The organism is Kocuria sp. CPCC 205231, assembly GCF_040980965.1.
GTDB classification, from domain to species: Bacteria; Actinomycetota; Actinomycetes; order Actinomycetales; family Micrococcaceae; genus Kocuria; species Kocuria rosea.
In genome coordinates, this window is the sequence record NZ_JAVKPP010000012.1 from 57,048 (window position 1) to 113,151 (window position 56,104).

The following is a 56,104-nucleotide window of genomic DNA, read 5'->3' on the forward strand; positions in this document are numbered from 1 at the left end:
GTTCACGGTCGACACCCTGCGGGACCTGAAGCGGCAGCGCCCGGAGGCGGACCTGTTCTTCATCACGGGCGCGGACGTCATGGCGGAGATCCTGACGTGGAAGGGCGCCGAGGAGCTCTGGCAGCTCGCGCACTTCGTCGGCGTCACCCGGCCGGGCCACGACCTGGCCGCGCCCGTGGGCTCCAGCGGCGTGAACCTGCTCGAGGTGCCCGCGATGGCGATCTCCTCCACGGACTGCCGCGCCCGCGTGGCCGAGCACAAGCCCGTCTGGTACCTCGTGCCCGACGGCGTGGTGCAGTACATCAACAAGTACGGCCTCTACCTCGGACCCGAGGACGGGACGACGACGGACCACGTCGGCGCCCGCGGCGTCTCGGCTAAGGCACCCTGATGGCCGGCGAGGACGACGTGCGGGACGGCGCCGCACCGGACCCCGACCGCGCCCCGGCGCCGCCGCCCTCCGGACCGGCGCCCATCATCGACCTCGGGGGGGACGGCGTGCCGGTCCGCCCCGTCAAGCCTCTCGGGCCGCGGCGGCTGGCCCGTCTGCAGCGCGAGCTGGCCGAGCGCGCCCGCGAGCTCGAGGAGGCCGGCGCCGGCCCGGCGGACCCCGAGCTGCTCGAGAAGCAGCGCCGGTTCGCGGAGCTCGCCGCCCAGGCCGGCGCCGCGCAGGCCGACCCGGGCGCTGACACCGCGGTCCGGGAGCCGGTGGCGGCTCCGGAGGCCCCGGCGCCCGGCTCCGCACCGCCCGGCCCGGGGCAGCCCGCTGCGGCCCCGCGTCCTCCGGCGGTGCCGGAGGACCCGCAGGAGCCGCTCGAGCAGATCACCGTCGTGTTCCCCGGCGGCGGCCCGGACGGGCCGGACGAGCACGTGTCCCACGACCCGGTGCACGTCGACCCGGCCCTGTTCAGCAACCGGCTCGCCCCGGAGGACCTGGCGGCGCTCACGCACATCGAGATCGTCGCGCCCACGGATCCCGAGCACCACGGCTCCACACCGGTCGCGCCCGCCGCGGCCGGTGACCACGAGGAGCACGGGCACGCGGAGGACCCACCGGCTCCGCCGGGGGCCGTTCCGTCCGGGCCCGCGGCGTCGTGGCCCGCGGCCGAGGACGATCCGCCGGCCGCCCCCGTGCCGGCCAGCACCGCCGAGGGGCTCGAGCTGCTGGAGCCCCGGGAGTACCGCCGCCGCACGAACGGCGCCTGGTGGTTCCTGCTGCTGGCGGTGCTCGCGGCCCTCGCCGTCGTGCTCGTGCTGTTCGTGCTCTGAGCACCCCGCCGGCTCCACCGCACCGACCGTTCCCGCACCACCCGTACCTGCACGACTCGTCCACTCCAACCGTCCCCACGGGACGGGACCTCCGGTTCGCCGGGAAAGGATCCTCCTTGACTGTCAACGATCTCTCCCTCTCCATCCTCCAGGTCGCGGCCGCCGCGGCGGACGCCAAGCAGGCCCACGACATCGTGGCCCTCGACGTCAGCGAGGCCCTGGGCATCACCGACGCCTTCCTCGTCGCCTCCGCCTCCAACGAGCGGCTCGTCAACGCCGTGGTCGACGAGATCGAGGAGAAGCTCGTCGAGCGCCTCGAGCTGCGCCCGATCCGCCGCGAGGGCCGCTCCGAGGGCCGCTGGGTGCTCCTGGACTACGGCGACGTCGTGATCCACGTGCAGCACGACGAGGACCGGGCGTTCTACGCCCTCGAGCGGCTGTGGCGGGACAGCCCCGTGGTGGACCTCGGACCGCTCTCCGGCCGGACCGCCGCGGCCCCCGCCACCGACGATTTGCCTGGAGCCTGATCGGCTGTCTACTATGAATGCGTTGCCCAGCGAGGCGCTGGAACAACCGGAAAAGGGTGACTGAAAAGGAGCCCGTGAAGGTTGTGATAATGTCTCCGAGGTAACGACCTGGGGCTGTGGCGCAGCTGGTAGCGCATTTGCATGGCATGCAAAGGGTCAGGGGTTCGAGTCCCCTCAGCTCCACCAGGACGAAAGAGCCCGTTCCGCATCACGCGGGGCGGGCTCTTTCGCGTTTTCTCAGCTTCCTTCCCTTCCGTTCGTTGACGCGTCCTGTTACCGTCAGCACCACCGGCGGCCGTCCTCCGTGACCCGGGTCACAGCGAGCTCGAGGCCACAGCGTGGGGAGTTCCGTCGGGGACAAGGGCGTCAACGGTGGAGACCCACCGTGGACGCCCGTGACGGACATCCACCACGGAAGAGGTCATGATGGCAGGGAACAGAGCGGTCGCCTACAAGGGTCCCGGCAAGGTCGAGGTCATCGACACCGAGTACCCGGAGTTCGATCTCAAGGACGCGCCGGGGATCAACCCGGCCAACATCGGCCGGAAGGTCCCGCACGGGGTCATCCTCCGGACCGTGGCCACCAACATCTGCGGCTCGGACCAGCACATGGTGCGCGGGCGCACCACGGCCCCCACGGACCTGGTCCTCGGTCACGAGATCACGGGCGAGGTCATCGAGTGCGGGCCGGACGTCGAGTTCATCAAGGTCGGGGACATCGTCTCCGTCCCGTTCAACATCTCCTGCGGCCGGTGCCGCAACTGCAAGGAGCGCAAGACCGGCATCTGCCTCAACGTCAACCCGGACCGGCCGGGCTCCGCCTACGGCTACGTGGACATGGGCGGCTGGGTCGGCGGTCAGGCCGAGTACGTGCTGGTGCCCTACGCGGACTGGAACCTGCTGAAGTTCCCGGACCGGGACCAGGCCCTGGAGAAGATCATGGACCTGACCATGCTCTCCGACATCCTGCCCACCGGCTACCACGGCGTGGTGACGGCCGGGGTGGGCGTGGGCTCGACCGTCTACATCGCCGGTGCCGGACCGGTGGGCCTGGCCGCGGCGGCCTCGGCGCACCTGCTGGGAGCCGCGGTGGTGATCGTGGGCGACATGAACGAGCAGCGGCTGGCCCAGGCCCGCAGCTTCGGCTGCGAGACCGTCGACGTCTCGAAGGGCTCGCCCGCCGAGCAGATCGAGCAGATCCTGGGTGTCCCGGAGGTCGACTGCGGCGTGGACGCCGTCGGCTTCGAGGCCCGTGGGCACGGCAAGGACGCCTCCCACGAGGCCCCGGCCACCGTGCTCAACTCCCTGATGGACATCACCGCCGCCGGCGGGGCGCTGGGCATTCCGGGCCTGTACGTCACCGGGGATCCCGGAGCCGTGGACGAGGCCGCGAAGAAGGGGTCCCTGTCGATCAGCCTCGGCACGGGATGGGCGAAGTCGCTGTCCTTCACCACGGGGCAGTGCCCGGTGATGAAGTACAACCGGCAGCTGATGATGGCGATCCTGCACGACAAGATCCAGATCGCCAAGGCCGTCAACGCCAAGGCCATCCCGCTGGAGGAGGCGCCGCAGGGCTACGCCGAGTTCGACGCCGGGGCGGCCACCAAGTACGTGCTCAACCCCAACGGCTACATCAAGAACTAGTCCGCGGACCCCGACCGCCCGCGGGGCGGGCCGCACCGGACCTCCGGCGCGGCCCGCCCCGCGGGCGCCGCCGTGTCCGCGGTGTGCCCTGTGGAAGACTGGGCGCATGGCCAAGAAATCCAGCAGCTCGGAGCTCAAGCAGACCGTCGACCAGGTCGCCGAGGAAGCCATCAACGTGGGCTACCGCCTCGAGCAGCGGCTCCACCGGTTCCGGCAGCGGCGCGCCGAGGCCCGCGGGGACATCCCGGTCATGGTGGCCTTCGAGGGCTACGGCTCCGAGCACCACGTGCGGGTCCTGGGCCGGGCCCTGCTGAAGACCCGGGGGCTGATCGAGTCCACCGACGAGAGCGCCGAGTCCATCCGCGGCTGGCGCTCGTTCACCTCCGTGCCCATCGCCTTCGCCCACGTCAACATCTGGATCGACGAGTTCGAGTTCCACCTGGTGGCCGACAAGGGCGGGGTGGTCGACGTCGACCTGCAGGTGTCCCTGGCCCCCGGCGAGCACACCGTGTGGATGCAGACGGAGGGCTCCGAGACGGTCGAGTCCCGCGTGTTCGTCGTGGCCGACGAGCAGCGCATCGGGGTGGTCTCCGACATCGACGACACCGTCATGGTCACAGCCCTGCCCCGGCCCATGCTGGCCGCCTGGAACTCGTTCGTGCTCAACGAGCACGCCCGCACGCCCACCCCCGGGATGGCGGTCATGATGGACCGGCTGCTGCACCGCCACCACGAGGCGCCGTTCCTCTACCTCTCCACGGGGGCGTGGAACGTGGCGCCGACCCTGCGCCGCTTCCTCACGCGCAACGCCTACCCGGCCGGGGCCCTGCTGCTCACCGACTGGGGACCCACCACGGACCGGTGGTTCCGGGCCGGGGCCGCGCACAAGGTTCAGAACCTCGAGCGGCTGGCCCGCAACTTCCCCCACGTGCGCTGGATCCTCATCGGCGACGACGGCCAGCACGACCCCGAGATCTACAGCGGCTTCGTGCACCGCTATCCCGAGCACGTGGCCGCCATCGTGATCCGCAACCTGTCCCCGGCGGAGGCCGTGCTGGCCGGCACCCCGCTGGTCAACGAGGAGCGGCGGGTCACCATCCCCGAGGGCACGCTGTGGATCGAGGGCAACGACGGCGCCTCGATCTCGCGGCAGCTCGCGGAGCACGGCCTGCTCTGACCGGCGGGCTGCGGCGTCCGAGCCGGGCCCTACCCTGGACCCATGACCAGCACCCGCAGCACCCTCCCCGCCCCCGCACCGGCAGACGACTCGGCAGACGTCCCGGCGGACACTTCGGCGGACTTCCCGGCCGTGGACGCCGCCGTCGCCGGTGCCCGGGCGGCCTTCGTGCCCGACGTCGACCTCGCGACCCGGCTGGACCGGCTGCACCGGCTCGAGGACCTCGTGCGGGAGAACCGGACGGTGCTCGAGGAGGCGCTGGCCACCGACCTCGGCAAGCCCCCGGCGGAGGCGTGGCTGACCGAGCTCGGCTTCACCCTCGAGGAGATCGCCGGCATCCGCAAGGAGCTCGGCCGCTGGATGACCCCGGCCCGCGTCCCCGTCCCGCTGAGCCTCGCCCCGGCCCGCTCCCGCGTGGAGCACCAGCCGCTCGGGACCGTGCTCGTGATGGCGCCGTGGAACTATCCCGTCCAGCTCGTCCTGAGCCCCCTGGCGGGAGCGCTCGCCGCCGGCAACACCGTCGTCGTCAAGCCCTCCGAGGTCTCCGCGACCGTCTCCGGGGTGCTGGCCGAGCTGCTCGAGCGCTACCTGGGGGACTGCGTGCGCGTGGTCGAGGGCGGCGTGCCGGAGACCACGCGGCTGCTCGAGCACCGCTTCGACCACGTCTTCTACACCGGCAACGGGACGGTGGCCCGGATCGTGATGGCCGCCGCGGCCCGGCACCTGACCCCGGTGACCCTCGAGCTGGGCGGGAAGTCCCCGGTCTGGGTGGACGGCTCGACCGATCTGCGCACCGCCGCGCGGCGGATCGTGTGGGGGAAGTTCCTCAACGCCGGCCAGACCTGCGTGGCCCCGGACCACGTGCTCGGCACCCCGGAGACGCTCGCCGCTCTCGAGCCGGAGCTCCTGCGGGCCGTGGAGGAGCACTACGGCGAGGACCCGGCCCGCAGCGACTCCTACGGGCGGATCGTCACCGGGCGCCACCTCGACCGGCTGGTGGGGCTCCTGGAGCAGGTCCCCGCCCACGACGTCGTCTGCGGCGGGACCGCCGAGCCGGGGGAGCGCTACCTCGCGCCCACGGTGGTGCGCTCCGCCCCGGACGGCCCGCTCATGGCCGAGGAGCTCTTCGGTCCCGTCCTGCCCCTGGTCCCGGTCGCCTCCGCGGAGCACGCCGTCGAGCTGATCACCGCCGGGGACAAGCCGCTGGCCCTCTACGTGTTCTCCGAGGAGCGCTCGGTGAAGGAGCTGTTCCGTCGGCGCACGTCCTCCGGCGGACTGTCCTTCAACGCCCCGCTGCTGCACCTGACCAGCCCCGAGCTGCCGTTCGGCGGCGTGGGGGAGAGCGGCACCGGCGCGTACCACGGGAAGTTCTCGTTCACCACGTTCTCCCACGCGCGCGCGGTCCTGGACAAGCCGCTCGCCCCCGACACGCTGCGGGTCGTCTACCCGCCCTACCGGGGCCTGCGGGCCCGCCTCGCGGCCGCGGCGGTCGGGCTGCGCCGGCCCCGCCGCCGGACCCGACACGCCGTGTCCGAAAATTAATCCTGTCCACCGGCCGGGGGTCCCGCGGTGCGCACAGCCTGTGCACAACGGGACCCCGGCGGCGGGATTCCGCGACCCCCCGCGGAGACCCCCTGTGGATGGCCGGCGGTGGTTCTGGGGATAGCGAGAGAGGAGCTGTGGACAACCCTCACCACTGCATCTAGGGGTCGCTTCCCCTTCCTGGCACTAGATGTAGTATTGAAATCAGCCACCCGGAGAGACCCCTTCACCGCCGCAGACCCTGCGGAAGTCCCGGATCTCCCCCACAAACCACCCGATCGACCAAGGGGAAACAGCGATGTCCGTGACCGTGTACAGCAAGCCGGCCTGCGTCCAGTGCAATGCCACCTACCGGGCCCTGACCAAGAAGGGCATCGAGTACAACGTCGTCGACGTCACCGAGGACGAGGCCGCCCTGGCCCACGTCCTGGCCCTCGGCTACCAGCAGGTCCCGGTCGTCGAGACGGCGACCGAGCACTGGTCCGGCTACCGCCCGGACAAGATCACCTCCCTGGCCGTCCTCCTCTCGGCCTGAGGCCGGAGCGCCGCCCGCTTCCCCGCGGCGCCCCGGTCCATCCACCACCGACCCCATTTCGGAGCGCGGAAGCAATGAGCACGCACCACCCCGGCACCCGTCCCGGGACCGCTCAGCAGGACCACGGCGACACCGCCGCGGCACCGGACAGCCACGCCCCACTGGTGGTCTACTTCTCCTCGGTCTCCAACAACACGCACCGCTTCGTCGAGAAGCTCGACGCCCGCGTGCTGCGCCTTCCTCTTCTGACCGGGGAGGAGCCCCCCGAGATCACCGAGCCCTTCGTGCTGGCCGCCCCGACGTACGGGCGGCCCAACGGCAGCGGGGCCGTCCCGCCGCAGGTCGTGAAGTTCCTCAACAAGGAGACCAACCGGCGGTTCCTGCGCGGCGTCATCGGCGCGGGCAACACCAACTTCGGGTCGGCGTTCTGCCTGGCCGCGGACAAGATCGCGACCAAGTGCGGCGTCCCCGTCCTCTACAAGTTCGAACTCATGGGCACCCCCGAGGATGTCCACCAGGTAAATCAAGGATTGGAACAGTTTTGGCGACAATTTCCGCAGCTCCGGGCGTGAGCGTCGAGCCCGGCCACGAGGACACGCGCGTCCCCGAGAAGTACCGGGGCCTGGGCTACCACGAGCTCAACGCCCTGCTGAACCTCTACGACGCCGACGGCCACATCCAGTTCGACGCCGACCGGCAGGCCGCCCGGCAGTACTTCCTGCAGCACGTGAACAACAACACCGTCTTCTTCCACGACCTCGAGGAGAAGCTCGACTACCTGGTCTCGCACCAGTACTACGAGCCCGAGGTCCTGGCGAAGTACAGCATGGAGTTCATCAAGGAGCTCTCCAAGCGCGCGTACTCCCAGAAGTTCCGCTTCGAGACCTTCCTGGGCGCGTTCAAGTTCTACACGTCCTACACGCTGAAGACCTTCGACGGCCAGCGCTACCTCGAGCGCTTCGAGGACCGTGTGGTCATGGTCTCCCTCTACCTCGCCGACGGCAACGAGCTGCTCGCCACGCAGCTGGTCGACGAGATCATCTCCGGGCGCTTCCAGCCGGCGACCCCCACGTTCCTCAACGCGGGCAAGCAGCAGCGCGGCGAGCTCGTCTCCTGCTTCCTGCTCCGCATCGAGGACAACATGGAGTCCATCGGGCGGTCGATCAACTCCGCCCTGCAGCTGTCCAAGCGCGGCGGCGGCGTGGCGTTCGCGCTGACCAACGTCCGCGAGGCCGGGGCCCCGATCAAGAAGATCGAGAACCAGTCCTCGGGCATCATCCCCATCATGAAGCTGCTGGAGGACTCCTTCTCCTACGCCAACCAGCTGGGCGCCCGCCAGGGCGCGGGCGCGGTGTACCTGCACGCCCACCACCCGGACATCTACAGCTTCCTGGACACCAAGCGGGAGAACGCGGACGAGAAGATCCGGATCAAGACCCTCTCCCTGGGCGTGGTCATCCCGGACATCACGTTCGAGCTGGCCAAGAAGAACCAGGACATGTACCTGTTCTCCCCGTACGACGTGGAGCGGGTCTACGGCATGCCGTTCTCCGACGTCAACGTGTCCGAGAAGTACCACGAGATGGTCGCGGACGGCCGGATCACCAAGAAGAAGATCAACGCCCGCGAGTTCTTCCAGACCCTCGCCGAGGTCCAGTTCGAGTCCGGCTACCCGTACGTCATGTTCGAGGACACGGTGAACCGGGCCAACCCGATCGACGGCAAGATCATCATGTCCAACCTCTGCTCCGAGATCCTCCAGGTCTCCGAGCCGTCCACGTACCACGAGGACCTGAACTACGACGAGGTCGGCAAGGACATCTCCTGCAACCTCGGCTCCCTCAACATCGCGCTGACCATGGAGTCCCCGGACTTCGGGCAGTCCGTGGAGACCGCGATCCGCGGGCTCACCGCGGTGTCGGACATGTCCGACATCACCTCGGTGCCCTCGATCGAGCGCGGCAACCAGATGTCCCACGCCGTGGGCCTCGGGCAGATGAACCTGCACGGCTACCTCGCCAAGGAGCACATCCACTACGGCTCCGAGGAGGGCCTCGACTTCACGAACATCTACTTCTACACGGTCACGTACCACGCGGTCCGCGCGTCGAACGAGATCGCGAAGGAGCGCAAGGCGGTGTTCGCCGGCTTCGAGCGGTCCCAGTACGCGTCGGGGGAGTACTTCACCAAGTACACCGACCGTGACTGGGTCCCGGCCACCGGGCGGGTGCGGGAGCTGTTCGCCGAGGCGGGCGTGCACATCCCCACCCGGGCGGACTGGGAGCAGCTCAAGGCCTCGGTCATGGAGCACGGCATGTACAACCAGAACCTGCAGGCCGTGCCGCCGACCGGGTCGATCTCCTACATCAACAACTCGACGTCCTCGATCCACCCGATCGCCTCGAAGATCGAGATCCGGAAGGAGGGCAAGCTGGGCCGCGTGTACTACCCGGCGCCCTTCATGAACAACGAGAATCTGGAGTACTTCCAGGACGCGTACGAGATCGGCTACGAGAAGATCATCGACACCTACGCCGCGGCCACCCAGCACGTGGACCAGGGCCTGTCGCTGACCCTGTTCTTCAAGGACACGGCCACCACCCGGGACATCAACCGGGCGCAGATCTACGCGTGGCGCAAGGGCATCAAGACGATGTACTACTCCCGCATCCGCCAGCTGGCGCTGGAGGGCACCGAGGTCGAGGGCTGCGTCTCCTGCATGCTCTGACCGCCGGAGCCCCGGCGACCACCCCACAACTCCCCGCGCGCGTCCGCAGGACGCGCGCGGGGGTCCACCCCGTTCGAGGAAGAGACAGATCATGACTCTGGAGAAGAGCGAGAGCATCGACAAGGTGCAGCTGCTCCACCACCAGGCCCAGGCCATCAACTGGAACCGGATCGAGGACCCCAAGGACGACGAGGTCTGGGACCGGCTGACCGCGAACTTCTGGCTGCCCGAGAAGGTGCCGATCTCCAACGACGTCCCCTCGTGGAAGACCCTCACCGCGGAGGAGCAGCAGCTCACCATGCGGGTGTTCACCGGTCTGACGCTGCTGGACACCATCCAGGGCACCGTGGGCGCCGTCTCCCTGATCCCGGACGCCGTCACCCTGCACGAGGAGGCGGTGTACACCAACATCGCGTTCATGGAGTCGGTGCACGCGAAGTCCTACTCCTCCATCTTCTCGACGCTGTCCTCCATGAAGGAGATCGACGACGTCTTCCGCTGGTCACGGGAGAACCCGTACCTGCAGAAGAAGGCCGACATCATCATCAAGTACTACAAGGGCGACGACCCGCTGAAGAAGAAGGTGGCCTCGACCCTGCTCGAGTCCTTCCTCTTCTACTCCGGGTTCTACCTGCCCATGTACTGGTCCTCCCGGGCCAAGCTGACGAACACGGCCGACCTGGTGCGCCTCATCATCCGTGACGAGGCCGTGCACGGCTACTACATCGGCTACAAGTTCCAGCGCGCCATGGCCCTGGAGTCCCAGGAGCGTCAGGACGAGCTGAAGCTCTACACCTACGAGCTGCTCGAGGAGCTCTACGAGAACGAGGTGCGCTACACCGAGTCCCTCTACGACGGTGTCGGGTGGACCGAGGACGTCAAGAAGTTCCTGCACTACAACGCCAACAAGGCCCTGAACAACCTGGGCTTCGAGGCGCTGTTCCCGAAGGAGATGACCGACGTCTCGGCGGCCATCCTCTCCGCGCTGTCCCCGAACGCGGACGAGAACCACGACTTCTTCTCCGGCTCGGGCTCCTCCTACGTGATCGGCAAGGCCGTGAACACGGAGGACGAGGACTGGGACTTCTGATCCCGGCCTGAACCATGAGGACGACGACGGCGGTCCGGTCCACCTTCCCGAGGTGGGCCGGACCGCCGTCGTCGACAGGCATGACTCGATCCCGTGGTGCCGTGCTGCCTCAGCCTGCCGCGCCGACCCGGGGGTCGGCGGTGCTCTGTCGCCGGATCGTCCAGGGCCAGGTGATGAGCGCCCAGGCCACGGCGATGATGAGGAACTCGACCAGCAGGTACCACGGCCAGGGTCCGAGCAGGTCGAGGATCGAGGGGTTGTCCGGCTTGCCGTTGAGGAAGCCGTAGTTGGTCCCCAGCCAGCTGTTGAGTGCGAAGGCAGCCATGGCCCACATGACGGTGACGACCATGGCCAGGCGGTAGCTGCCCCAGTCGACGCGGCCGACGCGTCCCCAGATCAGGTACAGGGTGGCCCAGAGGACCAGGATGTGCTGGACCCAGAGGTCGATGAAGTCGATGTGGGGGAAGTCCGGCGAGTCGAGTGCCGGGGTGAGGATGGCCTGCGGGTTGAGAGTCAGTCCCCAGTAGTAGGTGAGCGCCGTCGCCCAGCGGGCCCGTGTCCACAGGGCGATGACAGCGACCATCCACGCGAGGTCCGAGAGGTGGACCGGCAGAGAGATGTGGACGTCGAAATTGTCCGGCACCGACCGGTAGACGAGCATCGTCACCGTGTACGCGGTCAGCACCGCGGCGAAGGCCCGCGAGAACACCACCTCGGCCGGGGAATCCCGAAGGCGGCGGCCCAGCATCACCACGAGCACAGCCCCGAGGACGCAGATGCCCAGAGCGGCCCAGTGAGTGGGGCCGTAGGGTACGAAGACCTCCTCGTTCGGCATCGCCGTCCCCCCCTCCACCGGGTCTCCTGGGTGGTGCGCCCGTGAGGCCAGGACATCAGATCCGGTCGTCCAGGGCCATGGGCGGGGCAGTGTGGACCGGAACCGGCGCCGGACCGCCGTCCGAGCTCTTGGCCTTGCCCGGACCGATGCTGCGGGTCACGGAGACCAACTGGTAGGGCCTCTTGGCCCGGGGCCGCGTGTCACGCCGGAGCAGCGCCACCCATCCTTCGCCGGCAACGTCGATCTGCTTCAAGGGCCGGGTGAGGTAGCTGACCACCGTCGGCGGCGTGGTGGATCGATCGATGCGGACCCCGCCGACGAGACCGGTGTTGAAATCGCGGGTCCAGGCGTTCTTCGCCGGCGTGGCCGAGGCAATGTGCTCTGCGAACTCCGACGGCACCACGAAGGTCGCGATCCTGCCTTCCACACCCTGCAGCCGCAACGGCACCCGGTACCGCGGTGCCTCCAGCTCGTCCATCCCAGGCCCTTCTTCGCGGGTTCGGACGGCCGCATTATAGCGGATCCCTCTGGATGTCTTCCTCCACGTGATCGACGCGGCGGCGGCACCGGTCACCCGGAGACCCGGTTGCCGGTGAGAGGGATGCGGAGATCAGGGCGTCACGGAGTCGTTCACCGCGTCGGCTGGGAGACGTCCACGCCGGTGACCGGGTCGCCGGCCCGCTCGTAGACGAGTGAGACCGCTCCCTTCGGGAACGCCCGCGGCGGCTGCGCCAGGGTGAAGGCGGCCGGGACGGTGCCGTCGCCGAAGACGCGCTTGCCCGAGCCCAGCACCAGCGGATAGAGGAGCAGGTTCAGCCGGTCGACGAGGTCTTCCCTCAGCAGCGTCCGCACGAGGTCGCCGCTGCCGATGACGTGGATCTCGCCGAACCGGTCCTTGAGGGCGCGCACCTCGGCGGCGACCTCCGTCAGCACCGTGGTTCCCTCCCACGACGGGTCGGTCAGCGTGCGGGACACGACGAACTTCGGCACCGTGTTGAACTTCGCGGCGATCGGGTCGGCGTCGCCGTGGTCCGGCCAGTAGCCGGCGAAGATGTCGTAGGTCCGGCGACCGAGCAGCAGTGCGTCGATGCGCTCGATCCCGGCGCCGATCGTCGCGCCCGATTCGTCGTCGAAGTACGTCGCCTGCCAGCCGCCGAGCTCGAAGCCGCCCGCACGGTCCTCGTCGGGCCCGCCCGGCGCCTGGTAGACGCCGTCGAGGGTGAGGAAGAGGTCGACCTGGATGATGCCCATGACGTGGTCCTTCGGTGTGCTCCGACGACATCCGTGGTGCCCAGTTTTTCGCCACGGGATCCGGGGGTCAACCCGTTGCCCCCGGATGACGGCGCGCCCACGCGCGAGCGAGGATCCTCGTGCGTCCTCAGCACGAAGCGCGGGTTCGTCGGCCTCAGAACGGCGGGTTTGTCCGGCGGGGATCGTCCGGTGCGGCGTGCTCGGCCGGACCCGGGAGTGGAGGGCTGCCGGGCGGTCACGGCGGTGTTCCGTCGTCGGCTCCGAGCCGTTGGCCTGTCCGCGCCCGTCACTAGACTGAGCCGCATGAACGAGCAGGAACCGGGCCGGTCCCGGGCCGCCTCGGCACCCGCAGGCCGTGCGGCGCTTCCCGCGGACGCGACCGCCACGTCCGTTCCCATCGATGCCGCCGAGGGGTCGGGGCTGATCGATCCCGAGGCCGTGGACACCTCGGTGCGCAGCCCGGCGCAGCGGTCCCGCACCTTCGCCGGGATCCTGGTGAACACCGCCCTCGCCAACATCACGACCAGCTACCTCTGGTTCGCCCTGACGTTCTGGGTGTATCTGGAGACGCGCAACGTCATCGCCACCGGGGTGGTCGGCGGCGCCTACATGCTGCTCATCGCGCTCTCCAGCATCAGCTTCGGCACCTTCGTGGACCGCTACCGCAAGCTCGCCGTGATGCGCTTCGCCGCAGCCTTCACCCTGGTGATGTTCGTGCTGGCGGGCATCCTGTTCCTCCTCGCCCCGGCGGCCTCGATGGCGGACCTGACCCGCCCGTGGATCTGGGTCTTCGCCCTGGTCGTCCTGATCGGGGCGGTGGTCGAGAACATGCGCAACATCGCCCTGTCCACCACGGTCACGATCCTCATCGAGCCGGACCGGCGCGCCAACGCCAACGGCCTGGTGGGCATGGTGCAGGGCCTGATGTTCATCGTGACCTCGGTGCTCTCCGGGCTGTCGGTCGGACTGTTGGGCATGGGCTGGACGGTCGTGGTCGCCGTGGCGCTCACGGCCGTGGCCTTCGCGCACCTGTTGACGCTGCGCATGCCCGAGGAGGTGCGTGCCGCGGCCACGGACGCCCACGGCAGCTTCGACCTGCGGGGGGCGTTCGCCGCCGTGCTGGCCGTGTCCGGGCTGTTCGCGCTGATCCTGTTCTCGACGTTCAACAACTTCATCGGCGGCGTCTACATGGCCCTGATGGACCCGTACGGTCTGGAGATGTTCCCCGTGGAGATCTGGGGCGCGGTCTTCGCACTCGGCGCCACCGGCTTCATCGTGGGCGGGGCGCTGATCGGCAAGTTCGGGCTGGGGTCCAATCCGCTGCGCACCATGTTGTTCGCGGTGATGGCGATGGGCGTGCTCGGCGCAGTGTTCACCGTGCGGGAGTGGGCCTGGCTGTATGTCCTGGGCATCTGGCTCTACATGGTGCTCTTCCCGTTCGTGGAGGCGGCGGAACAGACGGTCATCCAGCGGGTCGTGCCGCTGGAGCGGCAGGGCCGTGTCTTCGGCTTCGCCATGGCGTTCGAGTCCGCGGCGGCGCCGGTCACCGCGTTCCTCATCGCACCGATCGCCCAGTTCTGGATCATCCCGTACTCGCGGTCCGCGGAGGGCGGCGCCCAGCTGGCCCCGCTGCTCGGCGAGGGCACCTCGCGCGGCATCGCCCTGGTGTTCCTGGTGGCCGGCATCGTCATGGTCGCCGCCGCGCTGCTGGCCTTCCTGACCCCGGTCTACCGCCGGGTCTCGGCGTCGTACGCCCAGGTCGCGGCGGAGGACGCCGCGGACGGCGTCACTGCCTCCCGGTCCTCCGCATGAACGAGTCCCACCGCCGGCCCGGTGAGCCCGGGCTTCCGGCCGGGGGGCGGGACGGGGCCGGCACTCCGGCTCGACCGGATCGGCAGGCCTGCGCACGCCTCAGCGGTGTGCGGCGATGTAGGCGTCGAAGTCCCACGGTGGGCGGGTGGCCGAGCCGTCGAGGAACTTCTCGGCGGCGGCCCGGCCGCTGCGGTAGAGGAAGTCCCGGTCCTCGTCGGTGAGGTTGAAGTCGGTGGCACGGATGGCGCCGGTGTCGACGAAGATCGTGCGGGCCTGGGCGTCGAGGGATTCGATGTGCATCTGGTCGTAGAAGCCGGTCATGGTCTTGAGCATGGCCCGGCTCATGCTCACCGGCCCCTTGATCGGGTAACCCTTGCCCTGGACCGCGTCCGGATGGGCCGAGAGCTTGATGCCCAGTGTCGGCCACCTCGGAACGGTGCCCGGCGGGGCGTCGAAGGCGGCGATCGGGAAGTTGGAGAGCATCCCGCCGTCGACCAGCCAGGCTTTCTTCCCGTCGGCGGTGTCCCAGCGGACGGGCCGGTAGAAGAACGGGATGGACATCGAGGCCCGGACCGCCTCGACCACGTGCTGGGCGCCCCGGTCACGGCCGAAGTCGTCGTAGTCCCAGGGCAGGTAGCGCAGCCGGCCCCTGCTGATGTCCGAGGCAGTGACCACCAGCCGGTAGGACCGCTCCGGGGCGGGGGGCCGTTCCTCGTCGGTGTAGGGCAGGTCGGCGAAGGTCCGCACCCCGTACTCGTCGAGCTGGGACTGCAACCAGGATCGGAGGTGCTCGCCGAGGTAGATGCCGTTGCGGGCGAGGATCCCTGCGGCCTTGCCCGCGGTGTAGCGCGTGAGGCGGGAGCCGTCGCGGAAGTCCGGGTACTGGACGGAGCCGATGATGTCCACCAGCTTGCTCGCCGGGGCGCCGGCGGCGACCAGGGCCCCGACGATCGCTCCGGCGGAGGTGCCGGCGACCCGTTTGAAGCGGTAGCCGTGCTCCTCGAGGACCTCGATGGCTCCCACCAGGGCGATGCCCTTGACGCCCCCGCCCTCCAGCACCAGGTCGGCATACCGTTCCATGCTGTCCACGCCCCTTCGGCAGGTTCGATCCCCGAGGTCAGTACAGCAAATGCCGTGCGGGCACGGAACGGCTGCCCGATATCGGGCCCCGTGTGACGGGAAAGAATTCGCCGGACAACAATCAGCGGTCGCGGAAATTCCCTGGTATTCCCGTCAGCACACCGAAACACGCTCTGACCAGGGCACGAACCCGTGCACCGGAATTCTTCATCTCGGCGTCACATGGTCACAGCCGCAGCACGGGAACGTCCGTCTGCTTTCACGTGCGACCCACCCGTGATTATGTCGATGCACATCACTCCGCCGGTATTCTCAGTACGCCGCAAAAAAGCGTTGGAGAACGGTTGCCGGGGGTCCTCCTGCCACCCCGAACGGGACGTGCGGGAGTCGCGATCACACGACAGGCGCTTGTCCAGGAGCCGAGAACGATGAATTCCTCAGTTCGTCCCTACTGTGCTGCCAAGCCACGCATCGTGCGTCCCCTCCCGGAGGGGCTGGTGGGCATCAGACAGCGCCTCGTCCGGGTGATGGCCCAGAAGTGGGTCAACGGGACAGTGCTCCGCTACGCGTTCCGGGAGGGCCCCGAGCCGCAGCGCCAGGCGGTGCGCAGCGCGTTCCGGGAGTGGAAGGACCTGGAGATCGGCCTCGGGTTCCAGGAGGTGGACGAGCCGGGGGAGGCCGAGGTCCGGATCTCCTTCGACCAGGCCGACGGGTCGTGGTCCTATCTGGGCAGGGACGTCCTGACGATCGGCACCCAGGACGCGACCATGAACTTCGGCTGGGACCTGACCGACGAGTACGGGCGCACCACGGCGCTGCACGAGATCGGCCACACGATGGGCCTGCCCCACGAGCACCAGAACCCGTTCGCCGGGATCGTCTGGGACGAGGCGAAGGTCTACGCGTTCTTCGCCGGGGCACCGAACCACTGGTCCCCGGAGACCACGCACCACAACGTCCTGCGCAAACTGGGCCAGGACGAGGTGGAGGGCTCGACCTGGGACCCCGACTCGGTGATGCAGTACTCCTTCCCCGGAGGCCTCATCAAGGAGCCCGCCCGCTACCAGCCGGGCATCAGCCCTCCGGGCGGCCTGTCGGCCAAGGACCAGGACTGGGTGCGGAAGTTCTACCCGGTCCTGCCGGACGTGCTCCCGACGCTCGAGCCGTTCCGGTCCACGCCCCTGACCCTGGTCCCGGGGCAGCAGGCGGACTTCGAGATCACCCCCGCCCTGTCGCGGAAGCACCAGATCGCCACCTTCGGGACGGCGGACACCACCCTGGTGCTCTTCGAGGAGGTCGACGGAGAGCTGCGCTTCCTCGCCGGCGACGACGACAGCGGGGAGGACCGCAACTCCACCCTGTCGGCGAAGCTCTTCCGGGGGAGGCGGTACGTCGTCCGCGTCAGGCTCGCCTGGGCAGGACAGTCCGGGGACACCGCCATCATGTGCTGGTAGCCGGGGCGGGACCGGCTCGGTTCCCTGAGCGGCGCCCCTCGGCCAAGCACCCCACCCGGCCACCGCCGGCCCCGGACCGGTACCGCCATCCTGGAAGGAAGACCCATGTCCCAGACGCCTGATGCTCCCGTGCACGGCAGCGAGAGCGAGAACCCGGCGATCGACGCGCCCACCCCCAAGACCGGTCAGCCGCGGACGGTCCAGGACTGGTGGCCCAACCAGCTGGACCTGAACGTCCTGCGGAAGCACTCGACCACGACCGACCCGCTGGGCCCCGACTTCGACTACGCGAAGGAGTTCGCCACGCTCGACGTCGAGGAGCTCAAGCGCGACCTCGTCGAGCTCATGACCACCTCGCAGGACTGGTGGCCCGCCGACTTCGGGCACTACGGAGGGCTGTTCATCCGGATGAGCTGGCACTCGGCCGGCACCTACCGGATCGCGGACGGCCGCGGGGGAGCCGGGGAGGGCGCCCAGCGGTTCGCCCCGCTCAACAGCTGGCCGGACAACGCCAACCTGGACAAGGCCCGGCGCCTGCTGTGGCCGGTCAAGCAGAAGTACGGCCGGAAGATCTCGTGGGCCGACCTGCTGGTGCTCGCAGGGAACGTGGCGCTCGAGTCGATGGGCTTCCGGACGTTCGGCTTCGGCTTCGGGCGCGAGGACGTGTGGGAGCCCGAGGAGATGTTCTGGGGCCCGGAGGACACCTGGCTCGGCGACGAGCGCTACGCCGGCGATCGCGAGCTCTCGGGCCCGCTGGCCGCGGTCCAGATGGGACTGATCTACGTCAACCCCGAGGGCCCCGGCGGCAACCCCGACCCGCTCGCGTCCGCCCGGGACATCCGCGACACGTTCGGCCGCATGGCCATGAACGACGAGGAGACGGTCGCGCTCATCGCCGGCGGGCACTCCTTCGGGAAGACCCACGGGGCCGGGCCCGCCGACCACGTGGGCCCCGAGCCCGAGGCGTGCCCGGTCACGGGGCAGGGCCTGGGCTGGAGGAGCAGCTACGGGACGGGCAAGGGGCCGGACACGATCACCAGCGGTCTGGAGGTGACCTGGACCAGCACCCCGACCCAGTGGGGCAACGGCTTCTTCGGCAACCTGTTCGGCCACGAGTGGGAGCTGACCGAGAGCCCGGCGGGGGCCCACCAGTGGGTCGCCGAGGACGCGACCGAGACCGTCCCGGACGCCTTCGACCCGGGGCGGAAGCACCGGCCGACGATGCTGACGACCGACCTCGCGCTCCGGGCGGACCCGGTGTACGAGAAGATCTCGCGGCGGTTCCACGAGCACCCGGACGAGTTCGCCGAGGCGTTCGCCAAGGCCTGGTACAAGCTGCTGCACCGCGACATGGGCCCGGTCACGCGCTTCCTGGGGCCGTGGGTCCCGGAGCCGCAGCTGTGGCAGGACCCGGTCCCGGCGGTCGACCACGAGCTGGTCGGGGACGAGGACGTCGCCGCCCTGAAGGAGACCCTCCTCGGCTCGGGGCTGACCGTGGCGCAGCTGGCCTCCACGGCGTGGGCCTCCGCGGCGAGCTTCCGGGGCACCGACAACCGGGGAGGGGCCAACGGCGCCCGCATCCGGCTCGAGCCGCAGCGCGGCTGGGAGGTGAACGAGCCGGGGCGGCTGGCCGAGGTGCTGCGCGTCCTCGAGCAGGTCCGGGAGGACTTCAACGGCGGTCGGTCCGACGGCACGAGGATCTCGCTGGCCGACCTGATCGTGCTCGGCGGCTGCGCGGCCGTCGAGCGCGCGGCCCGGAACGCCGGTCACCCGGTCCAGGTCCCGTTCCGGCCCGGGCGCACGGACGCCGCGCAGGAGCAGACCGACGTCGAGTCCTTCGCGGTGCTCGAGCCGCAGGCCGACGGCTTCCGGAACTTCGTGCAGTCCGACGTGCGGCTCTCGCCCGAGACGCTGCTGCTCGACCGCGCGTACATGCTCAACCTCACCGCCCCCGAGATGACGGTCCTGGTCGGCGGCATGCGGAGCCTGGGGACGAACCACGGGCAGTCGGAGCACGGTGTCCTCACCCACCGGAAGGAGGCGCTGACCAACGACTTCTTCGTCAATCTCCTCGCCGCCGGCACGGAGTGGAGGGCGTCCGAGGATTCGGAGGAGGTCTTCGAGATCCGCGATCTCGCCACGGACGAGCTCAGGTGGACGGCCACCGCCGCCGATCTGGTCTTCGGCTCGCACTCCCAGCTGCGGGCGATCTCGGAGGTCTACGCGAGCGACGACGCGCAGGAGAAGTTCGTGCGCGACTTCGTCGCCGCGTGGGTCAAGGTCATGGAGCTCGACCGGTTCGATCTGCGCTGACGGCACGGTGACCGGCCGGCGGGCCGCACCACGTGGTGAGCGCGGCCTCGAGCCCTGACGTGTCGCCCTCGCCCACCCAGGCCACGTGCCCGTCCGGCCGGATGAGCACCGCGGTGGGCGGGGTGACCGGCCCGAGCACCGGGAGCTCCCAGCGGCCGTGGTGCGCGGCGATGACCCGTCGCACGCGGTCCGCCCAGGGCCCGATGTCGACACCGCCGGGCGTGCCGAGCTCGAGCAGCACCGGCCGTGCCGCGTGCAGGAGGGCGAAGACCCGCGCCGGGCCGCCGGCCGTGCGGAGGTCGAGATCAGGCATGCGCCGCCCGAGCAGCGGGTGTCCCGCGCCGAGGTCGTAGTGGATGTCCAGGCCGGACATCGTCGCCGCGTACCGCCGGCGCGGCTCGTCCATGGCCAGGAGCTCTGCGACCGTCTCGCCCACGGCCCGGACGCGGTCGTCGGGGCGGCGCAGCGCGACCTGCGCCATGGTGAGGCGCAGCACGCGGGCGGCCACCGGGTGGCGTTCGGCGTGGTAGCTGTCCAGGAGGTCCTCCGGTGAGGTCCCTCCGACGACCTGGGCCAGCTTCCAGCCCAGGTTCACCGCGTCCTGAACCCCGGTGTTGAGGCCCTGCCCACCGTCCGGGGCGTGCACGTGCGCGGCGTCGCCGGCCAGCAGGACGCGCCCGTTCCGGTAGGACGCCGCCTGCCGGGTCGTGTCGGTGAACCGCGTGATCCAGGTGGGGCTGTGCACCCCGTAGTCCGTCCCGTACACCGCGACGAGCGCCGCGCGGAGATCGCGCAGGGTGGGCTCGCGGCCGGGCCCCACATGGTGCTCGGTCACCATGACCCCCGCCGGCCCTCCGTCCTGGGGCGGGCGGAAGGCGTGCTTGCCGACGGCGTCCTGGTGGATGCCCCACTCCGGCTCCTCGGCCAGCTCCACCTCGGCGAGCAGACTGCTCGTCGTCGGGTCCCACCCGGGGAACCCGATGCCCGCCGCCTTCCGGATCCGGCTCCGCCCTCCGTCGCACCCGACGACGTACTGCGCCCGCAGCGGCCGGCCGTCGGCCGGCTCGACGTCGACGCCCGTGCCGTCCTGGGCCACGCCCGTCACCTCGTGCCCGTAGCGGACCGGCACCCCCAGCTCGCCGATCCAGCCGGCCAGGAGCCGTTCGATGTGGTTCTGCCACAGCGCTAGACCGTAGGGGTGCCGGGTGGGGAAGTCGCTGAGGTCCAGGGGGGTGCCGGCGAACCCGGCGACCTGGGCGGTCGTGCCCTCAGCGAGGAACCGGTCGGCGACGCCGCGCTGGTCGAGGACCTCGATGGTCCGCGCGTGCAGCCCGCCGGCGCGCGAGCCGACGAGTTCCTGACCGGTCCTCCGCTCGAGGACGACGACGTCGACCCCCGCCAGCGCCAGCTCTCCCGCCAGCATCAGACCCGTCGGCCCGCCGCCGACGACCACCACCTCGTGCTCGTCCATCTGCTGCCCCTCCGTCCGCAGGTGCCGCTCCCGGCCCGAGCATTCTGCGGCCCGACCGGGGTCTTGCCGCAAGCCCCCCGGCGCGCTGTAGCCTGAAAACGGAGGGAAGAGGGCGGGCCCGGTCACCGCCGGTCAGAGCAGTCCGCCGATCTGGCCCGCCGTCTCCTGCAGCGCGGGCACGCGGCGCCGCCCTTCATCACGGGGGCGAGCATGACCCGTGTCGGCTGGCTGGCCGGCGGCAAGATGGTGGTCCACCCCAACCGCGACGTCGACGACGACGGCAACCACCCCGTCAACCGGGTCGCGGAGCTCGAGGCCCCGCAACGGGCCCGCCGCGACCGGACCGCGGGAGGCCGCCTGGCGGGCGGTACCCTGGCCGTGTGGTCGAGCAGAGCATGTGGATGCAGAAGGTGCGCGCGGATCCCGGGCACTCGTCGTGGTACGTCGAACGGTTCCGGGCCATGGCGGCCGCCGGTGAGGACGTCGTGGGGGAGGCGCGGCTGGTCGAGGCCATGGTCCCGCCCGGCTCCCGGATCCTCGACGCCGGGTGCGGTCCCGGCCGGCTGGGCGGCCACCTGCACCGCCGCGGGCACACCGTCGTCGGGGTCGACGTCGACCCCGCGCTGGTCTCCGCCGCCCAGGAGGACCACCCGGGTCCCCGGTGGCTCGTGGGGGACCTGGCCGAGCTGGACCTGCCCGCCCGGGGCGTCCCGGAGCCCTTCGACGCCGTGGTGTGCGCCGGCAACGTGATGGCCTTCCTGGCCCCCAGCACGCGCCTCGAGGTGCTGCGCCGTCTCCGCCTCCACCTGGCCGCCGACGGCCGGGTGGCCGTGGGCTTCGGCGCCGGCCGCGGCTACCCGTTCGCGGAGTTCCTGCAGGACGCCGAGCGGGCCGGGCTCGTGCCCGATGTGCTGCTCTCCACCTGGGACCTGCGCCCGTTCCGGGCGGACAGCGACTTCCTCGTGGCCGTGCTGCGGACCGCCGAGCACTCCTGATCCCGCGGACCCCTCGGCGGCGACGGGTCCGCGGGGTACCGTGGACGGTGTGAGCACCGCAGCCCTGTCCACCGTCACCTTCGAGAGCCGCTTCGCCCAGGAGCTGGGGGAGCTGTCCGTGCCCTGGCGGGCCGACGACGTCGCCGAGCCCCGGCTGCTGGTGCTCAACGAGCCCCTGGCCGCCGACCTGGGACTGGACCCGGAGTGGCTCAGCGGCCCGGAGGGCGCACGCCTGCTGGTCGGCAACCTCGTGCCGCCGGGGGCGACACCGGTGGCGCAGGCCTACTCCGGGCACCAGTTCGGCGCGTTCTCCCCGCGCCTCGGCGACGGGCGCGCCCTGCTGCTGGGCGAGATCGTGGACGCCGGCGGCCGCCGGCGGGACCTGCACCTCAAGGGCTCCGGGCGGACGCCGTTCGCGCGCGGCGGCGACGGTCTCGCGGCGATCGGGCCCATGCTGCGCGAGTACATCGTCAGCGAGGCGATGCACGCCCTGGGCGTCCCCACCACCCGGTCCCTGGCCGTGGTGGCCACCGGGCGGCAGGTGCGCCGCGAGACCCTGATGCCGGGGGCCGTGCTCGCCCGGGTGGCGAGCAGCCACCTGCGCGTGGGCACCTTCCAGTACGCCCGCGCCACGGGCGACCCCGACCTCCTGCGCCGGCTCGCCGACCACGCCATCAGCCGCCACCACCCCGGCGCCGCCGGCGCCGAGCACCCGTACCTCGCGCTGTTCGAGGCGGTCGTCGCCGCCCAGGCCTCGCTCGTGGCCCGGTGGATGCTCCTGGGGTTCGTGCACGGGGTGATGAACACCGACAACACGACCATCTCGGGGGAGACCATCGACTACGGGCCGTGCGCGTTCCTGGACGCCTTCGACCCGGCCGCGGTCTACAGCTCGATCGACCACGGCGGGCGCTACTCCTACCGGAACCAGCCGGTCGCCGCGCAGTGGAACCTCGCCCGGCTCGCCGAGGCCATGCTGCCGCTGCTGGACGAGGACCAGGACCGGGCGGTGTCCCTGGCGGAGGGGGCGCTCGGGGCGTTCGCGCCGCAGTACAGCGCGGCCTGGTCCGCGGGGATCCGCTCGAAGCTCGGCCTGCCCGAGGACCTCGACGACGAGGTCGCCTCGTTCCTGGTCGACGACCTGCTCGTGCTGCTCCAGCAGAACCGCGTCGACTGGACCTCGTTCTTCCGCGCCCTCGCCGGGACCGCCCGCACCGGCGCGACCGCCGCGACCGCCGCGCGCGACCTGGTCCTCGACCTGCCGGCCTTCGACGCCTGGGCCGAGCGCTGGCTCGCCGTGGGGCCGGACCCCGAGGCGATGGACCGCGTGAATCCCGTGCACATCCCCCGCAACCACCTCGTGGAGGAGGCCCTCGCCGCCGCCGTGGACGGCGACCTCGACCCGCTGGGACGGCTCCTGGAGGCGGTGACCGCCCCCTACGAGGAGCGTCCGGGCCTGGAGCGCTACGCCGCCGGCCCCCCGGAGGACTTCGGCGCCTACACGACCTACTGCGGGACCTGAGGCGCCGGCCCGCGGTCAGCCGCCGATGTACTCCCCGGTCACGCTGTCCACGGTGCCGTTCTCGATGCCCGTGCACTGGGCGGCGCCGGCCTCCGTCACCGGGTCGTAGTTGATGCAGAAGGCGTCGTAGTAGGGCACCCCGCTCCGCCACGCGGCCAGTGCCTCCTCGTAGCTGAACTTCGCCGGGAAGGGCACGGCCCCGACGTCCGTGCTGACCTGCACCTGGCAGGTCCCGGGGCCGCCCGGGGCGAAGGCCAGGAGCTGCCCGACGGTGTCGACGACGTCGATCCGGTCCTGGCCGGTGCTCATCGCTGACTGGTAGGCCCGGCAGATCTCGACGGCCACGGCGCGGTCGTTCGTGTCCGCGGTGAGCCGGTGCACGAGACCGCCGCCCGGGGCCGCCTGCTGCTCGATCCCGGACACGGTCCCGGCGTAGGGCTGTCCTTCGGGCGTCGTGGAGAAAGCGGACCACGCGTCGGCGGGCACGGGCTCCGCGGGCGCGGGCTGCGCCGGCGACTCCGCGGCCGGCTCCTCGTCGGCGTCGTCGGGCTGCTCCGCGGGCTCCGCGGACGCGGGGGGCTCCGTGGGCTCGGGGGTCGGCTCCGGCGTCGGCTCCGGGGCCGTGCCCGTGGGGGAGGGCGAGGTCCGGGCGGCGGGGGTGTCCTCCTGGACCGGGGGGTCGCCGGCGCAGCCGGCCAGGGCGAGACCGGACGCGAGGAACAGACTGGTGACGACGGCCTTCGTGCTCATGGGGTGCCTCTGCTTCGCTGGGGGGCGGGGTTCCCACTGTAGGCGGGCCGGGCGGCGAACCGGGGTGGCCCGCCGGAGAGTTGCCCACCCAAGAGGGGTCAGACGGGGAGGGGCGGGCCGTGCCACGATGCGGAGGGCATGCCGCAGAACTGTGAAGGGGGCCGCTGTGCCGCACCAGATGACGCTGATGTTCCTCAACATCGCGCTGACCCTCGTCCTCGTCGTGTCGTGCTATCTGTACCTGGGCGGCGGGCGCTGGTGGTTCCCGTGCCTGTGGTTCGTCGGCATGGCCGCGGGGTCCCTGTGGGACGCGCTGCCGCGCCGCCGCGCCGCGGAGTTCGCCCGCCGCGCCGGTGGTCGGACCGCCTGGCAGGGCTGAGCGCGGCCGCGCGTCCCCGGCGCCGGCCGGCGGCGGCCGCGGGGACGGTGGGGGCGGCGACGCAGCGGGTGGCGTCCGTCGTGCGGTCCCCGTCCCGCTGTCGTCCTACTCGCACGCGACGCCGTCGGAGTCGCCGTCCATGGCCTCGCGGTAACCGGGCTCCCCGCGCAGCAGCGGTGCGGCGCCGGCCTCCCGGGCGGCCGTGCAGTTGGCGTAGTGCACGTCCGCGGGCACGGGAGCCTGATCGGCCGGGGCCTTCTCGACGGGCGCCGGGGCGGCCCCGGCGCCCCCGGGGATGTCGCCGAACGGCGTGCCGCCGGGCAGCTGCTGGTCGGGGCAGCCGGAGAGCACCTCGGCCATGGCGGTCCTCTCCGGGGCGGTGACCCACAGGCCGTAGCGGGTCTTCACCGCGATCTGGACGGCCACCATCTCGCAGGCGAAGGCCCGGTTCGAGGGCAGCCACCGCGAGGCGTCCTGGTCGGACTTCGAGCCGTTGGCCGGGCCGTCGACCGCCAGCAGGTTCAGCGGGTCGTTGGCGAGGGCCACGCGGTCGGCCGGGGAGAGCCGGCGCGCCCCGGTGACCCAGGCGTTGCCGAGCGAGACCACGTGGTCCACCTGGACGTCGGCGGAGGTCACGACCCCGCGGACGAAGTCGATGGACGCCCCCGTGTACGGGTCGGCGAGGGTGCCGGTGTCGACCCTGCACCCGTCGGCGGAGGTGATGCCGGTCAGGTCCCGGGCCAGGACCTCGTTGCGGGAGTCCTCGCAGTCGCCGTCGGCGTCGATCCACCCGCCGAACAGGGCGTCGCGGTCGTAGTCGGACATCGTCCCGGCGGCGGCGACCGGGAGGTCCTCCAGGGCGAGGAACGCCCCCGAGGGCGGGGCGACGGCCCGGACGGGGGTCTCCGACGGCTCCGGGGCGGAGCTCGGCGACGGGGTGACCGTGGTGACCGTCCCCGGTGTCCTCGAGGCCGTGGGCGAGGGCGTGCTGCCGGGCTCGGCGCTCGGGGAGGGGGCGGCGGGCACCGTCGTCACGGTCCCCGGGACGGGGCCGGGGGCCGGGTCGGTGGACGCGGTGCTTGACGCGCAGCCCGCCACCAGCCCGATCGCCAGGACGAGGTGCAGCGGCCCCGCCACGATCCACCGGCCCGCGGCGACACCGCGGCGGGACGCCGGGTCCGCTCCCGGGGCAGGCGAGGGGAAGAGGGTGTTGCGCATGGTGCTCCTGGGGGGACGAGAGGAAGTGCGCCTGGGGGAGGGCACGCGTCGGGGGATCGCGCGGGGCACCCTCCTGTTCTACGTGCGGTGCCCGTCCGGCACCGCACGGCGCGCCGCAGAGGACGGCGGCCCCCGCGTGTGTGACGCCGGAGGTCACCGCGCCGTCCGGGGACGCCCGCGCCATCCCCGGATGAGGGGTCAGACACGCGGGGTCGCCGGGTGCGAGGATGCGGTCACGGGGATCGTCGAACGGGGGGAGGGCCTCGTGCTGACCGTGCGCGACAGGCTGCTCCTGGGGCTCTGGCTCCTGCCGGTGGCCCTCGGTCTCGTCGTGGGGCTGTACGTCGGAGACGACGACGGCACCGTCATGCTGTTCGTCACCGGTCTCGTCGCGGCCCTCTACGTGGCGGTGCTGGTCAGCACCGTCCACACCGCGCGACGCCGACGGATCGAGCCCGCCGCCGAAACCGCCCCGGAGCCCCCGGGGCACCCGGAGCACCTTGGGCACCCGGAGCACACAGAGCCGGCCGCCGGGCACGGCCCCGGCCCCGACCCGCCGGGGGCACCCGGGGAGTCCGGCCGCGCGCTCGCCGCGTCGCGCGTCCTGCCGCTGGTGCTCGCCGTCTCCGCCGCCGTCTACGTCGTCGCGGAGGGCGGCTGGACCTTCGTGGTGGTCGCCGTGCAGCTCGTCACCGTGATCACCATGGCCGCCTACGTGCACGAGCGCGGCGCGGAGCCGAAGCCCGTCACGTAGCACGGCCCCGTCCCTGTCCGTGCGGACGGGGGCGGAGCCGTGGCCCGGCCGCGACGGATCGCGGCCGGCGGGCTCACGAGAGCTGCACGTACGTGGCCGAGTGCCCGAAGCCGACGACGTCGTCGCGGCCGTCGCCGTTGACGTCACCGAGCAGGCGCGGATACCGGTCCTCCGTCCACCCCTGGTCGTAGCCGAAGGCGGCGACCTTCAGGTACACCGGGGCGAAGGTGCCGTCCGCCCGGCCGTGGGCCACGTGGACCCCGGCGTTGCCGAAGCCCACCAGGTCCTGGATGCCGTCGACGTTGATGTCCGCGTGGGTCCGCAGGTGCCGGTCGCCCCGCCACCCCTGGGCCTGGCCGAAGTCGTTCACCCGCAGTGCCACGCCGGTGTAGTTCCCTCCGTTGAGCGAGTGCGCCACGGAGACCCCGGAGTAGCCGAAGCCGATGATGTCCGCCGCGGCGTTGCCGGCGGGGTTGACATTGACGTCGGCCAGCATCCGCGGGTGCTGGTCCACGCGCCAGCCCTGGGCGTAGCCGAAGTTGCGGATCTCCAGCGCGGGCTGGGTGAACGTGTCCCCGAGCGCCGAGAAGTAGGAGACGTACGTGCCGGCGTCCCCGAAGCCCACGATGTCGGCGGTGCTGTTGCCGTCGACGTCCGCGAGCATCCGGGGGTTCTTGTCGACCCGCCAGCCGCGGTCCCAGCCGTAGCTGTCGATGCGCTTGCCGGTCCCGGTGAACGTCCGGTTGGACAGTCCGTGGGAGACGGTGACGCCCGCGTGCCCGAAGCCCACGATGTCGGCGGTCAGGTTGCCGTTGAGGTCGGCGAGCTCGCGCGGGTGCCGGTCGACGCGCCAGCCCTGGTTCCAGCCGAAGTCACGGACCTTGAGCTGCGGCGCGGTGAAGCTGCCGTCGCCCTGGGAGTAGGCCACGTAGACGCCGGCGTCGCCGAAGCCCACGATGTCGTCCCGGCGGTCGCCGTCGACGTCCGCGAGCGTGCGCACGTGCCGTGCGCCGGACCAGCCCTGCGCGGTGCCGAAGTCGCGCACGCTCATGCGCGGCGCGCCGAAGGTGCCGTCGGCCCGGCCGAAGGCGACCTGGACGCCGGCGCCGCCGAAGCCGACGACGTCGGCGCGGCCGTCGCCGTTGACGTCCGCGAGCTCGCGCACGTGCTGGTCGGTGCGCCAGCCCTGGGCGTAGGAGAACATGGGCTGCGCGGTCGCGGCGTGGGCGGGTGCGCCCACGGCGAGCCCGGCGGTCGCCAGCACGGTGGCCGACGCGCCGGTGAGCACGCGCGAGAGGAGTGGGTGTTTCATGGCGGGTCCCCGAGGTCATGAGACGGATCGTCGGCACGGGCGCCGGTGGCGCGTGCCGGAGTCCTCGGCCGGCCCCCGGCCGGCCGGGAGACGTCCCCCGGGACGCGGTGCGCCCCCGGGGAACCGGTGGCACCGGGAACGACGTCCCGGCGCCGAGGCGCAACAGCTGAGGGTGTCAGTTTACTCCTGCAACCAGGTGGTCACCAGGGGCGTTCCCTTTCGTGACGCCATTGGACGGCCCGGTCCACGGGGCTGTCCCGGCCACCACCCCGGCCACTGCTCCGGTCACCGCTCCGGCGGTGCGGCGAGGGCTGTCCTGCGCCCGCCGCGGTCGGCGGCACCCGCCGGAGTCGCCGACCGCGGCGGGTCCGTCACGGGCTGACGGGCTCCGGCCGGGGGTCGGAGGTGCAGCACGAGCCGTCGCCGCCCACCTCGGAGAGCTCCCGGCCGGTCCTGCCCTCCAGGTCGGGCCGGGCGTCGGCGGTGACGGTGTAGACCTCCCACGGCTCCCGGCCCGGTCCGGTCACCCAGACCTTGTCCTGGACGGCGTAGCAGCAGGTGGTCTGCTCCTCCGGGCTGGTGGCCAGGCCGGCGTCGGCCAGGCGCTGCGCGGCCGCCTCGACGATCTCGGTGCTCTCCACCTCCACGCCGAGGTGGTCCATGCGGGTGTCGTCACCGGGCTCGCCCTCCAGCAGCACGAGCTTCAGCGGCGGCTCCGCGATGGCGAAGTTGGCGTAGCCCGGGCGCCGTTTGGCCGGGGCCGTGCGGAACAGGGTGGAGTAGAACTCGATGGAGCGCTCGAGGTCGGCCACACGCAGGGCGAGCTGGACTCTGGACATGACGGGTTCCTTTCGGGTGCGACGAACGCTCCTTGGTATCGACGTCCGTCTATGTGGAAGAGTGCCACCAGCATCGATGGTCGTCAATACGTCCGGGCGTTCTCCTGACAGGCCGCCCACCCGGTCGCCCCGTGGGCCGCCGTCGTCCCGTACCGCCGGCTGGGGCTCCTCGCGCACCGTTCCGGGTTCGCCTTCCGCGGACCGGCGGGAGATCATGGGGGGAGACGGCCCGGCCCGCCACCCGGAAGGACACCATGCGCAAGCACCAGCACGCCGACGACGATGAGCCCCGGCGCAGCCTGTTCCGGCGCTTCGACGACTTCGCCATGCGGTTCTACGGGCCCGCCGTGCGCAGTCCCCGCGACCTCCGGGGCCAGGACCAGCCCAGCGAGCAGACGCAGCAGTGGTACCAGGACCTGCAGGACGAGTTCGTGGTCGAGAAGGACGCGAACGGCAACACCTATCTGCGCCCCCGCCACCGGTAGCCCGCCCGTGACGCCGGGAGGCGTCCGGCCGGAGAACCCCGGGGCCCGGGCCGTACAGTGTCGGAGCATGGAAGGAAACCACGTGCTGCCCCTGACCGATCCCGAGGTGCGTGCGCTGCGGGAGGACTTCCCGCTGCTGGCCGGCAGCCCGTCGGTCTACCTGGACTCCGGGGCGACCTCGCAGAAGCCCCTGGCCGTCCTGGACGCCGAGCGGGACTTCTACCTGCACCGCAACGCCGCGGTCCACCGCGGCGCCCACGCCCTGGCCGTGGAGGCCACCGACGCCTACGAGGAGGCCCGCCGGGTGGTGGCCGGGTTCGTGGGCGGCACCGAGCGGGAGCTGGTGTGGACCTCCAACGCCACCGAGGCGATCAACCTGATCACCTACTCCTTCTCCAACGCCTCGGCCGGACGCGGGGGGCAGGACGCCGCCCGCTTCCGGCTGGGCCCCGGCGACGAGATCGTCACCACGGAGGCCGAGCACCACGCCAACCTCATCCCGTGGCAGGAGCTGGCCGCCCGCACCGGGGCCGCCCTGCGCTGGATCCCCGTCGATGAGACCGGCGCCCTCGATCTCGGGGCCGCTGTCGAGGTCATCGGCGAGCGCACCCGGGTGGTGGCCTTCAGCCACGTCTCCAACGTCACCGGTGCGATCACCGACGTCGCCCGTCTCGTCGAGCTGGCCCGGGCGGCGGAGGCACTGACCGTGCTGGACGCCTGTCAGTCGGTGCCGCACCTGCCCGTGGACCTCCCCGCCCTGGGGGTCGACTTCGCGGTGTTCTCCGGGCACAAGATGCTCGGTCCCACCGGCATCGGAGCGCTGTGGGGGCGGTCCGAGCTGCTGGACGCGATGCCCCCGTTCCTCACCGGCGGATCCATGATCACGAAGGTCACGATGGAGTCCGCCCGCTACCTGCCGGCCCCCACCCGCTTCGAGGCCGGCACCCAGCGGGTCGCCCAGGCCGTGGGCCTGGCCGAGGCGGTGCGCTACCTGCAGGGCATCGGGATGGAGCGGGTCGCCGCCCACGAGCACGAGCTGGGGCAGCGGCTCGCGGTCGGTCTCGCCCAGCTGGAGGGGATCCGGCTGATCGGCCCGCCCCCGGGTGCGGAACGGGTGGGTCTGGCGGCCGTGGACGTGGCGGGGGTGCACGCCCACGACGTCGGGCAGGTGCTGGACTCCGCCGGGGTGGCCGTGCGGGTGGGCCACCACTGCGCCCAGCCGCTGCACCGGGCGCTGGGGCTGACCGCCAGCACGCGGGCCAGCGCCTACCTGTACAACACCACCGCCGACGTCGACCGGTTCCTGGCCGAGCTCGCCGGGGTCCGCGGCTACTTCCGCTTGGAGAACACGCGATGAGCGCGCTGGACGGGATGTACCAGGAGGTCATCCTCGACCACGCCAAGCGGCGCTCCGGCGAGGGCCTGGCCGCCCCGGCACCCGGGCACGGGGCCGGGGAGTCCCACCAGTACAACCCCACATGCGGCGACGAGATCACCGTGCGGGTCGAGCTCGCGACCGGCCCCGGGGACGCGGAGCCGGTGGTGACCCGACTCAGCTGGGAGGGCGAGGGCTGCTCGATCTCCATGGCCGCGGCCTCCGTGCTGGCCGAGACCGCCCCCGGGATGACGCGGGCCGAGCTGGTGGAAATGATCGGCGCGTTCCGGGACCTCCTGCGCTCGCGGGGCACCGTGGTCCCCGACGAGGAGGTCCTCGGCGACGCCGCCGCCTTCGCCGGGGTCTCCCGGTTCGTGGCCCGCGTCAAGTGCGCCATGCTCGGCTGGGTCGCCGCCGAGGAGGCCCTCGACCGCGCCGGCTGAACGGCTCCCGGCGCCACCGGTCTTCACACACCAGGACGTCCTTGTCCCGCCCGGCGCGTGGACCATGGCCGCGGTGCTGGACCTGGCCGGCGGCCCCGGCACGGCCCGCGCCGCCGACGTGCTCGTGGCCGCGGGGCTGGCCGCCGCCGTTCCCACGGCGGCGACCGGGCTCAACGACTGGTCCGACACCCAGGGCGCCGACCGGCGCATCGGCCTGGTGCACGCGACCGCCAACAGCGTGGCCCTGACGTTCAACGCGGCCTCGCTCGCCGCCCGGCTCCGGGGCCGGCGCGGCGCCGGCAGGGCCCTCGCCCTGGGCGGCCCGCTCGAGGAGGGGACGGTCGACGGCGGCTGCGTCACCTGCCCCTGGCACGGCAGCACCTTCCGGCTCGCGGACGGCGCCGTGGTCCGCGGACCGGCGACCGCCGCGCAGCCCAGCTACGAGACCCGCGTCGAGGAGGGACGGATCCAGGTCCGGCGCCGGCCCTGACCGTCCCGGACTCCGGCAGCGGCCCGGAATGCTTCCGGCGCCGCCCGGGTTGTGCGCACCATGGCCCTCTCCGACGTCCCGCTCTCCCTCCTCGACCGCGCCAACACCCGGGACGGCTCCACGGAGGCCGAGGACCTCGCCCGCGTCCTGGAGCGGGCCGAGCGCGCGGAGGAGCTGGGCTACCACCGGTTCTGGGTGGCCGAGCACCACGCGGTGCCCGGGATCGCCGGGTCCGCGCCGGCGGTGCTGATGGCCGCTCTGGCCGCCCGGACCCGACGTCTCCGGATCGGCTCCGGCGGGATCATGCTCCCCAACCACCAGCCCCTCGTGGTCGCCGAGCAGGCCGCCACCCTCGAGGCCCTGCACCCCGGCCGGATCGACCTCGGCGTGGGCCGCTCCCTCGGCTTCACCGCCGCGGTCCGGGACGCGCTGCGCACCGGCAAGGAGGCCGCGGACCGCTTCGGGGACGACCTGGCCGAGCTGCTCGCGCACCTCTCCGGCGCGGCCCCGGTGACCGCCCGGCCCCGCAACCACGCCGCCACGCCGGTCTTCGTCCTGGCGACCGGCGCCGGGGTGGAGACCGCGGCCCGGGCGGGACTCGCCGTGGTGCTCGGCGGCCCGGCGATCTTCCGCGAGGGCCCCGGCGGCGGCGCCGCGGTGCTCGAGCGGTACCGCGCGCAGTTCCGCCCGTCGTCGTGGTGGCCGGAGCCCTACGCGGTGGTCTCGGCGAACGTCGCGGTGGCGCGGACCCGCGCGGCCGCCCGTGAACTGCTGCTGCCCGAGGCCCGCGCCCTGGCCGCCTCCCGCACGCGGGGCGAGTTCCCGCCCCTGGCGCCCGCACGGCCCGCGGAGCCGGACGGGCTCACGGCCCGGGAGCGGGCCCTCGTGCAGGAGACCCTCACGTCCTCCGTCCACGGCACGGCCCCGGAGGTCCGGGACCAGCTGGAACGGCTGCTCGCGCGCACCGGGGCGGACGAGCTGCTCGTGACGGGTGGCGCGCACGATCTCGACGCCCAGGCGGACTCCGACCGGCGGCTCGCCGCGCTGTTCACCACCCGCCCGGCCTGACCTCCCCGCCGGGAGGTCAGGCCGGGCGGGGGCGGGAGGGAGTGCGGATAGAGTGACGGGGTGCCACAGCTGCTCGTTCTCGCCGCCCACCCCCTGGAGACCAAGTACTTCCCGGAGGACATCGACCTGGTCCTGACCGGTGTCGGGATGTCGGCCGCGGCGGTGCGCACCACCGAGGCGGTGCTGACCCGCTGCCCGGACCCCGCGCGCCGGGCGGAGCTGACGGTGCTCAACATCGGCAGCGCCGGCGCCCTCAAGCACGGGCTGACCGGGGTGCTCGAGCCCTCCCGGATCATCAACCGGGACGTGGACGAGGAGCTGCTGCGCGCGGCCGGGATCCCCGTGGACAACGTCATCGAGCTCGGCGGCGACGGCCCCGTGCTCGCCACCGGGGACTCCTTCGTGGCCGGCGGACCCGCCCGGGACGCCCTGGCCGCCCGGGCGGACCTCGTGGACATGGAGGGCTGGGCGATCGCGGTGGCCTGCCGGCACCTGGGCGTGCCGCTGCGGATGGTCAAGCACGTCTCGGACGCCGCCGACGAGGAGGCGGTCGCGTGGGCCGAGAAGGTCGAGCTCAGCGCCCTGGCCCTGGGGCGCTGGTTCCGCGGCAGCGGGATCACCGGGGCGTGACCTGCCGCAGGACCGTCCGGATCCGCCACTAGACTGGGGCCAGCATGAAACTTCTCCGCCAGCGCGAGTCCCTGGGCGCCCAGCAGGACTACGAGAGCGCCATGACCCTCCTCGCCGACGTGCGCCGCAGCGGGCCCGTCCTGCGCCTGTACGAACCGGCCCCCACGGTCGCCTTCGGCCGCCGGGACGAGCTGCGCCCGGGCTTCCCCGACGCCGCCCGGGCCGCCCGCGAGAGCGGGTTCGAGCCCCTGGTACGCAAGGTGGGGGGCCGCGCCGCGGCCTACCACGGCGGGTGCCTGATCATCGACCACCTCGAGGCCGCCGAGGACCCCACCTCGGGCATCCAGGACCGCTACCGGCTCTTCGGCGACATGATCGTGGCCGCCCTGGAGGAGCTCGAGGTCGAGGCCGACGTCGGCGAGATCCCGGGCGAGTACTGTGCCGGCGAGCACAGCGTGCACGGGACGCACCCGGCGTCGTCGTCCACCCCGGGCCGGAAGGTGAAGCTGGCCGGGACGGCCCAGCGGGTGGTCGCGGGCGCCTGGTACTTCAGCACCGTGCTCGTGGTCGAGCAGTCCGAGCCCATCCGCTCGGTGCTCACCGACGTCTACTCGGCCCTCGACCTGGACTGGGACCCGGCCACCGCCGGGGCCGTGGACGACCTGCGCCCGGGCACCACCGTGGCCGACGTGGAGCGCGGGATCCGCAAGGTGTACGGCATGTACTCCCGGTACCTGGGGTACGGGCCGCTCACCGACTGAGCCCCGGCCGCGGGCCGGGCAGACCGAGGAGGCAGCAGATGTGCGGACGCTACGTCATCGCCCGGGCCGTGGGCGACCTCGTCGCCGCGACCGGGGCGGTCCCGGACGAGAGCCTGGGCGAGGCCGACACCGAGCGGCTGCGGGCCAACTGGAACACCGCGCCCACCACCGACGTGCCGATCGTCCTGGAACGCCTCACCGGCGGGAACGGCCGGGACGACGACGGGGAGCTGGTGCGCGAGCTGCACGTGGCCCGCTGGGGACTGGTCCCGGGCTGGGCCAAGGACCCGGCGGTCGGGTCGAAGATGTTCAACGCCCGCTCGGAGACCGTCCTCGAGAAGCCGTCCTTCCGCAAGGCGGTCCCGGCCCGCCGGTGCGCGGTCCCGGCCAACGGCTACTACGAGTGGAAGAAGGAGCCCGGCGCCGGGAAGGGCGGGCGCAAGCAGCCCTACTACGTCCACCCGGCCGATCCGGAGGAGACCATCTGGTTCGCCGGGATCTACGAGTGGTGGCGGGTGCCCGAGGGCACGGAGCTGCACTCCGCGGCCCTGCAGCCGGGCAGGGACGGCGGCGGGAGCACCTGGTTGCTGTCCTGCTCCATCCTCACCACCGACTCCCCGGAGCCCTCCGACGAGCACCCCGTGCTCACGGAGCTGCACGGTCTGCACGACCGGATGCCGATCCCGCTGGCGCCCGAGCACGTGGGGGACTGGCTGCGCCCCGGGGAGGACGACGCCCCGCAGCTCGTGGACCTGGTCCGGGCCGAGGCGCACCGGACGGCCGCCCGCTGGGTGCTCGACCCGGTGGGCCCGGCGGTCGGCAACGTGCGCAACAACTCCCCGGAGCTCGTCGAGCCGCAGCGGAGCCTGTTCTGAGCCCCCGGGAGCCCGTGGACCGGGTCGCCGACTTCGTCCGCGTCCACGGCGGCGGGGTCGTGGCGACCAACAGCGGCGCCGGCTGCCCCGAGTCCGCGTGGATCAACCTCGCGGCCCTCGGGGACGGGCGGCTGGTCTTCGGCACGAACGAGCGCAGCCGCAAGTACGCCAACCTCCTCGCCGATCCCCGGGTCTCCCTCGTGGTGGTCTCCGGGACGGGCCAGGAGTTCCAGCTCGAGGGCGAGGCCGCCGTGCTGGAGGGCTCCGCCGCGCAGGACGCCGGCGAGGTGCTGGAGTCCCGGCACCCGGGGGCCACGGACAAGGACAGCACCCGGCTCGTGGCGGTGCGCCCCCGCTGGGCGCGGTTCGTCGACATCGCCGCCGATCCCCCCGTCCGGGAGGAGTTCTCGCTCTGAGCCGGTCACAGAAGAGGCCCGGGACCCGCATCGCGGGTCCAAGGCCTCTTCCACGGCCTGGTGCCGGGTCCTGTTCGTGCCGGCGTCCCCTCCGGCGTCCCCCGGTCCGGAGCGCCCGCCGGGCTCAGACGTCGTCCGTCTCGGGGACCCAGCGGTTGAAGTCGAGCGTCAGGTAGAGCGCGAGCGCCGCCGCGTTGTCCTCGGCGATCCGCAGGCTGACCTGGTCGTAGCCGTTGTCGTAGAGGGTGCCCATGGCGCAGCGCACCAGCTGCTCGGCCAGGCCCTGGCGGCGGCGGGAGGCCGCCGTGAACAGCTCGAAGATGTAGGGGACGTCAGGGAGGTCGTCGCCGACCCGCCGGGACAGCACGAGCGCGGCGGCCACCACGGTCCCGTCGTCGTCGACCACCACCGGCGAGGCCTCGGGCAGGAAGGGCCCGTACTCCCCGTCGAAGACTCCCCGGATCACCTGGCGGGCCTCCTCCAGACTGGAGACCCCGCCCTGCTCGTAGGAGGAGTAGTAGAGCTGGGCGAGGCTCTCGGCGTCCTCCGGGCCGGACGGACGCAGATTCACCGCGGGCTTCTTGGTGTTCGCCGCGGTGTGGGCGATCAGCGTGATGGTTCCGGTCATGGAAGGCCTCCGTGAGGTCGACGCCGGTTGCTCCGGCGGGGCGGACGAGGGACAGGGGACGTCCGGGAGGGCCGCGCAGGGCAGGCCCTCCGTGCATTCAGCGTATCCATTTCGCTGGGCTTGTCCATGCTTCGCCGTCCTCGATCGCAAAAGTGAACGGCCAGGTCGGAACGAGGCCTGCACGGGAACACCTGTTCCTTTTCCGCGCTCTTCCGGGTTAGCGTGTCGTACAGGTGTTCTAGCTTCCAGGGAACAGGGCGCACCGGGGACGGGCGCCGGGCCGAGGGAGAGAGGAGCCGTCGTGGGTTTCCTGACGGAGAGCGTCGACGTGGACTGCGACACGGACGGGGTGCCGGTGGGCGTGCGCTGGCGCGGGCGGGACTACCTGGTGGCCCAGGGACCCGTGCGCTGGTACGAGCGCCGCGCCTGGTGGTCCGAGGACGCGCGGCTGCCCAAGGACCGGGGGATCGGTGCGGTGGACCAGCAGATGTGGCGGGTCCAGGTGCAGCTGAACACCCGCTCCGAGCTGCTGACCCTCGAGCTCGTCCACACCCTCGACACCGGGCGCTGGCGGCTGCTCGCCGCCACGAGCGCCTCGGGGATCCGCGTGGTGCGCTGCGCGTAGGCCGCCGCGGTGCACCCTCCCGCCGGAGGTGCATAGGATCGTCGGTGGAGACCGCACCGCAGAACGTGAGGGAGCACCCGTGAGACTCGGCACCGTGCGACGAGACGGCACCACCCAGGCCTTCCGGCAGGAGGACGGGCGGACCGTCTACCTCCCCGTCCCCGACGTCGGGGCCCTCCTCGCCGGGGGCGACCTGCGGCTGCCGGGGGAGCCGGGCCCCGCGCCGGCCCCGGAGGACCTGGCGACGCCCGTCCTGCGCCCGGGCAAGATCCTGTGCGCCGGGCTGAACTTCTACGACCACGCGGAGGAGGTCGGTCAGGAGATCCCGGAGCACCCCACGATCTTCGCGAAGTACGCCACCGCGCTCATCGGCCCCACCGACCCCATCGCCATGCCGGAGGAGTCCGAGAAGATCGACTGGGAGGCCGAGCTCACCGTGGTGATCGGCTCGCCCCTGCGCCACGCCACGCCGGACCAGGCGCGGGCCGCGATCGCCGGGTACACCATCATGAACGACATCTCGGTGCGGGACTGGCAGGGCCGGACCTCCGAGTGGTTCCAGGGCAAGAACTTCGACCGCACCACCCCGGTGGGCCCCGTGGTGGTGACCCCCGACGAGATCGACCCCGAGGCGGGACTGGCGATCCGCTGCACCGTGGACGGCGTGCGGCACCAGGACTCCGGCACCGACCGGATGATCTTCTCCGCCGTGGAGCTGGTCGAGTACCTCAGCCGGTTCCTGACCCTCGAGCCCGGGGACCTCGTGGCCTGCGGCACTCCCGCCGGCGTGGGCCTGGCCCAGAAGCCCCGCCGGATCTGGTTGCGGGACGGCCAGGAGGTCGTCACCGAGATCGAGGGCATCGGCGAGCTGCGCAACGTCTGCACCCCCGCCGAGGACCTCCGGGCGGCGGCCGGCTGACCCGGCACCCGTCCCCACCCGGTCCCGTCCTCCCTCTCCTGCTGTCCAGATCCCCGTGACCTGATCCCCGTGACCTGATCCCCGTGACCTGATCCCACTGTCCTGTTCCCGCCTTCGACCGGAGGACCCCATGGCGACGATCGGCTTCCACGCCTCCCACGAGCAGATCCCTCCCGAGCAGCTGCTGCGCGACGTCGAGCACGCCCAGCAGGCCGGCTTCGGCGCCGCCATGTGCTCGGACCACCTCGAGCCATGGTCGCCGCACCAGGGCCACTCCGGGTTCGCCCTGTCCTGGCTGGGCGCCGCCCTGGCCACCACGGACCTGCCCTTCGGGTTCGTGCACGCCCCGGGCCGGCGCTACCACCCCGTGGTCACCGCCCAGGCCACGGCCACCCTCGCCCGCATGTTCCCCGGTCGGATCTGGACCGCCCTGGGCAGCGGGCAGAAGCTCAACGAGCGGGCCGTCACCCCGGACTGGCCGGCCAAGGAGCACCGGCAGCGGTTCCTCGAGAGCAGCTTCGACGCCGTCCGCCGGCTGCACGCGGGCGAGGAGGTGTCCTGCCGCGAGCCGTTCCACGCCGACCGCGCCCGGGTCTGGGACCCGCCGGAGGTCCTGCCCGCCCTGCGCGTGGCCGCGCTCACCCCGGCGACGGTCCGCCGCTTCGCCCCCCTGGCCGACGGGTTCATCACCGTCCAGCAGCCCCTCGAGGACCTGCGCCGGATGCTCGAGGCCTGGCGCGAGGCCGGCGGCACCGGGCGGACCGCGCTGCAGGTGCACCTGAGCTGGGCGCCCTCCCCGGAGCAGGCCCGCGCGATCGCCTTCGACCAGTGGCGCACCAACGTCTTCGACCCCGTGACCATGGCCGAGCTCGCCTCGCCCCAGGACTACCTGCGCAAGGCGGTCCAGGAGGACGTGGGGGATGAGCAGATCGCCGGGGCGGTCAACGTCTCCGCCGACCTCGGCCGGCACGCCCAGTGGCTGCACGAGTACGCCGACCTCGGCTTCGACGAGATCTACCTCCACCACGTGGGGCAGGAGCAGGGCCGCTTCCTCGACGCCTTCGGGGAGACGGTGCTGCCCCAGCTGGCGCAGGCCTGACCCGGCGCGGGCCCGGGCGCCGGTCCCGGGTGGGCGGGCTACGGCAGCCGGGACGGGCGCCGCAGCACGGCCGCGCCGGCCAGCTCCGGCTCGAGCGGGACCGGGCTGTGCAGCACGGCCGGTCCGCGGTGCAGGTCGCCGCTGGACAGCGGCCGGCAGCGCAGGCCCCCTCGCCCCCGCATGGCGGCGTGCGCGCCCGGAGCCAGGACCCGGTCCATCCACACGCAGGGGTGGGCCGGGCGCCCGCCCCGCAGCCGCACGAGGGCGCCCCGGGACTCCAGCGCGAACTCCTCGCCCAGCAGCGGGGCCAGGTGGGCGCCCCGGAGGACCACGTTGCGCCGGGTCAGGAGCGGGTCGAAGGGGTCCGTGCCCAGGTCCGCGGCCATAGCCTCGAGCGCCTCGACGGCGAGCAGGGTGACGGCGGCGTCCATGTGCGCGGCCTTGCCGAAGAACCGGTCGCCCACCACGCCCTTGCCGGCCACCAGCTCGACCCGCTCGGCGTCGGTGGTGGGGACCTCCGCCGCGCCGTCCCGGGCGCGGCCGAAGTAGGCGTGCGCCGGTGACACGAGCAGGTGCAGGACCTCCACGTCGTACCGATAGGTCGCCGTCATGGCCCACACCCCTCCGTCGTCGCGGCCGCCGGTCCGGCGCCGCCTCGCTGTCGCCGGACCTCAGCATAGGCAGGGCGGGCGACACCGCGGGGCGCCGGGCCGCGCCGCCCGATCTTCCCTGCACCCGGGGAGCGCCCCGCGAGCCTGTCCCCTTTACGGATGCACACCTGGTGTCCGGGGGTGCGCGCGGGCAAGAATGGCAGCGACGGAGGACAGCCGAGGGGCACCGTGGTCCGGACGGGGGAGGGAGGTCGCGTGTCTGCCAGACGCTCCGCCGGGGGACGGTACCGGCTGGCCGGGCCGGCCGGGTCGGCCGTGGTCGTCCTCCTCGTGGTCCAGCTCCTCCTCCGGGGCGTGATCTCCGTGGCGCAGCTCGCGCTCGGAGCGGCGGCGCTCGTCGTCGTCGCGCTGGTGCTCGGCCAGCGGTTCCTCGTCCCCTGGCTGGCGCGCCGGTCCCCGAACCGGCCGCGCATCACCACGACCCGGGCGTGGACGTGCCCGATGCCCCCGGAGGAGGCCCTCGAGCGGATCCGCACGGCGTTCGAGGACCTCGACCCGGCGGTCCGCTCCCAGGAGTGCTGCGTGGAGGTCTCGGTGGGCTCGGACGTCACCTTCCGCCGGCGCGGGACGGCCTCCGAGTTCGGGTGGCGGGCCCTGCCCCTGCGGGCCACCTTCCGGGTGGCCCCCCGCGGCGGTGGGTCCGAGGTCGCCGCCGACGTGCGGGACGACCTCGGCTGGTACCCCGAGGCGCCCGGCAGGCTCGTGGAGGACGAGATCGACCGCCGCAGCGCCTCCCTGATCGAGCGGGCGATCTGCGCCACTGGACGCTGACCGCCGCGCCCGGCGCGGCGCCGGCCGGTCCTCGGAGTTGTCCCGGGCGGGGCGGGGGCCGGAGGGACGGGAAGCCTCAGGCGGAGGTCAGCGAGGCAGCCAGGGCGTCGACGACGGCCCGGGTGATCTCGGCGGTGTCGGCGGTGCCGCCGATGTCACGGGTGAGGTGCCCGGCGGCGGTGGTGGCCTCGATCGCGGCCTCCACCCGGCGGGCCTCGGCGTGCAGACCGAAGTGGTCCAGCATCAGGGCGGCGCTGGCGATCGCCCCGATCGGGTTGCAGATGCCCTGGCCGGCGATGTCCGGGGCGGTGCCGTGGACGGGCTCGAACATCGAGGGGAACCGGCGCTCCGGGTCGAGGTTCGCACTGGCGGCCAGGCCGAGGCTGCCGGCCAGGGCGGAGCCGAGGTCGGAGAGGATGTCGGCGTTGAGGTTGGAGGCCACCACCACGGAGAGCTCCTCGGGGTGCAGGACGAACTTGGCGCTCATCGCGTCCACCAGCACCGACTCCGTCTGCACGTCGGGGTAGTCGGCGGCGACGCGGGCGAAGACCTCGTCCCACAGCACCATGCCGTACTGCTGGGCGTTGGACTTCGTGACGCTGGAGACCTTCTTGACCGTGCGGGTGCGGGCGAGGTCGAAGGCGAAGCGGATGATGCGCTCGCAGCCCTTCTCCGTGAACAGGGAGGACTGGACGGCGACCTCGTTGCCGGGACCCCGGCCGGCGAGGTTCCGCCCGCCGAGCCCGGCGTACTCGCCCTCGCTGTTCTCCCGCACCACGACCCAGTCCAGCTCGGTGTCGTCGGCCTTGCGCAGCGGGGAGACCACGCCGGGGAGGAAGCGCACGGGGCGGATGTTGGCCCACTGGTCGAAGTTCTGGGTGATGTTCAGCCGCAGCCCCCACAGGGACACGTGGTCGGGGACGTTCTCCCACCCCACGGCCCCGAAGTAGATGGCGTCGAAGTCCTGGAGGGTCTCCAGCCCGTCGGCCGGCATCATCACCCCGTGCTGGGCGTAGTACGCACTGCCCCAGGGGAACTCGGTCCAGTCGAAGGAGAACGCCCCGTTCGACTGCTCGGCCACCGCGTCCAGGACCGTGCGGCCGGCGGCGACGACCTCCTGGCCCACGCCGTCGGCAGGGATCGAGGCGATCGTGAAGACCTGGTGCTCGGCCATGGGGTGCTCTCCTTCTCGGGTGCTCTGCTCGTGGTGTCCGCAGCGCAGTGCGGCACCGGGTTCCAGTAGAGCGCCCCGAGCACCATGAGGTCCAAGACCGGAATCCCATCCCCCGGATAGGAATCCCCTATGACACGATCCGCGGCGCGTCCTGCGGCGCCGTCCCCTCCGGCCGGCCCGCCCTCTCGGCCCGGTCCGGCGCCGTTCCCTCCGGTGCCCGGGAGCAATCCGCGGCGTGCCGGGCCGCGTGCTCGGCGGCGACCGCCAGGAACGCTCGGGCGGCCGGGGTCAGGTGCGCCGGGCGGCTGAGCACGGCCACGTGCAGCACGGTGACCGGTTCGATCCGCAGCACCCGCAGCCCTGCGGCGCGCGCCAGCGGGGTCCAGGAGGAGGGCAGCACCGCGTGCCCGACCCCTGCCAGCACCAGCGGGAGGACCGAGGTGCGGTGGGCGACCTCGGCGGCGATCTCGACCGGCACCCCGCCGGCCAGGGCGTCGTCGACCAGCCGCCGCATCAGCGAGCCCTGCTGGGAGACGACCACCCGGTGCCCGGCCAGGTCCTCCCGGCGGATGGCGTGCCCGTCACCGAAGGTGTCCGCCTGCGGTGCCACGATCAGCACCAGGGGCTGCTGCTCCAGGTGCATCACCTCGACCTCGGCGGAGCGGAACGGGTGCTCCGAGCCCAGGACGCCGATCTCGGCGCGGCCGGTGCGCACCGCGTCGGCCACCTCCTCGGGGGTGAAGGCCGCGTCCACGCTGACCGTCACGGCCGGGTGGGCCCGCGCGTAGGCGGCGATCATCGACGTGAGCGGTTCGACGCCGGGGGAGGGCATGGCGACCACGTCCAGGCGGCCGCTGCGCACCCCGCGCAGGTCGTCGACGGCGGACCGGGCGGCCTCCAGGTCCCGGACCACCACCCGGGCCGGGCCCACCAGCTCCTCGCCGGCCTCGCTGAGCACCACCCGCCGCCCGATCCGGTGGAACAGCGGCACCCCCAGTTCCCGCTCGAGGCCCTTGATCGTCTGGGACAGGGAGGGCTGGGCGATGAGCAGCTGCTCCGCGGCGCGGGTGAAGCCGCCGTGGTCCACCACGGCCAGGAAGTACATGAGCTGCCGGACGTCCATCGTCGTCTCCTCCTGCGTCCGTGCGGCGGGGGTGCGGGCCCCTCGGTCCTGCCCGTGGGTGCAGGAAACAACATGCCACAGAAGTGCGGCATCCCCCGTCCCGGAACGAGGGCGTCCCCGTGCGCGGCGCCCCTGCGGGCCGTGGGCGGATCGTGTCCCGCCCGGGTCCGGCGTCCTCCTGGGCCGGCGTGCGCCGCCACGGACGCCCAGGAGCCGGAGTTCTCGCGGCCCCGGCGGTTTGCAATTGACTTAAGATTCGAACACGTATTCGAATGGGGGCGTGAGCTTTCCGCACCTGCACGTCGCCACCGCCTTCAGCGCCCACTTCGGGGTCAGCCGACCTGCCGTCCTGGCGGCCGCCGCCGCGGCGGACGGCGCGGACGCGCTCGCCTGCACCGACCGGGACGGGCTCTACGGCGCGATCAAGCACCTGGGCGCGTGCCGGGAGCACGGCATCGACCCGGTCCTGGGGGCCGACCTCGCCCTGCTGGACCCCGGCCGCGAGCGCGCCCTCGGCCGCGTGGTGGTCCTGGCGGCCGGCGGCACCGCCGGTGCGGGCTACGCCGCCCTGTGCCGGCTCGTCTCCACCGCCCACGCCGCAGCGGGCCCGCCCGGGGTGACCGCCGCCGAGATCGCGGCCGCCGCACACTCGCCCCGGCACGGGGAGCCGGTCCTGACCGTCCTGCTCGGGCCCTCCTCCGACGTCGGGCAGGAGCTCGCGGCCCGCCGCTACCGCACCGGGCGCGCCGCCCTGGCCCGGTGGCGGACCCTGCTCCCCGCACCGGCGCTCGCCGTGGAGGTGGTCTCGCACCTCGCCGCCCCCGGCACGGCGTGCAGCACCTCCCACGCGGCCCGGATGCTGCGCGCCGCCCTCGAGGCGGGGCTGACCCCCGTACTGACCAACGCGGTGCGCTACGCCACGCCCGCCGAGGCCGCCACCGCCGACGTCCTCGACGCCGCCCGCGCCCTCACCCCGCTCGAGACCCTCGGGGCGCGCACCGGCCACGCCCCCGGCGGCAGGGCCACCGGGCGGACCGGGACGTCCCGACGGACGACGGCGCCGGAGCCGCTGCAGCCCAACGGCCAGGGCTGGCTCAAGTCCGCCCGGCAGATGCGCGCGCTCGCCGCGGAGATCGCCCGGGCCGCGGACCTCGGCGCGGCCGGGGCCGCGGCCCTGCTGGCGGGCACCCAGCGGGTGGCCGACCGGTGCCGGCTGGACCCGGTCGCCGACTGCGGCTGGGGGCGGCCGGTGGTGCCCGAGGCCTCCGTGCTGGGCCTGGACCGGCCGGCGCCCGCAGAGCTGCGGGCCCGGTGCGAGACGGGGCTGGGCCGCCGCTACCCGGGCCGCCGCATGACACGGGCCGTGCGGGACCGGCTGGAGCAGGAGCTGGGGGTGATCGAGGACCTCGGCTTCGCCTCCTACTTCCTCACCGTGGCCGAGGTCTCGGCGATGATCGGGCAGATGGGGGTCCGCCACGCCGCCCGCGGCTCGGGGGTGTCCTCGCTCGTCAACTATCTGCTCGACGTCTCCCAGGTGGACCCGCTCGAGCACGAGCTGCTCTTCGAGCGCTTCCTCTCCAACGACCGCTCGACCCTCCCGGACATCGACATCGATGTCGAGTCGGCCGAGCGCCACCGCGTCTACCGGCGGATCTTCGAGCGCTTCGGCCCCGAACGGGTGAGCCTCATGAGCATGCAGAACGCCTACCGGGCCCGCGGTGCCGTCCGGGACGCCGGGCTGGCGCTCGGCATCGACCCCGAGACCGTGGACGGCGCGGCCAAGCAGCTGTGGCACCTGCCGGCCTCGGCGCTGCGGGAGACCATCGCCCGCCAGCCGGAGCTGCGGGACTTCGCCGAGCAGGTGGCCCAGGAGAAGCAGCTCGACCTCCTCGTGGACCTCACCGAGCGCCTGGACCGGCTGCCCCGGCACATCTCCATGCACCCGTGCGGGGTGATCCTGGGGGACCTGAGCCTCCTGGACCGCACCCCGGTGCAGTCCAGTGGGACGGGGATGCCCATGAGCCAGTTCGACAAGCACGACATGGACCCCATGGGCATGCTCAAGCTCGACATCCTCGGCGTGCGGATGCAGTCGGCGCTCGCCCACGCCGTCGACGAGGTGGCCCGCACCCACCCGGACCGGCCCCGCCTGGACCTCGAGGCGATCCCCGTGGACGACGGGAGGACGTTCGAGCTCATCCGCTCGACCCACACCCTGGGGTGCTTCCAGATCGAGTCCCCGGGCCAGCGCGAGCTCATCGGCAAGATGGCGCCCACGAGCTTCCGCGACCTCATCGTGGACATCTCCCTGTTCCGTCCCGGGCCGATGCACTCGGACATGGTGCGCCCCTACCTGGAGCACCGCCACGGCTGGTCCGCGCCCGTCTCGATCCACCCGTCCCTCGACCCGATCCTCGCCGAGACCCACGGCGTGACCGTCTTCCACGAGCAGGTCCTGCGCATCCTCGACACCTTCACCGGATGCGGTCTCGCCCGGGCCGACGAGCTGCGCCGCCGGCTGGGCTCCGAGCGCCAGCTCGAGGTGGAGGAGTTCTTCCGCGAGCGGGCCCGTGCGCGGGACTACCCCCTGGATGTGGTGGACAGGGTCTGGGAGACCCTGGCGGCGTTCGGCTCGTTCGGCTTCTGCAAGGCCCACGGCGCGGCGTTCGCGGTGCCCACCTACCAGTCCGCGTGGCTGAAGGCCCACCACCCGGAGGCGTTCCTCGCGGGGCTGTGGGAGCACGATCCCGGGATGTACCCCAAGCGCCTGCTCGTGGGGGAGGCGCGGCGGATGGGCATCCCCGTCCTGCCCGTGGACGTCAACCGCTCCGACGAGCACTACCGGGTGGAACGGCTCGACGACGACCCCGCCCGCCTGGGCGTGCGCCTGGCCCTCACCGGGATCCACGGGGTCTCCCGGGCCGAGGTCCGCCGGATCGTGGCGGGGCAGCCCTACGCCTCGCTCGCCGAGCTGCGGCAGCGGGCCCGTCCCGCCCGGCGCACCCTCGAGCGTCTCGCCGCCGTGGGGGCCTTCGACGGCCTGCTGCGCCGCTCCGGCGGCCCCGCGTCCCGCGCCGACCTTGTGCACGCCCTGCGGGCCCGGGCGGACAGCGGCCGGCCCGCCCGGCCGGCCGGGGAGGTCGAGGGACAGCTGGCCCTTCCGCTCGGGGACCTCGAGCTGCGCGCCCTGCCCGCGGAGCGCCCCGAGCCCACCCTGGCGGAGAAGGTCCGCACCGAGCTGGACCTGCTCGCGGTGGACGTCTCGGCGCACCTGCTGGAGAGCTGGGCGCCCCTGCTCGGCGAGCTCGGGGTCACGCCCGCGGAGCGGCTGCTGGAGCTGCGCAACCGGTCCGAGGTGCTCGTGGCGGGGGTGCGGGTCTCGACCATGACCCCGCCCATGCGCAGCGGCCGGCGGGTGGTCTTCGTCAGCCTCGACGACGGCACGGGCGCGGTGGACTGCGCCTTCTTCTCCGACGCCCAGGCCCGCTCGGGGCAGCACCTGTTCGGCACGCGGATGCTGCTGGTGCGGGGCCGGACGCGGCGCACCGGGCCCCGGGGGATCAGCATCAGCGCCGAGCAGGCCTGGGACCTCGCCGACCCCGGAACCCCGGCCGCGGTGCGCGCCGCGGCCCCGCCTAGCCTGCGGGGAGCCGGGGCAGGATGAGCCGGGAGACCGTCCGGATCCAGGGGTTTCACTCTCGGTGAAGCCATTGGCCAGCGAACTGATTGCCAGTATGGTTACTAATAACAGCGGACGAGCTGCACCCCGCCTCCCGGGCGGAGATCGTCCGCGGCGAGCCCCCCGTCCAGGGGAGCCCGTTGCCTCGCAGAATAGAGAAGGAGTTCTCATGGCTACGTACGACGTGAACGCACTGCTGTCCGCCACCGCCTACGGGTCGGACGGCGACAAGATCGGCAAGGTCGAGCAGGTCTTCCTGGACGACAACACCGAAGAGGTCACCTTCGTGACCGTCAACACCGGTCTGTTCGGGACCAAAGAGAGCTTCGTCCCGGCCGACGGCGCCCGACAGGACGGCGACCGCCTCGTCCTTCCCTACACCAAGGACGTCGTCAAGGACGCCCCGAACGTGGACGCGGACCAGCACCTCTCCCCGGCCGAGGAGGAGGAGATCTACCGCTACTACAAGATGAACTACTCCGGCACCGACGACCGCGACCGCACCGACCGTGACCGCACCGCCGGCGTTGCCGGCACCGCTGGTGCCGCCGGGACCGCCGGCGCCGCAGGTCTCGCCGACCGCGACGACCGCTACGCCGCGGACACCGACCGCAATGCCGTCCCGGCGACCGGCACTGCCGGCTACCCCGAGAACGACGGGTACACCGACCGCAACAGCACCTCGGGCATTGCCGACGTCGACCGCGACCGTACCGATGTCGACCGTGACCGTGACCGCACCGCCGGGCTCACCGACCGTGACCGCACCGACCGTGTCGACAACGGGGTGGTCCGCCACGAGGAGCAGCTGCACGTCGGCAAGGAGCGTCAGGAGACCGGCCGCGCCCGTCTGCGCAAGTACGTGGTCACGGAGAACGAGACCGTGGACGTGCCCCTCGAGCGCGAAGAGGTCCGTGTCGAGCGCACCCCGCTGAGCGGCACCGAGGCCACCGCCGGCACCATCGGCGAGGAGGACGTCGAGGTGACCCTCCACGAGGAGCGTCCCGTCGTCGCCAAGGAGACCGTGGGGGTCGAGAAGGTCGGCCTGGAGAAGGAGACCGTCCGCGACACCGAGCGCGTCGACGCCGAGGTCCGCAAGGAGCAGGTCGAGGTCGAGACGGACGCCGAGCGCGGCACCGGCCTGACCGACCGCGACCGCGGCACCGGCCTGACCGACGACGATCGCCGCGACCGCATCTGATCGCACCCGATCGACTCCGGGGCCCCCGTCACCGTTCCGGTGACGGGGGCCCCGTCGTCGTGCTGGACACGGTTCACCCCGCTGCCCGCCGGGCCTGCGTGCCGGGCACGGCCGCGTAGTAGACCAGGCCCAGCGCGACCACCGCCGCGGCCGCCACGTACATCCCCCGGTAGCCCAGCGCAGGGACCAGGGCCCCCATGAGCATCGGGCCCAGCGCCACGCCCACGTCCATGCACAGGAAGTAGGTCGAGGTGGACAGCCCCACGCGGGTGAGCGGGGCCGAGCGGACCGCGGCGGCCTGGGCCGCCGAGAGCACCGCCCCGTAGCCCACGCCCAGCACCGTGCCCGAGGCGAGCACGAGGAACGGCGAGTCCGCGGCCGCGAGCAGCAGCAGCGCCACCACGAAGAGCAGCAGCGACGGGTACAGCACCGCGTTGTCCCCGCGCCGGTCCTGCAGCCGGCCCGCGAACGGGCGGCTCACCAGGACGGTGACGGCGTAGGCCACGAAGTACGCGCCCGCGGGGCCCACGAGGTCCGCCTGCACGGCGAACGGGTTGAGGAAGGACAGGACCGCCGAGTACCCCACGCCCACGAAGAGCATGAGCGCCGAGACGGGCAGGGCCCGCGCCTCCACGAACTGCCCCACGGAGAAGGACCGCAGCCCCGCCCGCTGCTCGGCGGAGAGGCTCAGCTCGGGGACCCGGGTGACGGCTCCCACGGCGAGACCCAGCAGGGCGACCGCCGTGCACACCCCGAAGAGCGTGTCGTAGCCCACCGCCGTGGACAGGCTCAGTCCCGCCAGGGGACCCAGCGCGGCGGCCAGGGTGGTGGAGAGCATGAAGTACCCGGTGCCCTCGCCCCGCCGGTGCGCGGGGATGAGGGCCTGGACGGACGCGGGCAGCACGGTGGTGGCCATGCCGAAGCCCACGCCGTTGAGCACCCGCACCACCAGCAGGCCCCAGAAGCCGGTGTCGAGCAGGTAGGCGGCGGCGCACAGCGCCAGCAGCACGAGCGCGGCGAGCAGCACGCGCCGGCGCCCGAGCAGCTCCATGTACTTGCCGGTGAGCAGCCGCGCCAGGACCGCCCCGACGATGAAGGCACTCGTGGCCACCCCGGCCAGCGCCTCGTCCGTGCCGAAGCGCTCCATGGCGTAGAGCGCCATGACGGTCATCAGCAAGTAGAAGTTCATGGAGATGAGGAACTGGCCCGCCCACATCAGCACGAAGCCGGCGGTCCACAGCCGGTGCGGCGGGGGAGAGGGCACCTCCCCTCCCGGTGCGGGCGGGTCGGGCGGTCCGGGAACGTCTGCGGGCATCGGGTGGCCTCACCTCCGCCGGCCATCATCTCACCGCCGCGGTCCCCACCGGCCGACAGGTACCATCGATGCAGTGCGCGCCGCCCGCCGGTGCCGCTGCCACGCGCCCCCCGTACCGGTGCGTGCCGATCCCGACCCGAGGAGCACCTTCCCCATGACCACCGTGCCCGAGCACCAGCCCGAGTCCGCCCCCCTCACGATCACCGTCGACGGCGAGCAGCGCACGGTGGGGACTGGGACGTCCGCCGCGGACCTGTACCGCGAGGACCGCTCCGTGGTGGTGGCCCGGGTCAACGGCGTGCTCAAGGACCTCGCCACCGGGCTGGCCGACGGGGACGCCGTGGAGAGGGTGCTGATCTCCGAGCCCGAGGGCCTCGAGGTGCTGCGCCACTCCGCCGCCCACGTCATGGCCCAGGCCGTGCAGCAGCTGCACGAGGACGCCAAGCTCGGCATCGGCCCGTACATCACCGACGGCTTCTACTTCGACTTCGACGTCGAGCAGGCGTTCACGCCCGAGGACCTCAAGGCCATCGAGAAGCGGATGCAGCGGATCGTGAACTCCACCCAGTCCTTCCGCCGCCGTGCGGTGAGCGAGGAGGAGGCCCGCGCCGAGATGGCGGACGAGCCGTACAAGCTCGAGCTCATCGGCCTGTCCCAGGGCCCCGGCTCCGGCGCGGACGTGGACGCCGCCGCGGAGGGCGCCTCCGTGGAGGTCGCCGCCGGCGAGCTGACGATCTACGACAACGTGGACCGCAAGACCGGGGAGACGGTCTGGAAGGACCTGTGCCGCGGCCCGCACCTGCCGGACACCAAGCTGATCGGCAACGGCTACGCCCTGATGCGCTCGGCCGCGGCCTACTGGCGCGGTTCCGAGAAGAACAAGCAGCTCCAGCGCATCTACGGCACCGCGTGGCCGTCCAAGGAGGACCTCACCGCGTACAAGAACCGCCTCGCCGAGGCGGAGCGGCGCGACCACCGCCGGCTCGGCTCGGAGATGGACCTGTTCTCCTTCCCCGACGAGCTCGGCTCCGGCCTTCCGGTGTTCCACCCCCGGGGCGGGATCATCCGCAAGACCATGGAGGACTACTCCCGGGAGCGCCACACGGAGGCCGGCTACGAGTTCGTCTACACCCCGCACATCACCAAGGGCCACCTCTACGAGGTCTCCGGCCACCTCGACTGGTACCGCGAGGGCATGTTCCCCGCGATGCACGTGGACGAGGAGCGGGACCCGCAGACCGGGGAGCTGACCAAGCAGGGCCAGGACTACTACCTGAAGCCCATGAACTGCCCGATGCACAACCTCATCTTCCGCTCCCGGGGCCGCTCCTACCGGGAGCTGCCGCTGCGCCTGTTCGAGTTCGGGCAGGTCTACCGGTACGAGAAGTCCGGCGTGGTGCACGGCCTGACCCGGGTGCGGGGCATGACCCAGGACGACGCCCACATCTACTGCACCCGGGAGCAGATGAAGGCGGAGCTGACCACCACGCTCGGCTTCGTGCTGGACCTGCTCAAGGACTACGGGCTGGACGACTTCTACCTCGAGCTCTCCACCAAGGACCCCGAGAAGTTCGTGGGCTCGGACGAGCTCTGGGAGGAGGCCACGAACACCCTCGCCGAGGTCGCGGCCGAGTCCGGGCTGGACCTGGTCCCGGACGCCGGCGGCGCCGCGTTCTACGGCCCGAAGATCTCGGTGCAGGCCAAGGACGCGATCGGACGGACCTGGCAGATGTCCACCATCCAGCTCGACTTCAACCTCCCGGAGCGCTTCGACCTGGAGTACCAGGCCGCCGACGGCACCCGGCAGCGGCCCGTGATGATCCACCGTGCCCTGTTCGGCTCCGTGGAGCGGTTCATGGGGGTGCTCGTGGAGCACTACGCCGGGGCGTTCCCGGCGTGGCTGGCCCCCGTCCAGGTCGTGGCCATCCCGGTGGCCGAGGCCTTCAACGACTACCTGCAGGGCGTGGTGGACACGCTCCGGGCCCGCGGCGTGCGCGTGGAGCTCGACGCCGGCTCGGACCGGTTCCCCAAGAAGATCCGCACCGCCTCCAAGGAGAAGGTCCCGTTCGTGCTCATCGCGGGCGGGGAGGACGCCGAGGCGAACGCCGTGTCCTTCCGCTTCCGCGACGGCTCCCAGGACAACGGCGTCCCCGTCGGCGAGGCCGTGGAGCGGATCGTGGCGCACGTCCAGCGCCGGATCAACGAGGAGCCGACGGCCGCCGCCGCCGAGGACCCCCGCGCCGCCGCGGAGACGGCCGGGGTGGGGCAGTGACCGGTACGGCGCCCGACGCCGGGCCCCCGCACCACTGGATCCGCCAGGACGAGTTCGAGATCCCCGGGGTGCCCGACAGCTTCCAGCGGCTGTGGACCCCGCACCGGCTCGCCTACGTGCGCGGCGAGGACCCGTCCGTGCGGGAGGACCCCGGGTGCCCCTTCTGCAACGGCCCGCAGCGCGCGGACGAGGAGTCGCTGATCGTCCACCGCGGCGAGCACTGCTTCGTGATCCTCAACCTGTTCCCGTACAACCCCGGCCACCTCATGGTCTGCCCGTACCGGCACGTGGCCGATCTGACGGAGCTCGAGCCGGCGGAGCTGCGGGAGCTCACGGATCTGACCCGCACCGCGGTCGCCACGATCCGCGGCGTCGCGTCCCCGCACGCCTTCAACGTGGGCATCAACCTGGGGGCCGCGGCCGGCGGCTCCCTCTCGGGGCACCTGCACCAGCACGTGGTGCCACGCTGGAACGGGGACGCCAACTTCATGCCGGTCCTCGCCGGGACCAAGGCCATCATGCAGACCCTCGGGGACACCCGCCAGGACATCGCCGACGCCTGGCCCGCGGCCTGATCCGCGTCGTCGTCACACCCGGGGCGTCCGCCCCCGGGCGCCGCGGCGCTCAGCCGCGGGCGTCCTGGGCGGGAGCACCGCGCCGCTGGTGGACGAACTCCTCCCGCGGCTGGAGTCCGCGCCGCTCCAGCAGCGCGCCGAGGTGCGGGCGGCGTCCCAGCAGGGCCTCGAAGGCCTCCATCGGGGCGGTCTCGTTGCCCCGGGAGAGCACCTCCTCGGCGAAGCGCCGCCCGTTCTCCCGGGTCGGTCCGCCGCGGGACGCGAACCACTGCGCCGTGTCGGCGTCGAGGATCTCGGACCAGATGTAGGAGTAGTAGCCCGCGGAGTAGCCGCCGGCGAAGATGTGCTTGAAGTACCCGGTCCGGTAGCGCGGGGCGATGCCGTCCACGTCCACCCCGGCGCGGGCGAGCGCCTCCTGCTCCACGGTCCGGGGGTCCGGCAGCTCGGCGGGGTCCTCGATCCCGTGCCACGCGAGATCCAGGTAGGTCGAGGCGAGGTACTCGACGGTCCGGTAGCCCTGCCCGTGCGCGGACGCCTCCCGCAGGCCCGCGAGGGTCTCCTCGGGGATCGGCTCGCCCGTGCGGTGGTGGCGGGCGTAGTGCCGGAGCACCTCCGGGTGCAGCACCCACATCTCGTGCACCTGGGAGGGGTACTCCACGAAGTCCCGCGGCACCTTCGTCCCGGAGAACGAGGGCAGGTGCACGTCGGAGAGCAGCCCGTGCAGCGCGTGGCCGAACTCGTGGAAGACCGTCACCACCTCGTCCAGGGTCAGCAGCTTGGGCCTGCCCGCGGGCGGCCGGGTGAAGTTCGCGTTGTTGACGACGACGGGGCGCTGACCGGTCAGCCGGTTCTGGTGCACCAGCGATCCCATCCAGGCGCCGCCCTGCTTGGTGGGCCGCGTGAACCAGTCGCCCAGGAACAGCCCCACGCCGCGGCCCGCCTCGTCGGTGACCTCCCACACCCGCACCTGCGGCAGGTAGCCGTCCAGGTCGGGGCGCTCGGTGAAGACCAGCCCGTAAAGCTCCCGGGCGGTGCGGAAGATCCCGTGCTCCAGCACGGATTCCAGCTCGAAGTGCTCCCGCAGCGCGGAGGCGTCCACGGCGTAGCGCTCCCGGCGCAGCCGCTCGGCCCAGAACGGCCAGTCCCACGCCTCGATCGGGTGCCCGGCCAGCTGCTCGAGCTCCGCCCGCTCCTCGAGGGCGTTGCGCACGGCGGGGCCGGTGATCCGCTCCAGCATCTCGTGCACCGCCTCCTGGGACGGCGCTGTGTTCCCGGCCATGACGTGGTCGCCGTGGCTGCGGTAGCCGAGCAGCCCGGCCTGCTCCGCGCGCAGCCGGGCGATCCGGGCGGCCACGGGCAGCAGGTCCGTGCGGCTCTGCGAGCCCTCGCCGCCGTGCTCGCCGGTGCCGCGGTTGACTGCGGCCAGATGGATCCGCCGGCGCAGCGCGCGGTCCGTGAGCACCGACAGCACGGGCTGCACGGTGAACAGCGAGGGCGTGAGCAGGTACCGGCCCGGCATCCCGTTCTCGGCGGCCGCGGAGGCGGCGGCCTCGACGTCCGTGGGGGACAGCCCGTCCAGCTCCGCGCGGTCGTCGACGAACACGGCGGAGGCGTTGACCTCCCGGATCAGGTCGTTGCCGTAGCCGATGCTCAGCTCCGAGAGCTCGTCGTTGATCTCCCGGAGCCGCCGCTGGTCGTCCAGGGTCAGCTCCGCACCGGAGTTCGCGAACCAGGAGACGTACTCGTCCAGGGCGCGCAGCTGCCACGGCTCCAGGTCGGTGCGGTCCACCCGCCGGACCCGGGCGTAGAGCTCCTTGTTGAGCGTGAAGTCCGCCTTGTGCTCCGACAGCCGCGGGGCGAGCTCCTGGTAGATCCGCTGGATGCCCTCCGTGTTGTGCGCGGCGGTCAGCGTGAAGAAGACCGACTCGACCCGGTCCAGGGCCAGACCCCCGCGCTCGAGGGCCTCGATGGTGTTGGCGAAGGTGGGCGGGTCCGGGTCGGCCAGGACCGTCCGCACGCACTCGAGGTCCTGGGCCATCGCAGCCTCGAAGGCCGGCAGGAAGTGCTCCTCCTTGATCCGCCCGAAGTCGGGCAGCTCGTAGGGGAGCGGGCTGGGGCGCAGGAGTGGGTTGTCCAAGGGCCGGCTTCTGTCGTGGTGGGCGGACTGGTGCGACCAAGACTAGCCTCCCGTGCAACGGGTGTGGACGCGGGTGCCGCCGCCGATGACGACGTCGACGACCCCTGACGGATCGGCCAGACTGGACATCGCCCCGAGGGTCACTGACGGTTTCGGGAGTGGCCGCAGAGATGCCTGCGTCCGGAGAAGGAGTGCCTTGCTCATGACCCACCCAGCGAGGGAGTACGACGTCGTCATTGCCGGCGGTGGACTTGCCGGGCGCAGCCTCGCCTTCTTCCTGAGCCGGGAACCAGGGCTGTCCGGGGCGCGGATCCTCATCATCGACGACGCCGGAGATCGATACCCGCACCGCTCCCTGATCTACTGGCACGACGGCGCCCTCCCGTTGCCCCTGACGCCCGCAGCCACGTTCACGAACCTCGCGGTTGACGCAGGACCTGCCCAGCGGGTGCTGCCGCTCGAGCGCCACCGCCTGTGCCTCACCTCGTCACGGGACGTTTTCCGATGCCTCGACGACGTCATCGATGCCAACCCTCAGATCAGCCGTCTCGACGCACGGGTTTCACGAGTACGGGCTCATGCCGACTCGGTGGACGTGGCCCTCTCCGACAGCCGGCTCGTCACGGCATCCCACTGCTTCGACAGCACCTTGCCCCCCACCGGGATCACGGCACCACTGCTCATGTCGGGTGAGGTTCATCGGGTGCGGACTGCGCACGACTCCTTCGACCCGTCGACTGCCACCTTCATCGATTTCCGGTCCGGTGAGCACCACCCCGTGCACTTCCACTGCGTCCTGCCGCTCTCAGCCCGAGAAGCCGTCGTCGAAGTCACCCGGATCATGCCGGGGAGGACTCCCACCCCGGAATTCACGTTCGAGCAGGCAACGTCGGACTACCTGCGCAAGGTCTGGGGTGTGAACGAGTTCTCGTCGTTGTCCGTGGAGCGAGGGTCCATCCCCTTGGGCATCCGCCCCCGTTCTCCCCGCGGCCGCCATGTGCGCACCGGATGTCCCGCCGGGGCCGTCAAGGCCACCACGGGCTACGGCTTCACCCGGATCCTTCGTCAGACCCAGCACCTCGCCTCCACGCTGGCCTCCACCGGGTCACCCGACGCTCCCCGGCCGTCCCCACGCTTCCGCTGGTACGACAGGCCCTTGCTCAAGATGTGGGAACACGACCCCGAACACGCGGTGCACTTCATGAGAGCCGCATTCACCTCCGGCGATGCTGATCTCGTCCTCGACTTCCTCGACGAGCGGACCACGTTCGCACAGGAACGGGGGTTGCTCGGGTCCATGCCGGTCACGATGCTCCTGCAGCCGCGTCTCTGGATCTGAGCCCGTCATCAGGACCTCTCGTCCGGCCGAACCGGAACACCAACGGTCGGCACGCGGTCGCAACAGTTTCGACACCGGGGCACGGGGATCGCTGCGGGCCCCCGACGTCGTAGCACCCTGCCCGCAACGGGAGGTGGGGCTGTGCGCGGGTTTCGACGGCCGGGCATGTGCCGTTGAGCGCGCGGACGACGGCAGTCACGCTGTGGCGGTGTCCGGGATGGATAGACTTGGGGAGTGCTTCAGCAGTAAGCCGTGAAGAGTCCGGGGGTGCGTGGTCGCCACTGGACGTTTTTTGGGGGCAGTTATGACTTCTTCGGGCACGACGTCGTCGGCTGATCCTGCCGGCTTGGCCGAGATCGCCGATGCGGTAGTGGGCCTGGGAGAGCGGATGCGCAATGCAGCCTCCGACACCTTGGTGGAGGCGGTGATCGAGTACGCAGTGCAGACCCTGCCGGGGGTGCGATGGGCGAGCATCACCACGCTGCGCCAGGGAAAGTTCCGCACCCTGGCCACCACCGGAGAGACGGCGTGCGCGGCGGACGCGCTGCAGTACGAGCTGGGGGGCGGCCCGTGCGTGGACACCGTGCTGGAGGACAGCGTGCACTGCTCGCCGGATCTGGCCCACGACCCCCGGTGGCCGGTGTACGGGGCCCGGGCCGCCGCGGAGTTCGGGGTGCGCAGCGCCCTGGCCTACCGGTTGACCCTGGTGTCGGATCCGGAGCTGATCGCGGGACTGAACCTCTACTCCGACGTCACCGACGCCTTCGATGCGCACACCCAGTGGGCGGGCACGCTGCTGGCCACCCACGCCGGGTGGGCGGTGTCCATGGAGTTGAGCCGGCAGCGGGCCGAGAACCTGGAGGCCGCGCTGCGGTCCAATCGGTAGATCGGCACCGCGATCGGGGTGCTGATGGCCCAGCACAAGCTCACGCGGGACCAGGCCCACGAGCTGCTGCGGGTGGCCAGTCAGGACAGCAACCGGAAGCTGGCCGAGCTCGCCACCGAGGTCGTCGAGACCGGGGAACTCTCGCTGCCGCGCCGGCCCGCTCGTTCTGCACCGCGGTCCCGGGACCGCTGAGGTCACCTGCTCGTGCAGGGGCGCGTCAGGACTCCTCTGCGCTGTCCTGGTCCCGAGTGCTGTGCTCGTCCTGCCCGATGCCGTCCTGGTCGTCGTGGTCGAGCAGGTCCGAGGTCTGCGGGATCCGCTGGGGCCGCTGCTCGTCCAGGAGCTCGTTGGTGGCATGTGCCAGCAGATCGCGCTGCAGGACCGGCAGGGTCAGGGAGTGGTGGAGAAAGGCATCGACCTCCATCTCCCCGGCGTCGCCGCCGATGCTGAAGTAGTGCACCCACAGCTGCCCCACCTCGATCCCGGCGGCCTCGAGGGCCTGGCGCACCAGGTGGGCCTGCTGGCGGCCTGCAGCACTGTCGTCCATCGCCACCGCACTCCTCAGCTGGTCGTGTCCGCGGCTCGTTCCACGACCCGGCGCGCGATCTGCGCCAGCGGCCGGCCCTGGGCCTGAGAAGCGCCGATCAGCA

The 56,104-nt window shown here is 72.3% G+C and carries 54 protein-coding genes and 1 tRNA gene (2 of these 55 only partly in view); 38 read left to right on the forward strand and 17 right to left on the reverse strand.

The annotated features are described in order from the left end of the window. From nadD to nrdF, 11 genes are all read left to right on the forward strand, one after another. Window positions 1–391, forward strand: partial view of a nicotinate-nucleotide adenylyltransferase gene (gene nadD, locus RF640_RS13215; protein ID WP_336649813.1) — the 3' portion only. The gene continues 257 nt to the left of window position 1, outside the view; only the last 391 of its 648 coding nucleotides appear in the window; the start codon falls outside the window, past its left edge; the stop codon is at window positions 389–391. After that, window positions 391–1,269, forward strand: coding sequence for a hypothetical protein (locus RF640_RS13220; protein WP_031283631.1), 879 nt, complete (start codon window positions 391–393; stop codon window positions 1,267–1,269). The genes nadD and RF640_RS13220 overlap by 1 nt, the downstream gene beginning before the upstream one ends. A gap of 116 nt (window positions 1,270–1,385) precedes the next feature. Further along, a complete protein-coding gene (gene rsfS, locus RF640_RS13225) occupies window positions 1,386–1,796 on the forward strand; it encodes a ribosome silencing factor (RefSeq protein WP_017834607.1) in 411 nt (136 codons plus the stop codon). Between the two features lie 110 nt (window positions 1,797–1,906). Further along, window positions 1,907–1,982, forward strand: a tRNA-Ala gene (locus RF640_RS13230). A 240-nt stretch (window positions 1,983–2,222) separates the two neighbouring features. Further along, a complete protein-coding gene (fdhA, locus tag RF640_RS13235; protein ID WP_031283632.1) occupies window positions 2,223–3,440 on the forward strand; it encodes a formaldehyde dehydrogenase, glutathione-independent in 1,218 nt (405 codons plus the stop codon). A 106-nt stretch (window positions 3,441–3,546) separates the two neighbouring features. Then, on the forward strand, window positions 3,547–4,617 hold the full coding sequence (locus RF640_RS13240) for an App1 family protein (RefSeq protein WP_017834609.1): 1,071 nt from the start codon (window positions 3,547–3,549) through the stop codon (window positions 4,615–4,617). A gap of 42 nt (window positions 4,618–4,659) precedes the next feature. Beyond that, window positions 4,660–6,159 carry an aldehyde dehydrogenase family protein gene (locus RF640_RS13245; protein ID WP_368828130.1) on the forward strand — a complete coding sequence of 500 codons (1,500 nt, stop codon included), beginning with the start codon at window positions 4,660–4,662 and terminating at the stop codon, window positions 6,157–6,159. 298 nt (window positions 6,160–6,457) lie between these two features. Further along, entirely contained in the window at window positions 6,458–6,694 is a 237-nt protein-coding gene (nrdH, locus tag RF640_RS13250) for a glutaredoxin-like protein NrdH (protein ID WP_017834611.1), read from the forward strand. A 74-nt stretch (window positions 6,695–6,768) separates the two neighbouring features. Then, window positions 6,769–7,266, forward strand: coding sequence for a class Ib ribonucleoside-diphosphate reductase assembly flavoprotein NrdI (gene nrdI, locus RF640_RS13255; RefSeq protein ID WP_109222434.1), 498 nt, complete (start codon window positions 6,769–6,771; stop codon window positions 7,264–7,266). Then, entirely contained in the window at window positions 7,263–9,422 is a 2,160-nt protein-coding gene (nrdE, locus tag RF640_RS13260; protein ID WP_035929990.1) for a class 1b ribonucleoside-diphosphate reductase subunit alpha, read from the forward strand. Before nrdI ends, nrdE begins: the two co-directional genes overlap by 4 nt. 91 nt (window positions 9,423–9,513) lie before the next feature. After that, window positions 9,514–10,512: a class 1b ribonucleoside-diphosphate reductase subunit beta gene (gene nrdF, locus RF640_RS13265; RefSeq protein ID WP_017834614.1), complete on the forward strand. Its 999-nt coding sequence runs from the start codon at window positions 9,514–9,516 to the stop codon at window positions 10,510–10,512. 109 nt (window positions 10,513–10,621) lie between these two features. Here nrdF and RF640_RS13270 read toward each other — a convergent pair whose 3' ends face one another. From RF640_RS13270 to RF640_RS13280, 3 genes are all read right to left on the reverse strand, one after another. Then, a complete protein-coding gene (locus RF640_RS13270; protein ID WP_368828132.1) occupies window positions 10,622–11,347 on the reverse strand; it encodes a TIGR02206 family membrane protein in 726 nt (241 codons plus the stop codon). A gap of 55 nt (window positions 11,348–11,402) precedes the next feature. Further along, window positions 11,403–11,825, reverse strand: a complete 423-nt coding sequence (locus RF640_RS13275) for a hypothetical protein (protein WP_017834616.1) — start codon at window positions 11,823–11,825, stop codon at window positions 11,403–11,405. Between the two features lie 152 nt (window positions 11,826–11,977). After that, entirely contained in the window at window positions 11,978–12,598 is a 621-nt protein-coding gene (locus RF640_RS13280; RefSeq protein WP_284563660.1) for a dihydrofolate reductase family protein, read from the reverse strand. A 303-nt stretch (window positions 12,599–12,901) separates the two neighbouring features. Between RF640_RS13280 and RF640_RS13285 the strand changes: the two genes are divergently transcribed. After that, entirely contained in the window at window positions 12,902–14,410 is a 1,509-nt protein-coding gene (locus RF640_RS13285; RefSeq protein ID WP_368828133.1) for an MFS transporter, read from the forward strand. Window positions 14,411–14,509: 99 nt separating this feature from the next. On the opposite strand, the gene RF640_RS13290 is transcribed toward RF640_RS13285, so the two are convergent. Further along, window positions 14,510–15,490 (reverse strand): patatin-like phospholipase family protein, encoded by a 981-nt coding sequence (locus tag RF640_RS13290; protein ID WP_368828134.1) that lies wholly within the window; start codon window positions 15,488–15,490, stop codon window positions 14,510–14,512. Window positions 15,491–15,963: 473 nt separating this feature from the next. Here RF640_RS13290 and RF640_RS13295 point away from each other — a divergent pair, with 473 nt between their 5' ends. Both RF640_RS13295 and katG read left to right on the forward strand, forming a co-directional pair. Continuing rightward, window positions 15,964–16,944, forward strand: coding sequence for a M12 family metallopeptidase (locus tag RF640_RS13295; protein ID WP_368828135.1), 981 nt, complete (start codon window positions 15,964–15,966; stop codon window positions 16,942–16,944). Between the two features lie 105 nt (window positions 16,945–17,049). Beyond that, window positions 17,050–19,257 (forward strand): catalase/peroxidase HPI, encoded by a 2,208-nt coding sequence (katG, locus tag RF640_RS13300; protein WP_368828136.1) that lies wholly within the window; start codon window positions 17,050–17,052, stop codon window positions 19,255–19,257. On the opposite strand, the gene RF640_RS13305 is transcribed toward katG, so the two are convergent. Then, window positions 19,226–20,728 carry an FAD-dependent monooxygenase gene (locus RF640_RS13305; protein ID WP_368828137.1) on the reverse strand — a complete coding sequence of 501 codons (1,503 nt, stop codon included), beginning with the start codon at window positions 20,726–20,728 and terminating at the stop codon, window positions 19,226–19,228. The two genes, katG and RF640_RS13305, sit on opposite strands and share 32 nt — an antisense overlap. Before the next feature lie 380 nt (window positions 20,729–21,108). On the opposite strand from RF640_RS13305, the gene RF640_RS13310 reads away from it, so the two are divergent. Both RF640_RS13310 and RF640_RS13315 read left to right on the forward strand, forming a co-directional pair. Beyond that, on the forward strand, window positions 21,109–21,723 hold the full coding sequence (locus RF640_RS13310; protein WP_368828138.1) for a class I SAM-dependent methyltransferase: 615 nt from the start codon (window positions 21,109–21,111) through the stop codon (window positions 21,721–21,723). Window positions 21,724–21,772: 49 nt separating this feature from the next. After that, complete coding sequence (locus RF640_RS13315; protein WP_368828139.1) at window positions 21,773–23,245, forward strand: YdiU family protein; 1,473 nt, start codon at window positions 21,773–21,775, stop codon at window positions 23,243–23,245. A gap of 15 nt (window positions 23,246–23,260) precedes the next feature. Here RF640_RS13315 and RF640_RS13320 read toward each other — a convergent pair whose 3' ends face one another. Further along, window positions 23,261–23,995 (reverse strand): hypothetical protein, encoded by a 735-nt coding sequence (locus tag RF640_RS13320; RefSeq protein ID WP_368828141.1) that lies wholly within the window; start codon window positions 23,993–23,995, stop codon window positions 23,261–23,263. 166 nt (window positions 23,996–24,161) lie between these two features. Between RF640_RS13320 and RF640_RS13325 the strand changes: the two genes are divergently transcribed. Further along, window positions 24,162–24,374 carry a hypothetical protein gene (locus tag RF640_RS13325; protein WP_017834626.1) on the forward strand — a complete coding sequence of 71 codons (213 nt, stop codon included), beginning with the start codon at window positions 24,162–24,164 and terminating at the stop codon, window positions 24,372–24,374. Between the two features lie 105 nt (window positions 24,375–24,479). Here the strand turns inward: RF640_RS13325 and RF640_RS13330 are convergent, their stop codons facing one another. Next, a complete protein-coding gene (locus RF640_RS13330) occupies window positions 24,480–25,592 on the reverse strand; it encodes an excalibur calcium-binding domain-containing protein (RefSeq protein WP_368828142.1) in 1,113 nt (370 codons plus the stop codon). 190 nt (window positions 25,593–25,782) lie between these two features. Between RF640_RS13330 and RF640_RS13335 the strand changes: the two genes are divergently transcribed. Next, window positions 25,783–26,346, forward strand: coding sequence for a hypothetical protein (locus RF640_RS13335; protein ID WP_136341694.1), 564 nt, complete (start codon window positions 25,783–25,785; stop codon window positions 26,344–26,346). A gap of 73 nt (window positions 26,347–26,419) precedes the next feature. Here the strand turns inward: RF640_RS13335 and RF640_RS13340 are convergent, their stop codons facing one another. Beyond that, the gene (locus RF640_RS13340; protein WP_368828143.1) at window positions 26,420–27,658 is read right to left on the reverse strand and encodes an FG-GAP repeat domain-containing protein; all 1,239 of its coding nucleotides are present in this window, start codon (window positions 27,656–27,658) and stop codon (window positions 26,420–26,422) included. A 371-nt stretch (window positions 27,659–28,029) separates the two neighbouring features. Next, complete coding sequence (locus RF640_RS13345; protein ID WP_368828144.1) at window positions 28,030–28,497, reverse strand: ArsI/CadI family heavy metal resistance metalloenzyme; 468 nt, start codon at window positions 28,495–28,497, stop codon at window positions 28,030–28,032. A 254-nt stretch (window positions 28,498–28,751) separates the two neighbouring features. Here RF640_RS13345 and RF640_RS13350 point away from each other — a divergent pair, with 254 nt between their 5' ends. The 9 genes from RF640_RS13350 (at window position 28,752) to RF640_RS13390 (ending at window position 35,040) form a co-directional block, all read left to right on the forward strand. Next, window positions 28,752–28,982, forward strand: coding sequence for a hypothetical protein (locus RF640_RS13350; RefSeq protein WP_017834631.1), 231 nt, complete (start codon window positions 28,752–28,754; stop codon window positions 28,980–28,982). 67 nt (window positions 28,983–29,049) lie between these two features. Continuing rightward, on the forward strand, window positions 29,050–30,339 hold the full coding sequence (locus RF640_RS13355; RefSeq protein ID WP_368828145.1) for an aminotransferase class V-fold PLP-dependent enzyme: 1,290 nt from the start codon (window positions 29,050–29,052) through the stop codon (window positions 30,337–30,339). Further along, window positions 30,336–30,800 carry a Fe-S cluster assembly sulfur transfer protein SufU gene (gene sufU / locus RF640_RS13360; protein WP_035929092.1) on the forward strand — a complete coding sequence of 155 codons (465 nt, stop codon included), beginning with the start codon at window positions 30,336–30,338 and terminating at the stop codon, window positions 30,798–30,800. Before RF640_RS13355 ends, sufU begins: the two co-directional genes overlap by 4 nt. Window positions 30,801–30,864: 64 nt before the next feature. Next, window positions 30,865–31,290 (forward strand): Rieske (2Fe-2S) protein, encoded by a 426-nt coding sequence (locus tag RF640_RS13365; RefSeq protein WP_368828146.1) that lies wholly within the window; start codon window positions 30,865–30,867, stop codon window positions 31,288–31,290. A gap of 60 nt (window positions 31,291–31,350) precedes the next feature. Then, window positions 31,351–32,358: an MsnO8 family LLM class oxidoreductase gene (locus tag RF640_RS13370; RefSeq protein ID WP_035929088.1), complete on the forward strand. Its 1,008-nt coding sequence runs from the start codon at window positions 31,351–31,353 to the stop codon at window positions 32,356–32,358. Window positions 32,359–32,418: 60 nt separating this feature from the next. Beyond that, on the forward strand, window positions 32,419–32,988 hold the full coding sequence (locus RF640_RS13375) for a nucleosidase (protein ID WP_017834636.1): 570 nt from the start codon (window positions 32,419–32,421) through the stop codon (window positions 32,986–32,988). 44 nt (window positions 32,989–33,032) lie between these two features. Beyond that, window positions 33,033–33,749 (forward strand): lipoate--protein ligase family protein, encoded by a 717-nt coding sequence (locus tag RF640_RS13380; RefSeq protein ID WP_017834637.1) that lies wholly within the window; start codon window positions 33,033–33,035, stop codon window positions 33,747–33,749. A 38-nt stretch (window positions 33,750–33,787) separates the two neighbouring features. Then, window positions 33,788–34,624, forward strand: coding sequence for an SOS response-associated peptidase (locus tag RF640_RS13385; RefSeq protein WP_368828147.1), 837 nt, complete (start codon window positions 33,788–33,790; stop codon window positions 34,622–34,624). 14 nt (window positions 34,625–34,638) lie between these two features. Next, a complete protein-coding gene (locus RF640_RS13390; RefSeq protein ID WP_109243882.1) occupies window positions 34,639–35,040 on the forward strand; it encodes a pyridoxamine 5'-phosphate oxidase family protein in 402 nt (133 codons plus the stop codon). A gap of 124 nt (window positions 35,041–35,164) precedes the next feature. Here the strand turns inward: RF640_RS13390 and RF640_RS13395 are convergent, their stop codons facing one another. Beyond that, on the reverse strand, window positions 35,165–35,668 hold the full coding sequence (locus tag RF640_RS13395; protein ID WP_017834640.1) for a GNAT family N-acetyltransferase: 504 nt from the start codon (window positions 35,666–35,668) through the stop codon (window positions 35,165–35,167). 301 nt (window positions 35,669–35,969) lie between these two features. On the opposite strand from RF640_RS13395, the gene RF640_RS13400 reads away from it, so the two are divergent. The 3 genes from RF640_RS13400 to RF640_RS13410 all read left to right on the forward strand — a co-directional run bounded on the left by RF640_RS13400 (window position 35,970) and on the right by RF640_RS13410 (window position 38,311). After that, window positions 35,970–36,293: a DUF6504 family protein gene (locus tag RF640_RS13400; protein ID WP_017834641.1), complete on the forward strand. Its 324-nt coding sequence runs from the start codon at window positions 35,970–35,972 to the stop codon at window positions 36,291–36,293. A gap of 79 nt (window positions 36,294–36,372) precedes the next feature. Further along, a complete protein-coding gene (locus RF640_RS13405; RefSeq protein ID WP_035929081.1) occupies window positions 36,373–37,212 on the forward strand; it encodes a fumarylacetoacetate hydrolase family protein in 840 nt (279 codons plus the stop codon). A 130-nt stretch (window positions 37,213–37,342) separates the two neighbouring features. After that, window positions 37,343–38,311 (forward strand): TIGR03885 family FMN-dependent LLM class oxidoreductase, encoded by a 969-nt coding sequence (locus RF640_RS13410; protein WP_368828148.1) that lies wholly within the window; start codon window positions 37,343–37,345, stop codon window positions 38,309–38,311. Between the two features lie 38 nt (window positions 38,312–38,349). Here the strand turns inward: RF640_RS13410 and RF640_RS13415 are convergent, their stop codons facing one another. Beyond that, entirely contained in the window at window positions 38,350–38,922 is a 573-nt protein-coding gene (locus RF640_RS13415) for an MOSC domain-containing protein (RefSeq protein ID WP_017834644.1), read from the reverse strand. 255 nt (window positions 38,923–39,177) lie between these two features. Between RF640_RS13415 and RF640_RS13420 the strand changes: the two genes are divergently transcribed. Continuing rightward, window positions 39,178–39,753: a hypothetical protein gene (locus RF640_RS13420; RefSeq protein WP_017834645.1), complete on the forward strand. Its 576-nt coding sequence runs from the start codon at window positions 39,178–39,180 to the stop codon at window positions 39,751–39,753. Between the two features lie 76 nt (window positions 39,754–39,829). On the opposite strand, the gene RF640_RS13425 is transcribed toward RF640_RS13420, so the two are convergent. Both RF640_RS13425 and RF640_RS13430 read right to left on the reverse strand, forming a co-directional pair. Continuing rightward, a complete protein-coding gene (locus RF640_RS13425; RefSeq protein ID WP_035929070.1) occupies window positions 39,830–40,927 on the reverse strand; it encodes a tartrate dehydrogenase in 1,098 nt (365 codons plus the stop codon). Window positions 40,928–41,054: 127 nt separating this feature from the next. Next, entirely contained in the window at window positions 41,055–42,050 is a 996-nt protein-coding gene (locus tag RF640_RS13430) for a LysR family transcriptional regulator (RefSeq protein ID WP_109267963.1), read from the reverse strand. Window positions 42,051–42,330: 280 nt separating this feature from the next. Between RF640_RS13430 and RF640_RS13435 the strand changes: the two genes are divergently transcribed. Continuing rightward, the gene (locus tag RF640_RS13435; protein WP_368828149.1) at window positions 42,331–45,714 is read left to right on the forward strand and encodes a DNA polymerase III subunit alpha; all 3,384 of its coding nucleotides are present in this window, start codon (window positions 42,331–42,333) and stop codon (window positions 45,712–45,714) included. 184 nt (window positions 45,715–45,898) lie between these two features. Then, on the forward strand, window positions 45,899–46,930 hold the full coding sequence (locus RF640_RS13440) for a DUF2382 domain-containing protein (protein ID WP_368828150.1): 1,032 nt from the start codon (window positions 45,899–45,901) through the stop codon (window positions 46,928–46,930). A 73-nt stretch (window positions 46,931–47,003) separates the two neighbouring features. On the opposite strand, the gene RF640_RS13445 is transcribed toward RF640_RS13440, so the two are convergent. Further along, a complete protein-coding gene (locus tag RF640_RS13445; RefSeq protein WP_109222903.1) occupies window positions 47,004–48,194 on the reverse strand; it encodes an MFS transporter in 1,191 nt (396 codons plus the stop codon). A gap of 205 nt (window positions 48,195–48,399) precedes the next feature. Here RF640_RS13445 and thrS point away from each other — a divergent pair, with 205 nt between their 5' ends. Together thrS and RF640_RS13455 are read left to right on the forward strand one after the other, a co-directional pair. Beyond that, a complete protein-coding gene (gene thrS, locus RF640_RS13450; protein ID WP_052133061.1) occupies window positions 48,400–50,517 on the forward strand; it encodes a threonine--tRNA ligase in 2,118 nt (705 codons plus the stop codon). Then, the gene (locus tag RF640_RS13455) at window positions 50,514–51,092 is read left to right on the forward strand and encodes an HIT domain-containing protein (protein ID WP_017834420.1); all 579 of its coding nucleotides are present in this window, start codon (window positions 50,514–50,516) and stop codon (window positions 51,090–51,092) included. Before thrS ends, RF640_RS13455 begins: the two co-directional genes overlap by 4 nt. Window positions 51,093–51,141: 49 nt before the next feature. On the opposite strand, the gene RF640_RS13460 is transcribed toward RF640_RS13455, so the two are convergent. Next, complete coding sequence (locus tag RF640_RS13460) at window positions 51,142–53,229, reverse strand: M3 family metallopeptidase (RefSeq protein WP_109222902.1); 2,088 nt, start codon at window positions 53,227–53,229, stop codon at window positions 51,142–51,144. Window positions 53,230–53,431: 202 nt separating this feature from the next. Here RF640_RS13460 and RF640_RS13465 point away from each other — a divergent pair, with 202 nt between their 5' ends. The 3 genes from RF640_RS13465 to RF640_RS13475 all read left to right on the forward strand — a co-directional run bounded on the left by RF640_RS13465 (window position 53,432) and on the right by RF640_RS13475 (window position 55,646). Continuing rightward, window positions 53,432–54,568: a lycopene cyclase family protein gene (locus RF640_RS13465; RefSeq protein ID WP_158279244.1), complete on the forward strand. Its 1,137-nt coding sequence runs from the start codon at window positions 53,432–53,434 to the stop codon at window positions 54,566–54,568. Between the two features lie 346 nt (window positions 54,569–54,914). Then, window positions 54,915–55,454 carry a GAF domain-containing protein gene (locus tag RF640_RS13470; protein ID WP_146202133.1) on the forward strand — a complete coding sequence of 180 codons (540 nt, stop codon included), beginning with the start codon at window positions 54,915–54,917 and terminating at the stop codon, window positions 55,452–55,454. Window positions 55,455–55,466: 12 nt separating this feature from the next. After that, entirely contained in the window at window positions 55,467–55,646 is a 180-nt protein-coding gene (locus RF640_RS13475) for an ANTAR domain-containing protein (protein ID WP_368828156.1), read from the forward strand. Window positions 55,647–55,671: 25 nt separating this feature from the next. Here the strand turns inward: RF640_RS13475 and RF640_RS13480 are convergent, their stop codons facing one another. After that, window positions 55,672–56,001 (reverse strand): hypothetical protein, encoded by a 330-nt coding sequence (locus RF640_RS13480; protein WP_176337466.1) that lies wholly within the window; start codon window positions 55,999–56,001, stop codon window positions 55,672–55,674. A gap of 14 nt (window positions 56,002–56,015) precedes the next feature. Further along, on the reverse strand, window positions 56,016–56,104 hold the end of the coding sequence (locus RF640_RS13485) for a GAF and ANTAR domain-containing protein (RefSeq protein WP_035929044.1). Its footprint extends 643 nt past the window's final position; the window shows 89 of its 732 coding nt (coding positions 644–732); its start codon lies beyond the right edge, outside the window; its stop codon occupies window positions 56,016–56,018.

Excerpts from the sequence above, each read along its gene's own strand:
- RF640_RS13345 (WP_368828144.1), bottom strand. The coding sequence starts at position 28,497 with ATGTCCAGAGTCCAGCTCGCCCTGCGTGTGGCCGACCTCGAGCGCTCC.
- fdhA (WP_031283632.1), top strand. The coding sequence starts at position 2,223 with ATGGCAGGGAACAGAGCGGTCGCCTACAAGGGTCCCGGCAAGGTCGAG.
- sufU (WP_035929092.1), top strand. The coding sequence starts at position 30,336 with ATGAGCGCGCTGGACGGGATGTACCAGGAGGTCATCCTCGACCACGCC.
- RF640_RS13465 (WP_158279244.1), top strand. The coding sequence starts at position 53,432 with ATGACCCACCCAGCGAGGGAGTACGACGTCGTCATTGCCGGCGGTGGA.
- nrdI (WP_109222434.1), top strand. The coding sequence starts at position 6,769 with ATGAGCACGCACCACCCCGGCACCCGTCCCGGGACCGCTCAGCAGGAC.
- RF640_RS13305 (WP_368828137.1), bottom strand. The coding sequence starts at position 20,728 with ATGGACGAGCACGAGGTGGTGGTCGTCGGCGGCGGGCCGACGGGTCTG.
- nrdH (WP_017834611.1), top strand. The coding sequence starts at position 6,458 with ATGTCCGTGACCGTGTACAGCAAGCCGGCCTGCGTCCAGTGCAATGCC.
- RF640_RS13240 (WP_017834609.1), top strand. The coding sequence starts at position 3,547 with ATGGCCAAGAAATCCAGCAGCTCGGAGCTCAAGCAGACCGTCGACCAG.
- RF640_RS13340 (WP_368828143.1), bottom strand. The coding sequence starts at position 27,658 with ATGAAACACCCACTCCTCTCGCGCGTGCTCACCGGCGCGTCGGCCACC.
- RF640_RS13335 (WP_136341694.1), top strand. The coding sequence starts at position 25,783 with ATGAGGGGTCAGACACGCGGGGTCGCCGGGTGCGAGGATGCGGTCACG.
- RF640_RS13385 (WP_368828147.1), top strand. The coding sequence starts at position 33,788 with ATGTGCGGACGCTACGTCATCGCCCGGGCCGTGGGCGACCTCGTCGCC.
- RF640_RS13380 (WP_017834637.1), top strand. The coding sequence starts at position 33,033 with ATGAAACTTCTCCGCCAGCGCGAGTCCCTGGGCGCCCAGCAGGACTAC.
- RF640_RS13430 (WP_109267963.1), bottom strand. The coding sequence starts at position 42,050 with ATGGACGTCCGGCAGCTCATGTACTTCCTGGCCGTGGTGGACCACGGC.
- RF640_RS13410 (WP_368828148.1), top strand. The coding sequence starts at position 37,343 with ATGGCGACGATCGGCTTCCACGCCTCCCACGAGCAGATCCCTCCCGAG.
- RF640_RS13440 (WP_368828150.1), top strand. The coding sequence starts at position 45,899 with ATGGCTACGTACGACGTGAACGCACTGCTGTCCGCCACCGCCTACGGG.
- RF640_RS13330 (WP_368828142.1), bottom strand. The coding sequence starts at position 25,592 with ATGCGCAACACCCTCTTCCCCTCGCCTGCCCCGGGAGCGGACCCGGCG.
- nrdF (WP_017834614.1), top strand. The coding sequence starts at position 9,514 with ATGACTCTGGAGAAGAGCGAGAGCATCGACAAGGTGCAGCTGCTCCAC.
- RF640_RS13320 (WP_368828141.1), bottom strand. The coding sequence starts at position 23,995 with ATGAGCACGAAGGCCGTCGTCACCAGTCTGTTCCTCGCGTCCGGTCTC.
- RF640_RS13275 (WP_017834616.1), bottom strand. The coding sequence starts at position 11,825 with ATGGACGAGCTGGAGGCACCGCGGTACCGGGTGCCGTTGCGGCTGCAG.
- RF640_RS13285 (WP_368828133.1), top strand. The coding sequence starts at position 12,902 with ATGAACGAGCAGGAACCGGGCCGGTCCCGGGCCGCCTCGGCACCCGCA.
- RF640_RS13350 (WP_017834631.1), top strand. The coding sequence starts at position 28,752 with ATGCGCAAGCACCAGCACGCCGACGACGATGAGCCCCGGCGCAGCCTG.
- RF640_RS13370 (WP_035929088.1), top strand. The coding sequence starts at position 31,351 with ATGGCCCTCTCCGACGTCCCGCTCTCCCTCCTCGACCGCGCCAACACC.
- RF640_RS13290 (WP_368828134.1), bottom strand. The coding sequence starts at position 15,490 with ATGGAACGGTATGCCGACCTGGTGCTGGAGGGCGGGGGCGTCAAGGGC.
- RF640_RS13425 (WP_035929070.1), bottom strand. The coding sequence starts at position 40,927 with ATGGCCGAGCACCAGGTCTTCACGATCGCCTCGATCCCTGCCGACGGC.
- RF640_RS13270 (WP_368828132.1), bottom strand. The coding sequence starts at position 11,347 with ATGCCGAACGAGGAGGTCTTCGTACCCTACGGCCCCACTCACTGGGCC.
- katG (WP_368828136.1), top strand. The coding sequence starts at position 17,050 with ATGTCCCAGACGCCTGATGCTCCCGTGCACGGCAGCGAGAGCGAGAAC.
- RF640_RS13280 (WP_284563660.1), bottom strand. The coding sequence starts at position 12,598 with ATGGGCATCATCCAGGTCGACCTCTTCCTCACCCTCGACGGCGTCTAC.
- RF640_RS13220 (WP_031283631.1), top strand. The coding sequence starts at position 391 with ATGGCCGGCGAGGACGACGTGCGGGACGGCGCCGCACCGGACCCCGAC.
- RF640_RS13245 (WP_368828130.1), top strand. The coding sequence starts at position 4,660 with ATGACCAGCACCCGCAGCACCCTCCCCGCCCCCGCACCGGCAGACGAC.
- RF640_RS13415 (WP_017834644.1), bottom strand. The coding sequence starts at position 38,922 with ATGACGGCGACCTATCGGTACGACGTGGAGGTCCTGCACCTGCTCGTG.
- thrS (WP_052133061.1), top strand. The coding sequence starts at position 48,400 with ATGACCACCGTGCCCGAGCACCAGCCCGAGTCCGCCCCCCTCACGATC.
- RF640_RS13395 (WP_017834640.1), bottom strand. The coding sequence starts at position 35,668 with ATGACCGGAACCATCACGCTGATCGCCCACACCGCGGCGAACACCAAG.
- RF640_RS13365 (WP_368828146.1), top strand. The coding sequence starts at position 30,865 with ATGGCCGCGGTGCTGGACCTGGCCGGCGGCCCCGGCACGGCCCGCGCC.
- RF640_RS13355 (WP_368828145.1), top strand. The coding sequence starts at position 29,050 with ATGGAAGGAAACCACGTGCTGCCCCTGACCGATCCCGAGGTGCGTGCG.
- RF640_RS13480 (WP_176337466.1), bottom strand. The coding sequence starts at position 56,001 with ATGGACGACAGTGCTGCAGGCCGCCAGCAGGCCCACCTGGTGCGCCAG.